The organism is Pseudomonas sp. zjy_15 (genome assembly GCF_043101865.1).
GTDB classification, from domain to species: Bacteria; Pseudomonadota; Gammaproteobacteria; order Pseudomonadales; family Pseudomonadaceae; genus Aquipseudomonas; species Aquipseudomonas putida_Y.
The window spans coordinates 1-56,623 of the sequence record NZ_JBICII010000070.1 but is presented as its reverse complement, the minus strand read 5'-3'; the positions used below and the strand labels follow the sequence as shown (position 1 = coordinate 56,623).

Genomic DNA, 56,623 nt, shown 5'->3' with positions numbered 1-56,623 from the left:
ATGGCGCGCCGGTTGACCTGCTGTTTGTGCTGCTGGTGCCCGAAGCGGCCACCGATGCCCACCTTGAACTACTGCGTCAGATCGCCAGCATGCTCGATCGCAAGGAAGTCCGTGATCGGCTGCGTGCGGCCACCAGCAATGAGGCCCTGTTCCAGGTTGTCCTGGACGTACAGAACGAGCACTGAACATGCGCCTGATCATCGTCAGCGGCCGGTCCGGCTCCGGCAAGAGCACCGCCCTCGATGTCCTGGAAGACAGCGGTTTCTATTGCATCGACAATTTACCCGCCGGGCTGCTGCCGCAGTTGGCGGAAAATGCACTGATCAACACCGATTTGCTGCAGCCCAAGGTGGCGGTGTCTATCGATGCGCGCAACCTGCCCAGCCACCTGACGCGCTTCCCCGAACTGCTTGAAGAAGCCCGCGCCCGGCACATCCAGTGTGACGTGTTGTACCTGGATGCCGATGAAGAGGTCCTTCTCAAACGTTTCTCGGAAACCCGCAGGCGGCACCCCCTGACCAACGCCAACCGCTCGCTCGCGGAAGCGATCCGCGTGGAAAGCGAATTGTTGGGCCCTATTGCCGACCTGGCCGACCTGAAGATCGACACCACCAACCTGAACCTGTACCAGTTACGTGACTCGATCAAGCTGCGCCTGCTGAACCAGCCCGAGCCCGGCACAGCGTTTCTGGTCGAGTCGTTCGGTTTCAAGCGGGGGATGCCGGTCGACGCCGACCTGGTTTTTGACGTGCGCTGCCTGCCCAACCCCTACTGGAAGCCAGAGCTGCGTGAGCACTCGGGTCTCGATCAACCCGTGATCGACTACCTGGCCGCACAACCGGATGTCGAAGACATGTACAACGACATCTCCAGCTACCTGCTCAAGTGGTTGCCCCGCTTCGCTGCCAGCAACCGCGCCTACGTAACCATCGCCATCGGCTGCACTGGCGGCCATCACCGTTCGGTGTACATCACCGAGCGCCTTGGTCGACAGCTGCAGAAAACCCTGAAAAACGTCCAGGTCCGCCATCGCGACCTCTAGCCCAAGGATCCGCCCCACGATGCCCGCCCGCGAAATCACCATCATCAACAAGCTGGGTCTGCATGCCCGGGCGGCAGCCAAGTTCGTCGGTGTGGCCGGCCGCTTCCCCTGCCAGGTGCGGGTCGGTCGCGCCCCGGACAAGCTGGTGGATGGCAAGAGCATCATGGCGGTGATGATGCTGGCAGCAGGCAAAGGCACCCAGGTGCACCTGCATACCGAAGGCGAGCAGGACAGCGACGCCATGGACGCACTGGTCGAGCTGATCAACAACTTCTTTGACGAAGGCGAATAGCCCACCCACACACCTGCGCTTGCATCAGGACATCGCGGTATCCATCACCATCATCAGACAGAAACCTGTACACAGCCCCAGGCTGGCCAGACGATGATGGCCGTTGCTGCGCGATTCTGGAATGATTTCCTGGGTGACCACCAGCAACATCGCCCCCGCTGCACAGGCCAGCCCCAGCGGCAGCAGCAGTTCGGCAACATTCACCAGCCAGGCACAGATCAACGCCGCCAGCGGCTCGACCAGGCCTGAGGCTGCGCCGATCAGGAAGGCCTTGAAGCGCGGCATGCCCGCCCCTGCCAGCACCAGCGCGATCACCAGCCCCTCAGGCACATCCTGCAAGGCAATGCCCATGGCCAGGCTGTCGGCGTCGGCCATTCCACCCCCGGCCGACACACCAATGGCCATACCTTCGGGGATGTTGTGGGCAATTATGGCAATCACGAACAGCCAGATGCGCGCTGCGATCACCGGCTGGTTTGCCGTGCCCACCAACGCCTCCGGCGAAGCCCAGGATACCTTGAGGTCGACCAGGAACAGGCACAACGCCCCGAACATCAGGCCAAAACTGACCAGGCCACCTGCCCCCCAAGGGCTGAAGCCAATAGACTGAGCCGCCGCCAGGCCCGGCATGATCAGGGAAAACGCGGTGGCCGCCAGCATCACGCCAGCACCGAAGCCCAATAGCGTATCCGCCAGCGCCACCGGCATATTGCGAATGACCAGTACCGGTACTGCGCCCAGTGCCGTACCCAGTGCGCACAAAGCACCGCCCTCCAGGGCGCGCAGCATGCGCGGGTCGAGGTCTAGCCAGGCGAGGCCCCGCGCCACCAATAACGCGGCGCCAGCCAGCAAAAGCAAAGTCCCAAGCGCCAGGCGGAACAGGCGCACACTGCTGACAGACATCACCTCAGAGCGCATACCGGTCCGACTCACTTCAGGGCTTCAAGGTAACGACGTTCAACTTCCACCCAGTCAATGACGTTGTAGAAGGCACCGATGTATTCCGGACGACGGTTCTGGTACTTGAGGTAGTACGCGTGCTCCCACACGTCCAGGCCGAGGATCGGCGTATTGCCGTGCATCAGCGGGCTGTCCTGGTTGCCGCTACTCTCCACCATCAAGGTTTTTTGCGGCGTCACGCTGAGCCAGGCCCATCCGCTGCCGAAGCGGGTCAACGCGGCTTTGGTGAAAGCCTCCTTGAAAGCCTCGAAGCCGCCAAGTTGTGCAGTGACGGCTTGCGCCAGTTGGCCCACAGGCTCGCCACCGCCCTGAGGCGACATGACAGTCCAGAACAGGCTGTGGTTGGCGTGACCACCGCCGTGGTTGGTCACGGCGCCACGCAGGTTTTCCGGCAGTTGCTTGACGGCAGCGACCAGTTTTTCCACCGGCCATTCGGCCCACTCGGTACCTTCGAGGGCGGCACTGAGGCCGTCCACGTAAGTCTGGTGATGCTTGGTGTGGTGGATTTCCATTGTCTGGGCATCAATGTGTGGTTCCAGCGCATCGTAGGCGTATGGCAATGCAGGCAAGGTATGGGGCATGTCAGTGAATTCCGTAGGCATGGGTTCTGGGTGTTACATCCGGCTGGGCAGCGAGCTCGCTGGCCCCGGCGCTGTGGCGGTTGAGCAAGCGCTCGGTACGCGGGTACTGGCCATACTCGGCAATGAAACTCAGCAGCTCGGTGTAAGTGCGCGCACTGTGGCGCAAGGCGGCATCACGCAGCGCCTGAGGCAGGCGCACTTCCTGGCAGGCCTGCAGCAGTCGCTGGTGAGCAGCGCACAGGTAGTCGGCGCTTTCATGCGGCTGGTCAAGGCGCAGGTGCAGGTCAGCCAGGTTGTGGTGGGCGATGACGAATGCAGCCACCGCTTCGTCCACGTCATGCCAGCGCTCGAACAGCACCTGGGCCAACGCCAAGGCTTGCAGGTAGTGTTCCCGGGCGTCCACCAGCTCGCCTTGTTCGAATAGGCGGTTGGCGGTTTCCGTGGTGCGTTTCCAGTGCTGCATGGCTGTCTCCTGGGCGGTGACGCAGTGTCAGATACCGCCGGCGGTGAGCTTTTCCGGGTCCAGCAGCGCTTCGAGCTGGTCGCGGGACAGGTCGGTGTGCTCCAGCGCCACATCAATGATTGGGCGACCTTGCTTGTAGGCGGTCTTGGCGATTTCGGCGGCTTTGAGGTAGCCGATGATCGGATTCAATGCAGTGACCAGGATCGGGTTGCGCGCAAGGGCTTCCTTGAGTTTGTCTTCGTTGACCTTGAAGGTGGCGATGGCTTTGTCGGCCAGCAAGCGGCTGACGTTGGCCATCAGTTCGATGCTTTCCAGCAGGTTACGGGCGATCACCGGCAGCATCACGTTCAACTCGAAGTTACCGGACTGGCCGGCGACGGCGATGGCCGCGTCGTTGCCAATCACTTGGGCGGAGACCATGGCAGTGGCCTCCGGGATCACCGGGTTGACCTTGCCTGGCATGATCGAAGAGCCCGGCTGCAGAGCTTGCAGCTCGATTTCGCCCAGACCGGCCAGCGGGCCGGAGTTCATCCAGCGCAGATCGTTGGCGATTTTCATCAACGCCACAGCGGTGGTCTTGAGCTGGCCAGACAACGCCACGGCAGTGTCCTGCGAGCCGATCAGGGCGAACAGGTTCTGGCCGGGCGTGAACTCGACCTTGGTCAGGCCACTGAGCTGGCGAGCGAAACCGACCGCGAACTGTGGATGGGCATTGATGCCGGTACCCACGGCAGTTCCGCCCTGGGCCAGCGCCTGCAGGTGCGGCAGCATCGCTTCGATATGCGCCTTGGCAGCATTGATCTGCGCAGCCCAGCCATCCAGCACCTGGCTCATGCGCACGGGCATCGCGTCCATCAGGTGAGTACGACCGGTCTTCACGAATGAATGTACTTGTGCCGACTTGACCTCGATCACCTGTACCAGGTGCGCCAGGGCTGGCAGCAACTGCTCGTGCAGGGCCAGCGCGGCACTGACGTGGATGGTGGTCGGAATGATGTCATTGCTGCTCTGGCCACAGTTGACGTGGTCATTGGCATTGACCGCCTCACCCAGTACATGGGTAGCCAAGGTGGCGATCACCTCATTGGCGTTCATGTTCGAACTGGTGCCAGAGCCTGTCTGGAACACATCCACCGGGAAGTGCTGGATGAAGTCCTCGGCCAGCAGTTGCTCGACAGCCTTGACGATAGCCTGGCCCTGCCCGGCAGACAGTTGCTCCAGTTCGACGTTGGCCTTGGCCGCAGCGGCCTTGGCCAGCAACAAGGCACGAATGAACTGGGCCGGCATACGCTGGCCGCTGATCGGGAAGTTGTCGACCGCGCGCTGGGTCTGGGCGCCGTAGAGGGCCTGGGCCGGCACCTGCAGCTCACCCATGCTGTCACGCTCGATACGGGTATCACTCATCATCAAATCCTTGCATCAGTTCATCGGGAGAAATCGAAGGCAGCAGACGGCAATTGGCCAACTGCAGGGCGTAGGGTTGCCAGCGTTGGTTCTGTTCCTGGCGGTCGAGGTTGCGCAGGTCCAGCAGAGGGCGCCACGCCTGATCCAGGCACAGGCAACGCCAATGCCAGGGGAGCATGCGATCGCAGGCGGTATCCAGCAGCAGGCGAAACGCTGTCAGCGCCACCGTCCATGGCGAGGTTTCGGTGCAACACACCAGATAGCGGCCTTCGGCCAGGTAATGCTCGATCAGGCGCGGCTCGTCGGGGTCGAGCGCACAGCGAATGCGCCGGCTGAGCCAGCGCCAGTTTTCCAGGTAGGGCAGTTCGCGGAGGACGGATTTCATGAACATCATCGCCGGGTTACTGGATAATGATATTCATTATTAAGTGATAAACAGAATCACTTCAAGAAAAGGTGATGAAATAAAAACCCGGCGCGAGGGCCGGGTCTTCGGATTTGCAGAGAAAGGTGTAGTGTGTGCCGGCCTCTTCGCGGGTAAACCCGCTCCTACAACGGCCGGTGTCCAACCCCGATGTGCGTCCACTACCGTGTAGGAGCGGATTGATCCGCGAAAGGGCCGGCGCAGGCTAAAGATCAGCTACCAGCAACGGTCATCCGCTCGATCAGCACCGAGCCCGTATGAATGTTGCTACGGGTTTCAAGATCGCTGCCAATCGCGACAATCTGCTGGAACATGTCCTTCATGTTTCCGGCGATGGTGACTTCCTGCACGGCATGCTGAATCTCGCCATTCTCGACCCAGAACCCCGCCGCACCACGGGAATAGTCCCCCGTCACCATGTTCAAGCCATGCCCCATCAGTTCGGTCACCAGCAGCCCGCGCCCCATGCGGCGAATCAGCGCGGCCTGATCTTCGACACCGTGGCTGACGAACAGGTTGTGCACGCCACCGGAATTGGCAGTACTCGGCAAACCCAGCTTGCGCCCGGAGTAGGTGCCCAGCAAGTACGACACCAGCTCGCCTTTTTCGACAAAAGGTTTGGCATAGGTGGCCAGGCCATCACCGTCGAACGCAGCACTGCCCAACGCACGCGGAATATGCGGGCGCTCGTCGAGGGTCAGCCAGGAAGGGAACAGGCGCTGGCCAATGGTACCCTCCAGGAACGACGACTTGCGGTAGAGGTTGCCGCCGGAAATGGCCGACAGGAAGCTACCGAACAGGCCACCGGCCAATTCGGCCGAGAACAGCACCGGTACCTCGCAAGTCGGCACCGGCCGGGCGCCAAGGCGGTTGGCGGCACGCTGGGCAGCGCGCACGCCGATGCTGCGCGGGTCGGCCAGCAGGTTGCCTTGGCGGTTCACGTCGTACCAGTAGTCACGCTGCATCTGCCCGTCGCCTTCGGCAATCATCACGCAGCTCAGACTGTGCCGGGTCGAGGCGTAACCACCGATGAATCCATGGCTGTTGCCATACACGCGGCAGCCCTGGTGGGTATTGAGGGTGGTGCCATCGGCGTTGAGGATGCGCGGGTCGGCGTCGAAGGCCGCGGCCTCGCAGGCCAAGGCCATTTCAATGGCCTTCTCGGGCTCGATATCCCAGTCGTGGTACAGGTCCAGATCAGGGATTTCACGCGCCATCAGTGCCGCGTCGGCCAAGCCCGAGCATTCATCCTCGGAGGTGTGCCTGGCAATTGCCAGCGCTGCGGCGACGGTCTCGCGGATCGCCTCCGGGCCACTGGCCGAGGTGCTGGCCGAACCTTTACGTTGGCCAGCATAGAGGGTGATACCAAAGCCCTGGTCGCGGTTGAACTCGACCGTTTCGACCTCACGCTGGCGTACGGTGGTGGACAGCCCCTGCTCCAGCGACACCGCCACTTCGCAGGCACTGGCCCCCTGACGACGCGCCTCGGCGATGATCGCCTCGACCTGTTCCTGCAATGCTGGCAGGTCTCTCGGACCTACGCTCTGGACTGCACTCATGGTTCTCTCCACTCAAATTCTGCGTACGGCTTGGGGTCATTCTACGACCGGGCCGGACAAGCGGCCCCCGACTGGTTATCATGGCGGCGATTTCTAGCGGACTGCCACCATGGTTGATTCAAACGACGACGCCTTCGACGGCGAAAAAAGCAAAACCCAGATCAAGCGCGAACTGCATGCGCTGGTCGAACTCGGCGAGCGGCTTACCACGCTCAAGGCCGATACCTTGGCGCGCCTGCCATTGACCGACGAGCTGCGCAAGGCACTGGCCGAGGCCAGCAAGCACACCGCTCATGGCGCCCGTAAACGCCACATGTCGTTCGTCGGCAAGCTCATGCGCGTGCAAGACCTCGATGCCATCCACGCCTTGCTCGAGCAGATGGACAGCTCGACTCGCCAGTACAACGAACGCTTCCACAGTTTGGAGCGCTGGCGTGACCGGTTGATCGACGGTAACGACGAAGACCTCGAGCGCTTCGTCAACGAGTACCCCGACACCGACCGCCAGCAACTGCGCTCGCTGGTGCGCCATGCCCAGCACGAGAAGGCGCGGAACAAGCCGCCTGCCGCCGCGCGCAAGGTGTTCAAGTACATTCGCGACCTCGACGAGTTGCAACGCGGGCTACGCTGACAGGCTGGGCCCCTGTGAGAGCGGGCATGCCCGCTCCCACAACGACTCCCGAAGCCATCAAGCGCCCGTACCGCCTACGGTAATCGCATCCAGCTTCAAGGTAGGTTGCCCCACCCCGACCGGCACCGACTGCCCGTCCTTGCCGCACGTCCCTACCCCGCTGTCCAGTGCCAGGTCGTTACCGACCATCGAAACCCGGCTCATCGCCTCGGGACCATTACCGATCAAGGTTGCGCCCTTCACCGGCGCGGTAATCTTGCCGTCCTCGATCAGATAGGCCTCACTGGTGGAGAACACGAACTTGCCGCTGGTGATATCCACCTGCCCACCACCGAGATTGGCGCAGTAGATCCCCTTCTTCACCGACGCGATGATCTCCTGCGGGTCGCTTTCGCCGGCACGCATGTAGGTGTTGGTCATGCGTGGCATCGGCAGGTGCGCGTAAGATTCACGGCGGCCGTTGCCGGTCACTGCCATGCCCATCAGGCGCGCGTTCAGCTTGTCCTGCATGTAGCCCTTGAGCACACCATTCTCGATCAGCGTGGTGCATTCGGTCGGGGTGCCTTCGTCGTCCACGCTCAGAGAACCACGGCGGCCTTCAAGGGTGCCATCGTCAACGATGGTGCACAGGCTCGACGCCACTTTCTCGCCAATGCGGCCGCTGAATGCCGAACTGCCCTTGCGGTTGAAGTCGCCTTCCAGGCCATGGCCAACAGCCTCGTGCAACAGCACGCCCGACCAGCCCGGGCCCAACACCACCGGCAAGGTACCGGCCGGCGCCGGGATCGCTTCCAGGTTCACCAGGGCCTGGCGCAGAGCCTCGCGGGCATAGCCCATCACCCGCTCTTCGGTGAAGAAGCGGTAATCGGTACGCCCGCCACCGCCCTGCCCACCGCGTTCGCGACGGCCATTCTGCTCGACGATGACGCTGACATTGAAGCGCACCAGCGGACGTACGTCGGCGGCCAGGCTGCCATCGGCCGCAGCAATCAGAATACGCTCCCAAACCCCAGCCATGCTCACGCTGACCTGCTGAATGCGCGGGTCCAGGGCACGGGTGGCGGCATCGACACGTTTAAGCAACTCGACCTTTTCGGCACGACTGAGCACGTCCAGCGGGTTGTCCGCGGCATACAGGGCGGCCACCTCCTGGCTGCGGAAGGCTTGCACCGTGCCGTTCTGCCCGGCACGGGAAATCGAACGGGCAGCACGGGCTGCCGAGGTCAGCGCTTCAAGGTTGATCGCGTTGCTGTAGGCGAAGCCGGTTTTTTCGCCGGACTGGGCACGCACGCCCACGCCCTGGTCGAGGTTGAAGCTGCCCTCTTTGACGATGCCGTCTTCCAGCGCCCAGGTTTCCGAGATCTGGCCCTGGAAATACAGGTCGGCGGCGTCGATGCCGGGGCCAGCCAACTCACCCAGCACGCTCTGCAGGCTGTCCAGGGTCAAGCCGCCTGGGGCCAAGAGCTGCTCGCTGACGGTGGATAACATCTGGCTCATAGTCACTCCGAGGTGTGCGCAGGCCGCAACGCGCCCTGCGAAAAAAAGCGCCGGTGCGATACCACCGGCATGCGCGCCCGAATGGACGCTTGTTCTTCAATGTCGCGCTCGGCAAGCAGTACCGCTTCACCTTGCGCCTGTTCTGCGAGAATGCGCCCCCAAGGGTCGACGATCGCCGCATGACCATGGGTTTCCCGTGGACCGGGGTGGGCGCCGCCCTGTGCCGCAGCCAGCAGGTAACACTGGGTTTCGATGGCCCGGGCACGCACCAGCACCTCCCAGTGTGCTGCGCCGGTCACTGCAGTAAAAGCTGCCGGTGCGGTGATCAGCTCCGCGCCGGCAGCGCGCAGCGCGCTGTACAGTTCGGGAAAGCGCAGGTCGTAACACACGCTCAGCCCCAGCCGCCCGACCGGCGTATCAGCCACCACTACCTGAGCACCCTGTGCGTAGTCATCCGACTCGCGGTAACGGCCCCGGTTGTCGGCTACGTCCACGTCAAACAGGTGCAGCTTGTCATACCGTGCCGCCACCTCGCCGTGTTCATCGATCAGCAACGAGCACGCATGGGCCTTGGCATCGGGCTGGCCGGCCGGTGGCAAGGGCAAAGTACCGGCAACAATCCATAACTTGAGGTCGCGGGCGGTGCGTTTCAACCATGGCAGAATGGGCCCTTGCCCCAAAGCCTCGGCACGGCCGATGGCAGCAGCGTCCTTGCGCCCCATGGCGGCAAAGTTCTCTGGCAGCACCGCCAACCGCGCGCCGCCCAACGCGGCCTGCTCCAACAGGGCACCGGCACGCTGCAGGTTGGCCTGCACGTCGTCCTGGCTGACCATCTGGATTACCGCTGCCTTCATGGGTACTCCTAGCGGGATTTCTCGAAAGGTTTCACAAATGTGATTCTAGGCTCTTTCCACGGCCCTTCGACACGGTAGTGCACGCTGGCAAAGCGTGACACGCGGTCACCGATCAGCCGATCGACCAGGAACAGCGCACCGCCCACAGCCGGCGCGCCGACGATCAACGCTGCCAGCGGCAGGTTGTTGGTCACCGGCAGGCTCACCTGCAAGTCAGCATCGACCCGGTCGCTGACCATGTCCAGCGTGCCGTCGAGCTCGAAGTTGCTCGACGGGCCGGTCACGGTAATCGGATTGCGGGTCACGTACACGCCACTACTGGCCACCAGCAAGCCCTTGACCCGGTCATAGGCCAGGCCCTTGTCAAACAGGTCGGAAAAGTCCAGACGCAGGCGCCGGCCAATCGAGTTGAAGTTGAGCAGGCCGAACACCCGCAGTGCTTGTGCGCTGCCTTCGACCTCGACGAACTGGCCGCTGCGCAGCGCCGCATCCATGCTGCCCGAGAAGCGTTTCAGGCCCACCGCGGCGGGCGAGCCCGGCCAGCGGCCATCCACATCCAGGCGGAAGTCGCGGCTGGTCACAGTCGGGGCAAAGCCCCAGGCCTTGAGCACATCCGCCAGATTCTTGCCGTCAAGGCGCCCTTTGTACCAACTGCTGGTTTTGCCCGTTTCACCTTCCCAGCCACCGCCGCCATCGATGCGCAACCCCTTCAGATCGAGGTCGATATCACTGGCTTTAACGCCACGTGCGGTCGGCCGCAGCTTGATCGAGGCGCTGCCGTAAAGATCGTCACCGCGATAGAGCTTGTCGATGCTCAGGTCCAGTGCCGGGACTTTGCGCGGATCGAACGAGGCCAGCGGGTCGGGGCCGTCTTCAGCCTGCTGCTCAGCGGCGCTGGCGGCAGGCAGGCGCAAGGTCTGCATGCGCACGGCCATGGGCACGCCCTTGGCATCCGGAACGCGTGCGTTACCGATGACTTCCTTGCTGTCGAGGCGCAAATCCCAGGCCGGGCCGGCCCGGGCCAGGCGAACCACGGCCTGGTTCAGATCCATGCCGAAGGCTTTCAACTGGCCGATGCTCAGGTCGACGCTTTGCAAGTTCTGCCGCGCGCTGCCACCCGGGTCGTCGCCAGCCAGCCGGGCAGCCTGTTCCTGCCAGGGGGCCAGGTCCAGCGTCTCCAGTCGCCCGCGCACCCTCAGCCCTTGGCTGGCAGGTACCCGGGCGTCGCCTGTGCCCAGCACTAGCTCGCCACGGCCCTGAGTCAACTTCTCGGCCGGTGCGGCATAGGCGAAGCGGGCAAGGTCGGCGTAGGCGGCATCGAATTGCCGCTCCGGTCCCTGAAGGCTCATGTCGAAACGGCTGTCACGGGTATCTGCCGCCGCTTTGCCAAACGGAGCCGGCAGGTCGATGGCCAGGCCCTTGAGGCTGGAAGTGACACTCAGGTGGTTGTCCCGGCTCCCCAGACTGAGTTGCAACTGATACGGCAGGTCACCGGATGCCGGCAAAGCCTGGTTGAATTGCAGCCAGTCAGTCAGCGTCTTGAGCGATACCTGGCCATTGGCATTGATGCGGGTCTGCATCTGCCCAGCCTGACCTTCAGCGGTTATTCGAGCCGTTACCGGCTTGCCGAAGGCCTGTAGGCTGATGCCTTTGCCACTCAGGCCCTTGTCGAAATCGAAGCTGAAGTCTCCCTTCAGGCGGCTCAACTCCAGGCTTGGCGGAGCAACTTTCAGGCGCGCATCGCTGGTGGCGAAGTTCACCTGCACTTTTGGGCGCAGCCCATGGGCCAGCGGGATATCGAGCTTGACCTTGCCCTTCAGCGGCCCCTCACCTTCCCAGCCGGCGAAAATTTCACCAGTGCCGATGGGCGCCTCCTTGAGAATCTTCAGGCCATCACCCAGGCTACCGTCGAAGTCGCCGTCCAGGTAAAGGTGACTGTGCTGATCACCGTCGACATGCGGGATATCGACTGTTACATCACTGACCTTGGTGTCGAGCAGCACGCCTCGCCGGGCCAAGATGCGCACGCCACTGTCCTCGATGAACACATCGCCATCCACATGCTGCACCTGTGGCCAACCGGGCTGGAAGTCCAGGGCGGCGTCATGCACCTTGAAGAACAGGCTGATGCTGCGCGCCTCCGGTGCTGCGCCATGGTTCAGCGAGCCCTGATACTGGAAGTAGCCCTGGTCCACAGCACCTTTGATGATCGCGCTGCGCAGCCATTCGTCGAGGGCCGGGCTGAGCACTTCGGGCAGATACTTGGCGGTATAGCGGCCATCGCCTTCGGTCAGGCCGACGCGCAGGTCCATGTAGTCCTCGCGGCCTTCCTCGAAGAACAGGCGAATCAGGAAGTCGCCGGCGATCTTGCCCTCTTCGCCCAGCACCTTGAGATAGGGCGCAATCAGGGTGAAACCGTCTTTGTCCAAGGTCCAGGTCAGGCGCGCATTCGCCTTCTGGTAGTGCCAGGGCTTGGCGAAGATCGGGTACAGATGCAGCATGAACGCATCGGTATCCAGGCGCAGCTCGCCGTGGCCCAGGTCACCGCTGATGCTGCCACTGACGTTACCGGCCGCCGGAGCGTTGTAATAAGCATCGAAGCCTACCTTCTCCAGGTTGGCCGCGAACTGCAGGCGCTGGTCACCCTCGGCCTTGGGCCTGACCTCGAGGCGCACATTGCGCAACGCACCGGTCACCTTCAAGCCATCGACCACATCCTTCACCTTGTCCGGCAATGGTGCCAGGGCGTCGATCAGCGGAGTCAGCGGAGTGAGGTCGAGGCGGTCGGCCTGTAACTGCCAGCTTTCATCGGCTGCGTTCTGGCCAGGGCGCTGCTGCAACTGCAGGTGAGACTCCCAGCGGGCCTTGCCGAGGTCCATGGCCAACGAGTCGACGACCACATCGAAGCCTTGCTCCCGGCGCTGGAACCAGGCGCCCAAAGCGAGGTTATTCAGGTCGGCAGCCTTGCGCCCGGCATAGGCCCCCTGCAGCCTGGGTGCATTGAGCCTTACGACGGCCCGTTGCAACTGCCCCTTGCCCCAGCCGATCCAGAACTCACCGCCCGCCCGCAGGGTATCCGCATGCCACTGCCCCAACACCCTGGGTGGCAACCAATGTGCCCAGTCACTTTGCGGCAGGCTCACATAGGCTTGTACCTCGCCATCACGCCAAGCCTCGGCCGACATACGGCTGTTCAGGCTCAGCGCCAGGGGCTGGCCATCAGGCAGGGTCGCGCGCAAGTCCAATGCCTGACGTGTGGCACCGGCCTGCAGGCCAGCACTCACATAAGTCAGGGTCAGCGGGTCGCGCTGCCAGGGGTGCAGGGTGACCAGACTGTCGAATACATCGATGCGCCCCAACTGCCGCAGGCGCTGCAGCAAGTCGGCAGGGTCCAGCGGCGCGTCGTCCTTCTTCGGCAGGCCCTCCAGGCTCCAGGCGCCCTGCTCGTTCTCGCGAAGGATCAGTTGCAGCCCGCCCAGCTGAATGCGCGCCAGGCGCACTTCACGGGCGGTGAGGCTGGCCCAGATGTCGGGCACTACCATGACGTCGTCAAGCCGCAGCGCCTTGGTGCCTTCGCCCAGTTGCAGGTCGCGCACCCGCAGCACGGGGGCCAACCCGCTCCAGTGCCCTTCCAGGGCACCGACATGCACGGGCAGGCCCAGCGCCTGCTCGGCCTTGCTTTCTAAGTCGGCACGGTACTCGGCGACCAGCGGCACCAGTTCACGGCCAAGGCTGACATACAGCGCCACCAATACGGCCAGCAGGGCACAAATGCCCAACCCCCAGCGGGTCAGAGCGACAAGAACGCGGTTCAGACGTCCCATGGCCATGGCCCTCCAAGTCGTTTATCCATGATGGCCCGTAGTGCCGGTTTTACCAGCCCGACGATACCGTGGCGTGTTTCAGAAGGCCTCAGAGCAGCACCACGTCGTACTGTTCCTGCGAATACATCGACTCGACCTGGAAGCGAATGGTTCGACCGATGAAGGCTTCCAGTTCCGCCACGTTGCCTGACTCCTCATCCAGCAGGCGGTCGACCACCTTCTGGTTGGCCAGCACACGGTAGCCTTCGGCCTGATAGGCGCGGGCCTCACGCAGGATCTCGCGGAATATTTCGTAGCAGATGGTCTCGGGCGTTTTCAGCTTGCCGCGGCCCTGACAGGCCAGGCACGGCTCGCACAGCACCTGCTCCAGGCTTTCCCGCGTGCGCTTGCGGGTCATCTGCACCAGGCCCAGTTCGGTGATGCCGATGATGTTGGTCTTGGCGTGATCGCGCTCCAGCTGTTTTTCCAGGGTACGCAGAACCTGGCGCTGGTGATCTTCGTCTTCCATGTCGATGAAGTCGATGATGATGATGCCGCCAATGTTGCGTAGGCGCAGTTGCCTGGCGATGGCGGTAGCGGCCTCGAGGTTGGTCTTGAAGATGGTTTCTTCGAGGTTGCGATGGCCGACGAAAGCCCCGGTGTTGACGTCGATGGTGGTCATCGCTTCGGCCGGGTCGACCACCAGGTAACCGCCGGACTTCAACGGCACCTTGCGCTCCAGGGCCCGCTGGATCTCGTCTTCGACGCCGTACAGGTCAAAGATAGGGCGCTCGCCCGGGTAATGTTCGAGGCGGTCGGCTATTTCCGGCATCAGCTCGCCGACGAACTGCGTGGTCTTCTGGAAGGTTTCCCGCGAGTCGATGCGGATCTTCTCGATCTTCGGGTTGACCAGGTCACGCAGGGTACGCAGGGCCAGGCCAAGGTCTTCATAAATGACCGTGGGCGCGCCACAGGTCTTGATCTGGGTGCCAATCTGCTCCCACAGGCGGCGCAGGTAGCGAATGTCCTGCAAGATCTCCTCGGCACGCGCGCCTTCGGCGGCGGTGCGCAGGATGAAGCCGCCGGCATCCTTGATGTTCTCGCTATCCATGCAGTCGCTGACCACCTGTTTGAGGCGATCACGCTCGGCTTCGTCCTCGATTTTCAGCGAGATACCGACATGACTGCTGCGTGGCATGTACACCAGGTAGCGCGACGGAATCGATAGCTGGGTGGTCAGGCGCGCCCCCTTGGTGCCGATCGGGTCCTTGGTCACCTGCACCACCAGAGCCTGGCCTTCATGTACCAGTGCGGTGATGTTCTCTACCGCCGAGCCTTCACGCTGGGAGATCTCCGAGGCATGGATAAATGCAGCGCGCTCAAGGCCGATGTCGACGAAGGCCGCCTGCATGCCTGGCAGCACACGCACCACCTTGCCCTTGTAGATATTGCCGACGATGCCACGGCGCTGGGTGCGCTCGACGTGCACTTCCTGCAGCACCCCGTTTTCCACCACCGCCACACGTGACTCCATCGGGGTGATGTTGATCAGGATCTCTTCACTCATGGCAGGCTCTCGTCAAAGGTTCTTTCTTATGATGGATGGCGTATGCACTGCTGGCTACTGCGGGTTTGTTACCTCTGGCGTATGCGCAAGCGATTGCCAGCAGGCGATGCCGAACTGGCCAAGCAAATCGGCCGTTTCACAGAGCGGCAAGCCGACCACCGCCGAGTAGCTGCCGGAAAGGCCGGTGACGAAAACCGCACCCAGCCCCTGCACGGCATAGCTGCCAGCCTTGTCTGCTGGCTCGCCGCTGGCCCAATAGCGTTGCGCTTCATCGGTGCCGATGGCGCGAAAGCGCACCTTGCTGGTAACGCAAAAACTGTGCACCCGCTGGCCATCGTCCAGGGCGACAGCGGTCAGCACCTGATGCTCACGGCCTGACAGGTCAGCCAGCATGGCCAAGGCATCTTCGCGGTTTTCCGGCTTGCCGAGAATACGACCATCGAGTACCACTGCGGTGTCAGCGCCGAGCACTACAGCCGGGCCATCGATGCTGGCCAGGCCGGCGGCAGCCTTTGCCCGGGCCAGGCGTTCGACGTAGGCAGGGGCGCTTTCGCTGGGTAGCGGAGTTTCATCGACGGGGGCGCTGATGACGATGAACGGCACGCCGATCTGCGTCAGCAGTTCACGACGACGGGGCGAGCCTGAAGCCAGGTATAACGGGGTCATTCAGACATCTCCCTGTCAGCGGCGCGTTGCCGTCAGTTGATATGCAAGCGTCGACGCAGGTCGCGCAAGGCAAAGCTGATCCACGGCCAGAGCAAGGCACTGATCACCGCCGACCAGACCAGCGCCAGGGTGGGTAGGCGGTTGCCGGTCAGTGCGCTGAGCCACAACTGGATCAACTGGGCGATACCAAAGATCACCAGAATGACCAGGCTTTGCTGCCACATGGGGAACATGCGCAGACGCTGCTGCAGGGACAGCACCAGAAAGGTGATGAAGGTAAGAACCAGCGCATTCTGCCCCAACAGGGTGCCATACAGCACGTCCTCGGCCAGGCCCAACACGAACGCCGTGGTCATGCCGACTTTGTTCGGCACGGCAAGGGTCCAGAACGACACCAGCAAGGCCAGCCACATGGGCCGGAACACCTCCATGAACTGCGGCATGGGGGAAACGCTGAGCAGCAGGCCGATGGCGAAAGTAAGCCAGATGATCCAGCCGTTATTGCGGCGTGATGCAGCCATCATTGCCTCCGGAGTTGAGCGGGTGCGGCCGGCGTGGCAGGTGCAGCAGACGGGACTGCTGGCTGCGCGACCGGAGTGGCCGGTGCTGCCGGTGCGACCGACGCGGCAGGCGTGCCAGCGGCGGGTGCGACCTGATCACTGGTAGCGGTCGGATGGCCAGCAGGTGCAGCGCCCTTGCGATCAGCCTCTTCCTGGGCAATGGCGGCATCGGTGGCGCGCTGCTCCGGGCTACGTCGGTCACTGAACACCAGCAGCATATAGCGGCTGCGGTTGAGTGCGGCGGTAGGGATGGCACGAACGATGGCAAAGGGCTGGCCGGAATCGTGGATCACTTCGTTGACCGTGGCCACCGGGTAGCCGGCAGGAAAGCGCTGCCCCATGCCGGAACTGACCAGCAGGTCGCCTTCCTTGATGTCGGCAGTGTCGGCCACATGGCGCAACTCCAGGCGTTCCGGGTTGCCAGTGCCGCTGGCGATGGCACGCAGACCGTTGCGGTTGACCTGCACCGGAATGCTGTGGGTGGTATCGGTCAGCAACAGTACCCGCGCGGTGTAGGGCATCAACTCTACGACCTGGCCCATCAGGCCGCGGGCATCGAGCACCGGCTGGCCCAGGAACACACCATCACGCTCACCCTTGTTGATCAGAATGCGGTGGGTAAACGGGTTGGGGTCGACACCGATCAGCTCGGCCACTTCAACCTTTTCGTTGACCAGCGCCGAAGAGTTGAGCAACTCGCGCAGCCGCACGTTCTGCTCGGTCAGGGCTGCCAGCTTCTGCAGGCGCCCCTGCAGCAGCAGGGCTTCGGTCTTGAGCTTCTCGTTTTCGGCAATCAGCTCGGTGCGGCTACCGAACTGGCCGGCCACACCTTGCCAGGCACGCTGCGGCAAATCGGTGATCCAGTACGATTCCATCAGCACCAGGCCCATCTGGCTGCGCACGGGTTTGAGCACGTCGAAGCGCGCGTCGACAACCATCAACGCGACCGACATCACCACAAGAACGAGGAGGCGAACGCCCAGCGAAGGGCCCTTGGAGAAAAGCGGTTTAATGGGCCGTTCCTCGTGGACGACTCAGGAGGTCATTGGACATGGAACAACGCACCAGCCTGGTTGCGGGTTGACGGATACGGTGCCCCAAACGGGCACCAGCGCAGCACATACAGGTAGCACTGTGTGTACTACCTGTAAACCGGGCGCTCGTGAACAGCGAGCGGGATCACTCGCTGGAGAGCAGGTCCATCGCGTGCTTGTCCATCATTTCCAGGGCGCGACCGCCGCCACGGGCGACGCAGGTCAGCGGGTCCTCGGCAACGATTACCGGCAGGCCGGTTTCCTGGGCCAGCAGTTTGTCGAGGTCACGCAGCAGCGCACCACCACCGGTCAGCACCAGGCCGCGCTCGGCGATGTCCGAAGCAAGCTCGGGCGGCGATTGCTCGAGGGCGCTCTTGACCGCCTGGACGATGGTCGCCAGCGATTCCTGCAGCGCTTCGAGCACTTCGTTGGAGTTCAGGGTGAAGGCACGCGGCACACCTTCGGCCAGGTTGCGGCCACGCACGTCGACTTCACGTACTTCACCACCTGGGTAGGCAGTACCGATTTCCTGCTTGATACGCTCGGCGGTGGATTCGCCGATCAAGCTGCCGTAGTTGCGGCGCACGTAGGTCACGATGGCTTCATCGAAGCGGTCACCGCCCACACGGACGGACTCGGCATAGACCACGCCGTTCAGCGAGATCAGGGCGATTTCAGTGGTACCACCACCGATATCGACGACCATCGAACCGCGGGCCTCTTCAACCGGCAGGCCTGCACCGATGGCAGCGGCCATCGGCTCTTCGATCAGGAACACTTCACGGGCACCCGCACCGAGGGCCGACTCGCGGATGGCGCGGCGCTCTACCTGGGTCGACTTGCACGGCACGCAGATCAGCACGCGCGGGCTTGGCTGCAGGAAGCTGTTCTCGTGAACCTTGTTGATAAAATATTGCAACATTTTTTCGCAGACGCTGAAGTCGGCGATGACGCCGTCCTTCATCGGACGAATGGCTGCAATGTTGCCAGGCGTACGGCCCAGCATGCGTTTGGCTTCGGTACCGACGGCGACGACGCTTTTCTGGTTGCCATGGGTACGGATGGCAACAACCGAGGGTTCATTCAGGACGATACCGCGCTCACGCACGTAAATAAGGGTGTTGGCAGTACCCAGGTCGATCGAAAGATCGCTGGAAAACATGCCACGCAGTTTCTTGAACATGGGAAAGTGACCCTGGGGAAAGCGTGGGTAAAAAAGTGCGGCAAACTCTAACAATGGCAGGGATTTTGGGCAAGGAGCCAATATGTTAAATTGGCTGTTTTTCCGAGCACGCCAGCAGAATTTCGCGGCCGTTAGACCGCCAGAAAGCTGACATGTTCCTCACTGCGGACCCAAATTCCGTTCTTTGTTTCCCTTGGAGATCCTCATGGCGCTTGAACGCTGCGACGTGGAAAAGATCGCCCATCTGGCCCGCCTGGGCCTGAATGATGGCGAACTGCCACGCATTACTGACGCCCTGAACAGCATTCTCGGCCTGGTCGACCAGATGCAAGCGGTCGATACCACTGGCATCGAGCCCCTGGCCCACCCGCTGGAGGCCAGCCAGCGCCTGCGTCCCGACCAAGTCACCGAAAGCAACCAGCGCGACGCCTACCAGGCCATTGCGCCGTCGACCGAAAGCGGTCTGTACCTGGTTCCCAAAGTCATCGAGTAAGGGATAGAGCCTGCCATGCATCAATTGACCCTGGCCGAGATCGCCCGCGGACTCGCCGACAAATCGTTTTCTTCCGAAGAGCTGACCGGCGCGCTACTGGCGCGCATCAAACAGCTCGACCCTCAGATCAACAGCTTCATCAGCATCACCGACGACCTGGCCCTGGGCCAGGCGCGTGCCGCCGATGCCCGTCGCGCCGCTGGCGAAACCGGCGCGCTGCTGGGTGCACCGATCGCCCACAAAGACCTGTTCTGTACCAACGGCGTACGCACCAGCTGCGGCTCGAAGATGCTCGACAACTTCAAGGCGCCCTATGACGCCACCGTGGTCGCCAAGCTGGCCGAAGCCGGCATGGTCACCTTGGGCAAGACCAACATGGACGAGTTCGCCATGGGTTCGGCCAACGAATCCAGCCATTACGGCGCGGTGAAGAACCCGTGGAACCTCGAGCACGTGCCAGGCGGCTCATCCGGTGGTTCGGCCGCTGCAGTGGCCGCGCGCCTGCTGCCCGCCACCACGGGCACCGACACCGGCGGCTCGATCCGCCAGCCCGCGGCACTGACCAACCTCACCGGCCTCAAGCCGACGTACGGTCGTGTGTCACGCTGGGGCATGATCGCCTACGCCTCCAGCCTCGACCAGGGCGGCCCGCTGGCCCGCACCGCCGAAGACTGCGCGCTGCTGCTGCAAGGCATGGCCGGTTTCGACGCCAAGGACTCCACCAGCATCGAAGAGCCGGTGCCGGACTACAGCGCCAACCTGAACGCTTCACTTCAGGGCCTGCGCATCGGCCTGCCGAAAGAGTACTTCGGCGCCGGTCTCGACCCACGCATCGCCGACCTGGTCCAGGCCAGCGTCAAAGAGCTGGAAAAGCTCGGCGCAGTGGTCAAGGAAATCAGCCTGCCGAACATGCAGCATGCCATTCCGGCCTACTACGTGATCGCCCCGGCCGAAGCCTCTTCCAACCTGTCGCGTTTCGACGGCGTACGCTTCGGCTACCGCTGCGAAGAGCCGAAAGACCTCACCGACCTCTACAAGCGCTCACGCGGCGAAGGCTTCGGCGCTGAAGTACAGCGCCGTATCATGGTCGGTACCTACGCCCTGTCGGCCGGCTACTACGACGCCTATTACGTGAAGGCGCAGCAAATCCGCCGCCTGATCAAGAACGACTTCATGGCCGCCTTCAACGATGTCGACCTGATTCTCGGCCCGACCACGCCAAACCCGGCCTGGAAGCTCGGCGCCAAGAGCAGCGACCCGGTTGCCGCCTATCTCGAAGACGTCTACACCATCACCGCCAACCTGGCAGGCCTGCCAGGCCTGTCGATGCCTGCGGGCTTCGTCGACGGCCTGCCGGTCGGCGTGCAACTGCTGGCGCCATACTTCCAGGAAGGCCGCCTGCTCAACGTCGCGCACCGCTACCAACAGGTGACCGACTGGCACACCCGCGCCCCCAACGGCTTCTGAGGAATTCACACATGCAATGGGAAGTTGTGATCGGGCTGGAAATTCACACTCAGCTCGCCACCCAGTCGAAGATCTTCTCCGGCAGCGCTACCACCTTTGGCTCCGAGCCGAATACTCAGGCCAGCCTGGTTGACCTGGGCATGCCCGGCGTACTGCCGGTGCTGAACGAGGAAGCCGTGCGCATGGCGTGCATGTTCGGCCTGGCCATCGATGCCGAGATCGGCAGGCGCAACGTGTTCGCACGCAAGAACTACTTCTACCCGGACCTGCCCAAGGGCTACCAGATCAGCCAGATGGACCTGCCGATCGTCGGCAAGGGCCACCTGGACATCGCACTGGAAGACGGCACCATCAAGCGCATCGGCGTAACCCGCGCGCACCTGGAAGAGGACGCCGGCAAGAGCCTTCACGAAGACTTCAGCGGTTCCACCGGCATCGACCTGAACCGTGCCGGCACCCCGCTGCTGGAAATCGTCTCCGAGCCTGACATGCGCAGCGCCAAGGAAGCCGTCGCCTACGTCAAGGCGATCCACGCGCTGGTGCGCTACCTGGGCATCTGCGACGGCAACATGGCCGAAGGTTCGCTGCGCTGCGACTGCAACGTATCGATCCGCCCGAAAGGCCAGACCGAGTTTGGCACTCGCTGCGAAATCAAGAACGTCAACTCGTTCCGTTTCATCGAGCGCGCGATCAACAGCGAAATCCAGCGCCAGATCGACCTGATCGAAGACGGTGGCAAAGTGGTGCAGGAAACCCGCCTGTACGACCCGAACAAGGACGAAACCCGCTCCATGCGCAGCAAAGAGGAAGCCAACGACTACCGTTACTTCCCCGATCCGGACCTGCTGCCGGTGGTCATCGAGGACAGCTTCCTCGAAACCATCCGCGCCGGCCTGCCGGAGCTGCCACCCCAGAAGGTCGAGCGTTTCCAGAGCCAGTACGGCCTGTCGGCCTACGATGCCAATGTCTTGGCTTCCAGCCGCGAACAGGCGGACTACTTCGAAGAAGTGGTGAAAATCGGGGGTGATGCCAAGCTGGCGGCCAACTGGGTCATGGTCGAACTGGGTAGCCTGCTGAACAAGCTGGGTGTCGAAATCGATCAGGCGCCGGTCAGTGCCGCGCAACTGGGCGGCATGCTGCTGCGCATTCGTGACAACACCATCAGCGGCAAGATTGCCAAGACCGTGTTCGAGGCCATGGCCGCCGGTGAAGGCGATGCCGACAGCATCATCGAGAGCAAAGGCCTGAAGCAGGTTACCGATACAGGTGCGATCGACAAGATGCTCGACGAAATGCTGGCAGCCAATGCCGAGCAGGTCGAACAGTATCGTGCAGCCGATGAGGCCAAGCGCGGCAAGATGTTCGGCTTCTTCGTCGGCCAGGCCATGAAAGCCTCCAAAGGCAAGGCCAACCCGGGGCAGGTGAACCAATTGCTCAAGGCCAAGCTCGAAGGGTGATGATTTTCCCCCTGTAATGCTGCGAGGGCTTCGCCCTCGTTCGCGGCTAAAACCGCTCCTACACAAGCCAGCGCTTTACCTGTAGGGGCGGGTTTACCCGCGAATGGCCGCACCGGAGAGCACCTGACTTGCTAAAACGATCCCTCGGCACCCTCGCCCTGTTTTCTTTCCTGGCCGGTTGCGCCAGCCATGACATCGACCCGCGCGGTTACGACCGGACGGGTACCGCGTCCTATTACGGGTCGCGCCACCACGGCAAACGCACTGCCAGTGGCGAACCATTCAACCAGCACAGCCTTACCGCCGCCCACCGCAGCCTGCCTTTCGGCACGCGAGTACTGGTGACCAACATGGCCAACCGGCGCAGTGTGGTGGTTCGCATCAACGACCGAGGCCCGCACACCCGGGGCCGCCTGATTGACCTGTCTCGCGCAGCAGCAGAAAAAATCGGCATGCTCCGTAGCGGAACAGCGCGCGTCCGGGTACAAGGGCTTAGCGACTGACGCGACAGGAGTCCGACCATTTTCGACCTGGCCACCCTTCCCACTTTTAGCCTGCTGCAAATGGGCGTTGCCCTGCTGTTGCTGGTCGGCGGCGCCGAGCTACTGGTGCGCTCCGCTTTGCGCCTGGCGCAGCGCCTGCACGTTCGCCCGCTGATAATAGGCCTGAGCCTGGTGGCCTTCGGCAGCACCGCGCCACAATTGACCGTAAGCCTGCAGGCTGCCTACCAAGGCGCGCCGGATGTGGCAGTAGGCAGCGTGATCGGCAGCAATATCTTCAACGTACTGGTCATTCTCGGCCTGGCCGCGCTGATCATTCCGCTGCGGGTGTCACGCCAACTGGTGCGTCTGGACATTCCATTGATGATCGTCGCCAGCGGACTGGTGTATGCACTGTCCGCCAATGCCCGCCTGGGCAGGGTTGAAGGGGCACTGCTATTGCTGGGGCTGGCCGGTTACCTGGCAATGCTCTGGCATCAGTCGCGCCACTATGCACGCACCTACCCGGCCCCGGACGCCACCAGGTCCGGGGCCGGGCGCTTCTGGTCAGGTACGCTGTTGCAGGTATTGGTCGGCCTCGGCCTGCTGAGCCTGGCGGGCCACTTGCTGCTGGAAGCTGCCATCGAGGTGGCCACCGACCTGGGCCTGTCCGAGCGCATCATCGGCCTGACGGTGGTCGCCATCTGCACCTCCCTGCCGGAACTGGCCGCTGCGCTGATCGCCGCCTTGCGTGGCGAACGGGAGATCGCCGTGGGCACGGTGATCGGCAGCAACCTGTTCAACCTGCTGGCCGTACTGGGCCTCACCGCACTGATCACCCCGGAGCCACTGTCGATTTCGCCTAACGCGCTATCTTTCGATCTGCCTGTAATGCTCGGCGTTGCCGTCCTGAGCCTGCCAGTGTTCTATTCCAGTTACCGCATCACTCGCGCCGAAGGCCTGGTGTTTCTTTGCCTGTACCTGGCCTACGGCCTGCATGTGGCGGCTTTTACCATGGGTATGCCGCTGGCTGGCCGCCTGGAGCGCTTGATGCTGTTCTATGTACTGCCGGTGCTCGCCACAGTGTTGCTGTACACCACCGTGCGCGCCTGGCGGAGGCAGCATTGAGGGGCATGGAAGGGGCACGCGTCAGGGCCGCCAGACGCATGCCTTTAGGCTTTCATCGCCTGTGAGATCGAGCGCCGCCCGCGCGGCGCTTCGCTTTGGCGCATGCCTCGATATCGCGTCGTACAAACAAGGCGGTCGCGCGCGCCTGGCACAGAACGGACTGGCCCGAAACAAACGTAGGAGCGGGTTTACCCGCGAAGCGCCGCGCGGGCGGCGCTCGATCTCACAGGCGCCGAAAACTTAACGGCATACCCCATACGAACAAACCCGATCAGCCCTTGGCCTGGCGCGCCTTCTTCAACTTGAAGGCAACCCACAGCACAGCGATCCATGCCGGGATCAGCATTACCGAGATGCGAATCGGCGGCGTCAGGTACATCACCACCAGGATCAGCACGATGAATGCCAGGCACAGGTAGTTGGTCAGTGGGTGCCCCAGGCTTTTGTAGAAAGGGGTGATCCCGGCGGCCAGCTTGGCCTGGCGGAACTTCAGATGGGTAATACTGATGCTAGCCCAGTTGATCACCAGCGCAGACACCGCCAACGCCATCAGCAAACCAAAGGCCCCTCCCGGCATCAGGTAATTGATCAGCACGCACAGGCCGGTCGCAAAGGCCGACACGCCCAGCGCGGTCAGCGGCACACCGCTACGGCTTACCTTCAGCAACTGACGCGGCGCATCGCCCTGGCTGGCCAGGCCGAACAGCATCCGGCTATTGGCGTACACACAGCTGTTGTACACCGAGAGCGCAGCCGTCAGCACCACGATATTGAGGATGGTCGCCACCAGGTCGCTGTCCAGTTCGTGGAAGATCATCACGAACGGGCTGCCGCCCTGCACCACCTTCTGCCAAGGGTACAGCGACAACAGCACTGCCAAGGCACCGATGTAAAAAATCAGGATGCGGTACACCACCTGGTTGGTGGCCTTGGGGATGCTCTGGCGCGGGTTGTCGGCTTCGGCAGCCGTGATGCCTACCAACTCCAGGCCACCGAACGAGAACATGATCACCGCCAAGGCCATTACCAGACCAGTGACACCGTTAGGGAAGAAGCCACCGTACTGCCACAGGTTGGCCACGCTGGCATCCGGGCCACCATGGCCGCTGCCCAGCAACCAGGCACCAAAGCCGATCATGCTGACGATGGCGACCACCTTGACCAGGGCGAACCAGAACTCCATCTCGCCATAAACTTTTACCTGGGTCAGGTTGATCAGGTTGATCACCACGAAGAAGATCGCCGCCGTGGCCCAGGTAGGGAAGTCCGGCCACCAGTACTGCACATAGATACCGACCGCCGTCAGCTCGGCCATGCCGACCAGCACGTACACCACCCAGTAATTCCAGCCTGAGACAAAGCCGGCAAACTCGCTCCAGTATTGGTGGGCGAAGTGGCTGAAGCTGCCGGCGACCGGCTCTTCCACCACCATTTCGCCCAGCTGGCGCATGATCAGGAAGGCCATCAGGCCGGCGATGGCGTAGCCCAACAACACGGAGGGGCCGGCCAACTGGATGGTCTGGGCAATGCCCAGGAACAACCCGGTACCGATGGCCCCGCCCAGCGCGATCAGCTGGATATGGCGATTCTTCAGCCCGCGCTGTAACCGCTCGGGCGTGCTCTGGTCTTGCATGAAGTGTCCTTTAGCTCAGTGAGGCAGTGTTGTTGCTGTTATTTGCAGTCAAGGATCTAGATCCATCCGCCCCACTGCAAGATGAAAATACCAATGTTGGTGGTGATCGCCGCCATTAGCGTGGTGATCACGATGATCGACGCGGCCAGTTCATGATTGCCGTTGGCCGCCCTCGCCATCACGTAGCTGGCCGCAGCGGTCGGGCTGCCTATGTACAGGAACAGGATGCCCAGCTCCGCCCCGCGAAACCCGCACAACCAGGCCCCAAGGGTACCGAGCAGCGGCAGCCAGAGCATTTTCACGAGGCTGGCATCGATGGCCAGCCGACCACAGTTACGCAGGGCTGCCAGCGACAGCGTGCCGCCGATACAGATCAGCGCCAGCGGCAGGGTCATCTGCGCCAGGTAGTCGCCCGAGGTCAGCAGCCAGTTGGGCAGCGGCACCTGGCCATAAGCCATGGGAGCGGCCACCAGCACGCTGATGATCAGCGGGTTGCTGAAAATGCTCTTGCAGATACTCCACGGGTCGGACTTGAGGTCCGGGCTGTACACCGCCAGCACCACCGCGGACAGCGAGTTGTACATGAGGATGACCAGGCCTGCGAGCACCGCCCCCAGGGAGATGCCATAGTCACCGTACAGGCTGGCGGCCAGGGCCAGGCCTATCACACCGTTGTTGCCGCGGAATGCGCCCTGGGTATAGATGCCCCGGTCGGCCATCGGGCTGCGCCAGATGGCCATGCCCCAGGCAATGGCGAAACCGGCCAAAGTGGCGACGATGAAATACAGGAGGACGCCGGGTTTGACCGCTGCGGCCAGGTCGGCGTGATAGATGCCGAGAAACAGCAGCGCCGGCATGCAGACGTTGAACACCAGCTGCGAGGCGACACGGTTGAAGTTGTCGTCGATCAAGTGTATGCGTTTGAGCAGGACGCCCATGAACAGCATGGCGAAAACCGGTGCCGTGATGTTCAGGGTCTGGATAAGAAGGGCGAGCATGCGCAAGCGATCCTGGAGGGGGTTGCCGTCAGGCGGCCAATGATACGTCAACGGCCGGGATTTGCGGGGATCAAGCGCGATAAAAGGAATGTCTTTTCAGGTTATCCGCTGCCCGTACCGGCCTCATTGCACGCCCCCCACCGACTAGCACGCCGCGACTCATCGGTTCATACAAACCCGTGTCAGCCAGTCATTACAACCCCGCAGCAACCCAAGCCTTGTTCAGCCGCTTCTCCCGCGCCGACGCCGCCAGCGCCATCACCCCCTGGTCACGCTGCCAGATTTGCGCCCAATGCACCGGCCCTGCCGCCAACGCTGCATCGATCTCCCCCCGCAACGCCTGGAACTGCGCAAACAACCCGCCCAGCAACAAGTGACACCCCATGCTATCGGCACACTGCCGGCTCCCCTCGGCACAGCCGGCCAACAGCCCGAGCAACTGCAGGCGCAGCCCCTGCGGCCAGGCGCACTCCTGCCCCACGCCATACAACCAGGCGGTCAGCGCCGTGAGTACATACAAGTCCTCCAGCGAACGGAACGGCTTCACATAGGCATCCCAGCCGTCACCGGCCAGCAACTCGCACGATGCCTGCTCCAGCAGCAATCGGCCATGACCGACTTCCGGCATCAGCGGCAGGGTTGGCAATGGCTCCAGTGTCACCCCCGGCTCCCCGGGGTAAACCACCGCCAGGCTCAGTTGCGGCGCAGCGCCAGCCGCTTCGCTACGCGCCGCCACCAGCAACCACTCCGCCTCCAGCCCCGCGGTAACGAAGTCTTTGCAACCCGACAGCCGCAGAGCGTCCAGCCGTGTGTGCATGTCTGCCGGCCGCACGCTGCGCCGCTCGGTGGCACACAAGGCGCCAAGGCTGTGCGGCGCACTGGGCCACAGCACGCGAAGGGCAGCCTGGTAACCCACCAGGAAGGCCAGGCCCGGGGTGGCCATTGCACGCCCGCCCAGTACCGCCAGTTCGAACGGGGCAACCGTGCCGAGGCGCTCAAGCAGCGCGGCGTAGGTTTCGCCCAGGGTGCCTGTCGGCGCGAGGCGAAGCGGATCGTTGAGTCGTTGCAACCAGGCCATGGAACAGCTCCTTGCTGGAGGGCTTTCAGTTAAGGCTCAGGGTTGTCACGCAAGCATCACCAAAGATTCACAGGGGTGACACTGGGTCTACCTAGGCTGACTTTGCACAACAAAGCCGACCGGCCGCAACCCTTCTTGGCTGGCTTATGGAGACTCGTAATGACTCGGATCGCTACCGCTGGCGACTACAGCACTGAACGCCGTCTGCAAGCCGAACGCCTGGTTGGCGCCGCGGCGCTGCAAGAAGCCCAGGCCCTGCGCTATACAGTATTCAGCGCAGAGTTCAAGGCCAAGCTCAAAGGTGCCGAGCAAGGCCTGGACATGGACGACTACGACGTGCACTGCCGCCACATTGGTGTACGCGACCTGAGCACCGGCGAACTGGTTGCCACCACCCGCCTGCTCGATCACCAGGCTGCCAGCAGCCTGGGCCGGTTCTACAGCGAAGAAGAGTTCAGCCTGCACGGCCTGTTGCAGCTGCAAGGCCCGATCCTCGAGCTGGGCCGTACCTGCGTGGCCCCCGACTACCGCAACGGCGGCACCATCGCCGTGCTCTGGGGCGAACTGGCCGAGGTGCTCAACGAGGGCCGCTACAGCTATCTGATGGGCTGCGCCAGTATCCCCATGCAGGACGGCGGCGTGCAGGCCCATGCAGTGATGCAGCGCCTGCGTGAGCGTTACCTGTGCACCGAACACCTGCGTGCCGAGCCGAAAAACCCGCTGCCGAAACTGGCCTTGCCCAATAACGTCATTGCCGAAATGCCACCGCTGCTCAAGGCCTACATGCGCCTGGGGGCGAAAATTTGTGGCGAGCCATGCTGGGACGAAGATTTCCAGGTGGCCGACGTGTTCATCCTGCTCAAACGCGACGAGCTGTGCCCACGCTACGCCCGCCACTTCAAGGCGGCGGTCTGATGCCGAAGTTGCGGGTACTGGCCCGCCTCATCCGACTGCTGCTGGTGCTGGCGCAGGGCATGCTGATGGCCAGCATTATCGCCTTGGGTGAGCGCCTGGGCTTCAAGGCGCCGATCGAACGGCGCCAGCGCTGGACCTGTCTGTTCATGAAACGCCTGGTCGCCGCCCTGCCCTTCGACGTGAAGGTAGTTGGCGAACTTCCACAGCGGCCGATGCTGTGGGTCAGCAATCATGTTTCCTGGACCGACATTCCCCTGCTTGGCATGCTCACGCCGCTGTCTTTCCTGTCCAAGGCCGAAGTGCGTCACTGGCCGGTGGCCGGCTGGCTGGCGGAAAAGGCCGGCACGCTGTTCATTCGCCGTGGTGGTGGCGACAGTCAGCGCCTGCGCGAACAGATTGCCGGGCAACTGGGGCTGGCTCGTCCGCTGTTGATCTTCCCCGAAGGCACCACTACCAGCGGCCGCACGTTGCGCACCTTTCATGGCCGCCTGCTGGCAGGTGCCATCGACCGTGGCGTGGCGGTGCAGCCAGTCGCTGTTCAGTACCTGCGTGATGGCCAGATCGACCCGGTAGCGCCGTTCATTGGTGAGGACGACCTGGTGTCCCACCTGATGCGCCTGTTTGCCCTGCCGCGGGGCGAGGTGTGCATCCACCTGCTGCAGCCAATAGGTAGCGTGGGCAAGGAACGTGCAGCGCTGGCGTTGCAGGCACAGCAGGCGATTCACCTGACGCTGTTCGGGGTTGAAGACGTAAAGATGGCGCCACGTCGGCAGGCGCGGGCTGCCTGAATGCTTGCACGGCCTGTTCTGGCCCTTTCGCGGGTGAACCCGCTCCTACACCGATCGCATTCCCCGTAGGAGCGGGTTTACCCGCGAAGAGGCCAGTATCACCCACACACCTCTAACGGTCAGACATCCGCCCTACCGCCGCAAACGCCTGCAACTGCGGGTAAAACTCGCGAAAATCCGCCAGCAGCGGCTCATACAGCCGCTCCAGTTCCACCATCACCCCAACCATCCCCTCTGGCCGCGACAAACGTCGGGCAATACCGTTGAACACCTGCTCCAGAGTGGCAAAATCGCCATACGCCCCGAGCCAGTCATCCGCTGCCATGAACGGCGCAATCCGCGCCAACCGCCCAGGCAGCTCGGGCTCTGCCAGCAGTACCCGATAAAACGCGCCAGTGAACTGCTCCAGCGGCTGCTCGGCGTAATGGCTCCAATGCCGTGCCAGGCAATGGTCGAAAAACACATCCAGGACGATGCCGGCAAAGCGCCGCCGCTCGCGCGGAAAACGTGCCAGAGCCGCCAGCACCAACGGGTGCTGGTCAGTGTAACTGTCGATATGCCGGTGCAGCCGGATGGCCGCCTCCAGCGCAGGCGGAAAGCGCCCTTCCAACGAGCCTTTGACAAAGTCGCCGTAAAGGCTGCCAAGCAATTGTTGCGGCGCCGGGCCGCCCAGGTGCAAGTGTGCGAGGTAGTTCATGAGCGCAGTCTAGCACCGCCGCCCGACATATCGTTATAACGCGATATATCGATTCGTGCTCAGCTCAGAACGCCTTCGTATTTGTATATCGAAATACAGCGAATTATATTTCGTCCTATCGCGATATACCGCTACAGCGAACCTCAAACCATGCCACTCGATCTCGACGAAATCATAAAAGCACTGGCCCACCCGGTCAGGCGAGAAATTCTCAGCTGGCTGAAAGACCCGGCAACCCAGTTCCCAGACCAGTACCACAGCACCGAAAACGGTGTGTGTGCCGGGCAAATCGACCAACGCTGCGGCCTGTCGCAGTCGACCGTCTCTGCCCACCTGGCCACGTTGCAGCGCGCCGGGCTTATCAGCAGCCAGAAGATCGGCCAATGGCACTTCTTCAAACGCGACGAAGCCACCATCCAGGCGTTTCTCGAACAACTGCGCCAAGCACTTTGACAAGGCAGGTAACCGCTATGACCACGCTTTTCGATCCGATCAAACTGGGCGACCTGCAACTGCCCAACCGTATCATCATGGCCCCGCTGACCCGCTGCCGCGCCGATGAAGGCCGCGTGCCCAATGCGCTGATGGCCGAATACTACGTACAACGTGCCAGCGCCGGGCTGATCCTCAGCGAGGCGACTTCGGTCAGCCCCATGGGCGTCGGCTACCCAGATACCCCCGGCATCTGGAACGATGAACAGGTACGTGGCTGGAACAACGTGACAAAGGCCGTGCATGCCGCGGGCGGTCGCATCTTCCTGCAACTGTGGCACGTGGGTCGTATCTCCCACCCCAGCTATCTGAATGGCGAACTGCCTGTGGCCCCCAGCGCGATCCAGCCCAAGGGCCATGTGAGCCTGGTGCGCCCACTGAGTGACTACCCTACCCCGCGGGCGCTGGAAACCGAAGAAATCAACGACATCGTCGAGGCCTACCGCAGTGGTGCCGAAAATGCCAAGGCTGCCGGTTTCGATGGTGTGGAGATCCATGGCGCCAACGGTTACCTGCTCGACCAGTTCCTGCAAAGCAGCACCAACCAGCGCACCGACCGTTACGGTGGCTCGCTGGAAAACCGCGCGCGCCTGTTGCTGGAGGTGACCGATGCGGCCATTGAAGTGTGGGGCGCGCAGCGCGTAGGTGTGCACCTGGCACCGCGTACCGACGCCCACGACATGGGCGACGCCGACCGCGCCGAGACCTTCACCTATGTGGCCCGAGAGCTGGGCAAACGCGGCATCGCCTTCATCTGCTCACGGGAGCGGGAAGCCGACGACAGCATCGGGCCGCTGATCAAAGAGGCATTCGGTGGCCCGTACATCGTCAACGAGCGGTTCGACAAGGCCAGTGCCAATGCGGCCTTGGCCAGTGGCAAAGCGGATGCCGTGGCGTTTGGAGTGCCATTCATCGCCAACCCCGACCTGCCGGCACGGCTGGCAGCGGATGCACCGTTGAACGAGGCACACCCCGAAACCTTCTATGGCAAGGGGCCGGTGGGTTACATCGATTATCCGCGGTTGTGATCGAGGGCCATTCGCGGGCACGCCCGCTCCCACCGGTACAGCGAAAAGCTTGAAAGCTGTTCTTGATCCTGTGGGAGCGATCGTGCCCGCGAACAAGGCTCAGCTGATGTCACGGACGGGCGTTGATCTGTTGCTGCAGGTTCTGAATCTGGCTCTGCAGCGTATTCAGGTTACGCGTCATCTGCGCACGGAAGGCATCGAACTCCTTCACCGAAGCACCACTGGAGGACGCCGCAGCCGGGCGGTTGTCGATCTGGCTCTTGAGCACGACCATGTCCTGCTCCAGGCTCTGGATAGCCGCACTCGGGTTACCCTGCTTCTTCAACGCGGCCACCTCGCCACCCAAACTCTTGAGCTGGCCGTCCAGCTTGCCGCCATCCACCTGCGCAGCCTTCAGCGCGGCAACCTGCTCGTTCAGGCTCTTCAACTGGGCATCAAGCTTGCCACCATCGACCTGGCCCGAACGCAGCGCCGCCAGCTCACCATTCACCAGCTTCAACTGCGCCTGCAACTGGCTTTGCAGCTCGGTCACGGCCTTCTGCTGTTCTCGGGTATCGGCCAGCACCTGCTCCAGACGCTTGCCCAGGTCGCCGGTCTGTCCGGCAACACCCTTCTGCAACTGGCGCAGCTGCAGCTTCAATGCCTCAGTGCTGGTAGTGGCGCCTGACTCGCTGGCCGCCACTTTGCCACTGATCGCCTGAAGTCGCCCAGCCGCCTCCTCACTGATGCGGGCAAAGCTTTCCTGGGTCGCCACCAGTTGCTGCTCCATCAGCGAGATCTGCTGGAAGCTCCACCAGCCCAGGCCCGCCAACGCGATGAACGAGGCACCGATCAAAGCCCACAACGGCGCCGTGCTGGCCCCGCGGGTGGCTTTCTGGCGGCTGCGCATCACATGCGCCGGTATCAGTTCGTCATCATCAACGGTGCCCGCACGCAAGGCAGGCACGTCATCGAAGTCATCGTGAGCATGGTTACGCATGTAGAGATTCAACCGCGGTAGTCACAAAGAGGCACGAGTATAAACCGCCAACGGGGTGCATTGATGACCATTATCAGCCGGGCGGCAAATGCTTCCACCAGCCACAGAATTCATCCACCGCCGTCCACAGGCTGACCTTGGGCTCATAGCCCAGGTACTGCCGGGCACGGCTGATATCCAGGGTGAAATCACGGCTCATCACCTGCATTCCAAGGCGCGACAAGGTCGGTTGCGGACGCCCTGGCCATAACATGCAGGCCGCCTCGTTCAGCGCGGCCAGGCTGTAGGCAAGGCCATAGGAACGGTAGCGGGTCACCTGGGGAAGCTGCATCTGGCGCATCACGTAGTTGACCACGTCCCACAGCGGCAGTGGCTGGCCGTTGCTTATGTTGTAAGCCTGGCCCAGCGCCCGGTCATCAGCGAACAATGCACTCAGCAGCGCCTCGTTGAGGTTGTGGACACTGGTGAAATCGACCTTGTTCAGGCCATTACCGATGATCGCCACACGCCCTTTGCGCTGCATCTGCATCAGCCGCGGGAAGATACTGGCATCGCCAGCGCCGGTGACGAAGCGCGGACGCAGCGCCAGCACTTCTAGGCCGAACTCCTGGGCACCGAACACTTTCTGCTCGGCCAGGTACTTGGTTTGCCCATAGTGATCGTGGAAGCGACGCGGCACCTGGTCTTCACGGATGTCCAGACGCGAACGGCCATTGAAATAGATCGACGGCGAAGACAGATGCACCAGGCGCCGCACATGCTCCTTCAGGCAGCCCTCGACCACGTTCTCGGTCACCACCACGTTGCCCTGGTAGAAATCCTGATAGCGCCCCCAGTTCCCCACCGCGCCAGCGCAGTGCACCACGGCTTCGACACCCTGGCACAAACGCCGGGCCAGCTCGGCGTCACCCAGGTCGCCCGGGATGAACTGTGCGCCACGCTTGACCAGGTGCTCGACCCCTTCGGCACGGCGGCCGCTGACGCGCACGTCCAGGCCTTGCTCCAGGGCGAAACGCGCAAAGCGCCCGCCAATGAAGCCACTCGCGCCGGTGACCAGAATTCGCATGTAACACTCCGTCTTGCCAGATTTCAGATGCAACTGACGCCAGCCATGGCTACAAGGGCACCAGCCAATGTTGTGCGGTGTGCCGCAGGTGGTCGGTCAATTGCGCGAGCAATTGCCCGCCATTGCGCCAATGATGCCAGTACAGCGGTACATCGATGGGGGTATCGCGACAGATTTCCACCAATTGCCCACTGGCCAGTTGCTCCCGGGCCTGCAGTTCGGGCACCAGGCCCCACCCCAACCCAGCCTCGGTCATGCGCAGGAAGCCTTCGGATGAAGGGCACAGGTGGTGCAGGAAACCACCCTCTATGCCCAGCGATGCCAGGTAGCGATGCTGCAGAAAATCGTCCGGGCCGTACACGATCGCCGGGGTACGGGCCAAGCGGCTGGCGACAAAACCTTGGGGGAAGTGCCGCGCCATGAACACGGGACTGGCCAGCGCCCGGTAGCGCATGGCCCCCAGGGGCAAACTGCGTGCGCCGGCTACCGGCCGCTCACTCCCACACAGGCAGGCTGCCACTTCGCCGGCACGCATGCGTTTAAGGCCCACTTCCTGGTCCTCAACCACCAGGTCGGTCAGCACGTTCTGTTGTGCGCAGAAGTTGCCCACCGCGCCGGCCCACCAGGTGGCCAGGCTATCGGCGTTGAGGGCGATGCGCAGGCGCTCCGGCATGCCCTCTTCGTCCAGCGCCGGTACCTGGCGCTGCAGGTCGCGCTCGAGCAGGCGCACCTGCTGCACATGGTTGAGTAGCTGGCGGCCGACTTCGGTCGTGCCGGGCGGCGTGGCACGCACCAGTACCGGCTGGCCGACCCGCGCCTCAAGCAACTTGATGCGCTGGGAAATGGCCGACTGCGACAAGCCCAGTACCTGCGCTGCACGCTCGAAACCGCCTTGTTCGATCACTGCCGCAAGGGCAGCCAGCAGCTTGTAGTCGAACATCGATTTTCCTAATGGGTGATCAGCTTTATTTGTTTTTCTTATACAGCGCCGAACATCACAATGGCCAGCATCTTCCGTGACCCTTTTTGGAGAGCCCTGCCATGTGGCAAAGCTATCTCAATGGCATGCTGGTGGCCTTCGGCCTGATCATGGCCATCGGCGCCCAGAACGCCTTCGTCCTCGCCCAGAGCCTGCGTCGTGAGCATCATCTGCCGGTGGCAGCACTGTGCATCGTCTGTGATGCCATCCTCGTGGCCGCCGGGGTATTCGGCCTGGCCACCGTGCTGGCACATAATCCGACCTTGCTGGCGATTGCCCGCTGGGGCGGCGCGGTGTTCCTGATCTGGTACGGCGCCAAGGCGCTGCGTAGCGCCTGCTCCAAGCAGAGCCTGCAGCACCAGCAAGGCCAGGGCGTTCGCTCACGTCGCGCCGTGCTGCTCAGCGCCCTGGCGGTGACCCTGCTGAACCCGCACGTGTACCTCGACACGGTGTTGCTGATCGGCTCGCTGGGCGCCCAACAGTCCGCCCCTGGCGCCTACGTGGCCGGGGCGGCCAGCGCTTCGCTGCTGTGGTTCTCGACCCTGGCCATTGGCGCGGCGTGGCTGGCACCGTGGCTGGCGCGGCCGGCGACCTGGCGCATGCTCGACCTGATGGTGGCAGTGATGATGTTTGCGGTGGCTGCGCAACTGATCTTCAACTGACCTCGGGGCTTGGCGCGGCATATTCATCGACTGCAAGATCGAGCGACACTCGGTCTCACAGGCAACACCCGCGCAACGGCGAGCCGCCGGTCGGCTCAGCCCAACCCCTCCGGAACCTCTATTCCCTATGTTTGTTGCGTGGTTATGCGCCGGGCCCGGTGCTATGATCCAGCGCTTGCGTCGCAAAGAGTACAGACTCGCCGACGCTTATCGGGCCGCCCGTGATCGGCCTTGCGCAAACCGCAAACAGACCTGAATCAGGAGATCCACCATGGCTTTTGAATTGCCGCCGCTGCCGTACGCCCATGATGCCCTGCAGCCGCACATCTCCAAGGAAACCCTGGAGTATCACCACGACAAGCACCACAACACCTATGTCGTGAACCTGAACAACCTGGTCCCAGGCACCGAATTCGAAGGCAAGACCCTGGAAGAGATCGTCAAGAGCTCTTCGGGCGGCATCTTCAACAACGCCGCTCAAGTCTGGAACCACACCTTCTACTGGAACTGCCTGTCGCCAAACGGCGGCGGCCAGCCGACCGGTGCCCTGGCTGACGCCATCAACGCCGCTTTCGGTTCCTTCGACAAGTTCAAGGAAGAGTTCACCAAGACTTCGGTTGGCACCTTCGGTTCCGGCTGGGGCTGGCTGGTGAAGAAAGCTGACGGTTCCCTGGCCCTGGCCAGCACCATCGGCGCCGGCTGCCCACTGACCAGCGGCGACACCCCGCTGCTGACCTGCGACGTCTGGGAACACGCCTACTACATCGACTACCGCAACCTGCGTCCGAAGTACGTCGAGGCGTTCTGGAACCTGGTCAACTGGGCCTTCGTTGCCGAGCAGTTCGAAGGCAAGACCTTCAAGGCCTGAGTCCCTCAGCCTGAGCAAGAAACCCGGCCACGTGCCGTAATGCTGTCAGTCCAGCATTGCCGCCCACGCCGGGCTTCCTCAAAAAACCGATGCCAGTCTTCTGGCATCGGTTTTTTTTCAAGGGATCTGGAACGGGCCAGCGCACAGGGCTTTCATGAAGCGTACTGACCAAGCCAGCCAAGGCTATCTGCGGTAGCGCCCTTAGGCCGGTACTCACACCCGACCCACCCCGCATACCCGCGCTGCTCCAGCGTCGCAAACAACCCTGCAATGTCCATCTGCCCCGTCCCCGGCTGATGCCGCCCAGGACAGTCGGCCACTTGCACATGCACCGTACGCTCAAAGAACTGTGCCAGCACATCGGCCGCATTTCCGGTCAACAACTGTGCATGGTAAAGATCAAGGATCAGCCCGAGACTCGCATGCGCCTCCAGCACCTGCTGTGCCTTGCTGAAGTCGGACATGTAATACCCTGGCATTTCCTGCGTGCAGATCACTTCGATCAATGGCCGCAGCCCCTGGTCCTCGAAAAATTTCACGGCATAGTCCAGGTTGCTCGCGTACACCTTGCCGGCGCCATCCTCGTGGGTTATCCCGGACATCAGGTGCACATCCGTACATGCCAGTGTGCGGGCATAGCTGGCTGCCTGGCGCAGCCCGTCACGAAACTCGGGCTCCTTGCCCGCCACCGCAGCAATGCCCTTGGAAACGCCAGCCGGTGCGGCAAACTGGATCAATGGCAACGCATACTTCGCCAGTTGATCAGCCAACAAACTCGCATCCAACTCATAGGGCGAGGGGAATTCCACCGCGCGAAATCCGGCGGCAGCAGCGGCTTCGATACGCTGCAGAAAAGGCAGTTCGTTGAACTGGAAGCCAAGGTGAGCATTGAATTTGAGCATGTGTAACGATCCATCCCGGGAAGAAAACATTCGTCGTTCCAAAGCCTGAGCCGCGGCTCCGGCGCTGCGCTGGCGGCAACTGCGCCAGCTCGCTGCGTGCAGATACTCAGGACCTTCGTGTGTGGTATTTTCCTGCCCCAGTCCGACCCAAATCTGCCGGATCGACTGAAGTCAATCATTCGGAATACAGCCTGTGATCAAGAAAGATCTCGCCCTGCAATTGGCCCCTCGCGTCATCGAGATGATCCGCGCCCGGTCGATGAAGGCCGGCGAGCCATTGCGCGAGCAGACCTTCGCCCAAGCCTTCGATGTCTCCCGCTCCCCCATCCGCAGGGTATTCGCCCTGCTCGCCGAGTGGAACATCGCGGTGCAGGAGCCCAATCGCGGCTATTTTCTGAAACAGGACGCCGGGCAGATCCAGGAAGCCGCCGTACCGCCCGCCTGCGACCCCTTCGAAGACTTCTACCTGCGTGTGGTGGACGACATCCTCAACGGGGAAATCCCTGCCGAATTCTTTGAAGCCCAGCTACTGCGACGCTACTCTGTGCCTCGCGGGCAACTGCTCAAGGTCCTCAACCGGCTGGCAAGCGAAGCCATGGTGGAGCGCAAGCCCGGGCAAGGCTGGAGCCTCAACGAATTCGTGCACAACGCCCAGACCCACATCCAGAGCTACCGCTTCCGCATGGCCATCGAGCCGGCCGCACTGCGTGAGCCGGGCTACAACGTGAACCAGGCCGCCTTTGCCAAAGCCAGGGCGCAACAGCAGGCCATGCTCGACGGCGAGATTCACACGCTGTCACGTGCCCAACTGTTTGAAATCGGCGCCCAGTTTCACGAAATGATCGTGCAATGCTCGGGCAACCTCTTCTTCATCGATGCCATACGCCGGCAAAACCAGCTCAGACGCTTCATGAGCTACAAAGCCAACGTCGACCGCAGTCGACTGATGACGCAATGCCTGGAGCACCTGCACCTGCTCGACCTGATAGAGTCCGGTCGGCGTGAAGAGGCCGCACGGTTTCTCTGGAAACATCTGGACGAAGTCGGCCGCCTCAAAACCGGCCAGGATGCCTTGCAGGAAAGCCAGCAGGCATAACCCTTCTCCTACCTTCCTCCAATCCCGCGCGTGAATCAGGCGTGGCAGCTTAGCCATTGCCTCCTTTTCATACAAGATACAAAATAGCCTGAAAAATCGGCGCCCCGAGTAAATCTTTCGCCGCTTATTGTATTTCGTTGCAATGATGAGCAATATTTACACCGCTCGGACGCACTGTGGCACCGAATCACACAGGAATGGATGCAATGGAACAAGGAACGTTGGCTAAAGGGACGGGGGTCTCGAGCCTTCTGTTCGGGGTGTACACGATTCTGCTGGCCCTGCTTGGCCTGACACTGGCCTATCAGGGAGGCGCGCTGGTCAATGCCGGTGGCTCGCCTTACTACGCGATGATGGGCACCGCATTGTTGCTGGCCGCCGCACTCATGGGCCTGAAGAAGGCGGTCGGAATCTACCTCTATGGCGCAGCATCCCTGGCCACCTACGGTTGGGCGATCTGGGAGTCGGGGTACAACGGCTGGGCCTATATTCCACGCCTCGCCTGGCTGGTACTGCTCAGTGTGATCTTTCTGGCTTTCTGGCCACTGGTCCGCCGCGACTTCACCAAAATCAACAAGGCACTGTATTTCAGCATCATGGGCGTGCTGCCGCTGCTGATGGCGGCCACCATCCTGGCACCGCTGTTTTTCCCGAACACCGTTCATCTGGCCGACTCGCCGGATATCACCGCGCATTCACAGCAACCGTTCAGCCGCAGCACGGTGGCATCACCAGACGCCAACGTCGCCGCGTCTCACGACAAGACCAACTGGACCGCCTATGCTGGCTCGAACCTCGGCAACCACTATTCCGCTGCAGCGCAGATTACTCCAGCTAACGTTTCCGGCCTGGTCAAGGCGTGGGGTGGTCATCACAGGTGGCCGGGTGCTGGACTCGGATGTGCGCCCGGCACCGTCAGGCGTGTTTCGCGCTTACGATGCAGTCAGCGGCCAACAAAAGTGGGCCTGGGATCTTGGCCGTCCCGATAGCACTGCCCCAGTCGGACATATTCCTGACCGAGCCTTCCGAACCTGAACAATGGCCGGTCAGCAACGCTCATTGCAAATAACCTTCCCCCTGCCTGCAACGGCCCGCTAGCGCGTCCATTCACAGTGTCTGCCTGATGGCGGATGCTGTGCTCGTCTGCTGGCGTAAACCGGTGGTTGCTTACCCTCACAGGAACCCATCCACTTCTTCGGCCGCGTGCACATCCAGGTCCGCTCCACAGGCCCTCTGTTCGAGGAATGTGCCATGCCTGTGGGGGCGGGCTATCCGCGAAGCAGCCAGCACGTTTTCACCTGCGCCCCACCCGCAAAACGCTTGCTCAGGCCGCATACCACGCTAACATCAAACCTCTGGAAGATTGACACAGCGCATTCAAGTTGCGGGGTCAGGCAACCGATACACTGCTAATGGTCGGCGGTAGTGTATCGTCATCGTTGATGGCAAAATGATGCCATGCGCATGGATTAAGGAAACCCCATTGAAGCTGGAATTGCGGAACAGCTTGTCGGTCAAGTTGCTCAGGGTCGTGCTGCTGTCGGCGTTGGCGGTTGGCGTCGTGCTCAGCTGTGCGCAAATCATCTACGACACCTACAAGACCCGCCAAGCCGTGAACAATGATGCCCAGCGCATCCTCGACATGTTCCGTGACCCTTCGACCCAGGCGGTGTACAGCCTCGACCGTGAAATGGGCATGCAGGTCATCGAAGGCCTGTTCCAGGACGAGTCGGTGCGCATGGCCTCCATTGGCCATCCCAACGAAACCATGCTGGCAGAAAAGTCCCGCCCGCTGCAGGACATGTCCATGCGCTGGCTCACCGACCTCATCCTCGGCCAGGAACGCACCTACACCACGCAACTGGTCGGCCGTGGCCCTTACAGCGAATACTACGGCGACCTCAGCATTACCCTCGATACCTCGTCCTACGGTAAAGATTTCCTGATCAACGCGGTGATCATCTTCATTTCCGGGGTGCTGCGGGCCATGGCCATGGGCCTGGTGCTGTACCTGGTCTACCACTGGCTGCTGACCAAACCGCTGTCGAAGATCATCGAGCATCTCACCCAGATCAACCCTGACCGCCCCAGCCAGCACCAGATACCGCTGCTCAAGGGGCACGAGAAAAACGAACTGGGGCTGTGGGTGAACACCGCCAACCAGTTGCTGGCCTCGATCGAACGCAACACCCATCTGCGCCACGAGGCGGAAAACAGCCTGCAGCGCATGGCCCAGTACGACTTCCTCACCGGCCTGCCCAACCGTCAGCAACTGCAGCAGCAACTGGACAAGATCCTCGTCGACGGCGGCCGCCTGCAGCACCGCGTGGCAGTGCTGTGCTTAGGCCTGGACGACTTCAAGGGCATCAACGAACAATTCAGCTACCAGGTCGGTGACCAGTTGCTGCTGGCGCTGGCCGACCGACTACGCGCCCACAGTGGCCGCCTCGGCGCCCTGGCGCGGCTGGGCGGTGACCAGTTCGCCCTGGTACAGGCCAATATCGAGCAGCCTTACGAGGCTGCCGAACTGGCGCAGAGCATCCTCGACGACCTGGAAGTGGCGTTCGACCTCGATCACGAGCAAATCCGCCTGCGCGCGACCATCGGCATCACCCTGTTCCCGGAAGACGGCGACAGCACCGAGAAACTGCTGCAGAAAGCCGAACAGACCATGACCCTGGCCAAGGTCCGTTCGCGCAACCGCTACCAGTTCTATATCGCCAGCGTCGACAGCGAGATGCGTCGCCGTCGCGAACTGGAAAAGGACCTGCGTGAAGCCCTGCCGCGCAACCAGTTGTACCTGGTGTACCAGCCACAGATCAGTTACCGCGACCACCGAGTAGTCGGCGTAGAGGCCCTGCTGCGCTGGCAGCACCCGGAGCTGGGCATGGTGCCACCCGACCAGTTCATCCCCTTGGCCGAGCAGAACGGCAGCATCATCAGCATCGGCGAATGGGTGCTTGACCAGGCCTGCCGACAACTGCGCGAATGGCACGACCAGGGCTTCAGCGACCTGCGCATGGCGGTCAACCTGTCTACCGTGCAACTGCACCACAGCGAGCTGCCTCGGGTGGTCAACAACCTGCTGCAAGCCTATCGCTTACCACCGCGCAGCCTGGAACTGGAAGTCACCGAAACCGGCCTGATGGAAGACATCAGCACCGCCGCCCAGCACCTGTTGAGCCTGCGCCGCTCCGGGGCGCTGATAGCCATCGACGACTTCGGCACCGGCTACTCGTCACTCAGCTATCTGAAGTCGCTGCCCCTGGACAAGATCAAGATCGACAAGAGTTTCGTTCAGGACCTGCTCGACGACGATGACGACGCCACCATCGTTCGCGCCATCATCCAGCTGGGCAAGAGCCTGGGTATGCAGGTAATCGCCGAGGGCGTGGAAACGGCCGAGCAGGAAACCTACATCGTGGCCCAGGGTTGCCACGAGGGCCAGGGCTACCACTACAGCAAACCCCTTTCGGCCCGTGAACTGACCCACTTCCTCAAACAAGCGCAACGCAACCGGGTTTCGGTGTCCTGAGGCCACCTGCCCGGTTACAGGCTGTGCCCCGGATTTACATGAATTGCGCGCCGCCCCTTTACAGCAAATGCAAATCTTTCGCATGATGTTGTAGTTTCGCGTGCCACGGCGCACGGTCCACCCCTTTGGTCCAACCACACGATGCAGGAAAACCAACAATGATTCGAATGCCTCTGGCCTCCGCCAGTCTGCTGGCCATTGCCATCGCCCTCGCCGGTTGCGGTGAAGGCAAGGACGAAAAAGCCGCCGCGGCGCAAGCCCAGGCACCTGCTGCTGCTGCCACCGCTGCTGCGCCAGGCGCTGTCGACGAAGCAGCCGGCAAAGCCGTGGTCAAGCATTACACCGACATGGTATACGCCGTGTACAGCGACTCGCTGAGCACTGCCAAGACGCTGCAGACCGCTGTCGACGCGTTCCTCGCCAAGCCCAACGACGAAACCCTGAAAGCCGCCAAGGAAGCCTGGTTCGCCGCCCGCGTACCGTACCTGCAGAGCGAAACCTTCCGCTTTGGCAACACCATCATCGACGACTGGGAAGGCCAGGTGAACGCCTGGCCCCTGGACGAAGGCCTGATCGACTACGTCGACAAGAGCTACGAGCACGCCTTGGGCAACCCGGCGGCCAGCGCCAACATCGTCGCCAACACCGAGATCCAGGTGGGTGAAGAGAAGGTCGACGTCAAGGACATCACCCCCGAAAAACTGGCTGGCCTGAACGAGCTGGCTGGCTCCGAAGCCAACGTTGCCACGGGCTATCACGCCATCGAATTCCTGCTCTGGGGCCAGGACCTGAACGGCACCGGCCCAGGCGCAGGCAACCGCCCGGCATCCGACTACCTGGAAGGCCAGGGCGCTACCGGCGGCCACAACGACCGCCGCCGCGCCTACCTGAAAGCGGTTACCGACCTGCTGGTCACCGACCTCGAAGAGATGGTCGGCAACTGGGCACCGAACGTCGCCGACAATTACCGCGCCAAGCTGGAAGCCGAGCCTGTCAACGACGGCCTGCGCAAGATGCTGTTCGGCATGGGCAGCCTGTCGCTGGGCGAACTGGCGGGTGAGCGCATGAAAGTTTCGCTGGAGGCCAACTCGCCGGAAGACGAGCAGGACTGCTTCAGCGACAACACCCACTACTCGCACTTCTACGACGCCAAGGGCATCCGCAACGTCTACCTGGGCGAGTACACCCGTGCGGACGGCACCAAGCTGACCGGCCCTAGCCTGTCGTCGCTGGTCGCCAAGGTTGACCCAGCCGCCGATGCAACCCTCAAGGCCGATCTGGAAGCCACCGAGGCCAAACTCCAGGTGATCGTCGACCACGCCCTCAAAGGCGAGCACTACGACCAGCTGATCGCCGCCGACAATGCTGCAGGTAACCAGGTCGTGCGTGACGCCATCGCCGCACTGGTCAAGCAGACCGGGGCGATCGAGCAGGCCGCGGGCAAGCTGGGCATTGCCAACCTGAACCCGGACACTGCGGATCACGAGTTCTGATCCCGCTGTAGTGCTTCATCGCAAACGCCCGGCCTTGTGCCGGGCGTTTTCGTTTGCTGCCGGGTAAAACGCTTCCCGCTGCCTGGCGCGCGCGCAGATGCTCATCCTGTAGGCCTTCGATCAAACCTAACAGGAGGCACAGTGCTGCAGATTCTCGATGTCTGGGGCGAAGGCCGAATCGTCCAGCGCATGAATGGGGGAGACCTCATTACCGGATTCAACGATGCCTACAACCTGAACAAGGCTGGCCAGCTCATCTCCAACGGGCCGTTGGCAGGCGGGCACATTCCCAACCTCATTGTCGTATACGAATACGATGCTCCGGACTTTCCCCTCGACGACCATGCAGTCCCTCACGTGACACTGATGGGCGCCCCGATCACCCGCCATGTGGCCGAGGAAATGTGCCGGGTAGTTGCTCGCCCCGGCAAGATCTACCTGTACGACCCCAACGAAACCGACCGCCGGATGTTCGAAGCGGTCGCCATTGACCAAGGCCTGCAGCTGCTTGGTCGCTTTCATCCCGCCGAGCTCGACCCCCCGTTCAACGAAATCACCTTGCTCGCGGCCTATGTCTATCGCGCCCCGACTAGCCCGTTACCCCGCCCGAAAACTGAACATTAAAAGGAAACAAAACATGGCCAACGTCACCTACTTGCGCTCCATCGCCAATAACACCCCTTATACCTTGACCCTGATCGACGGTGAAAACCGTAGCAACAGCCTGGCAGTCGGTGCCCAGCACGTCTGGAATGGCTCGCTGGCCATCCCGTGGATCGGCAGATCGACTGAGAACCACAAGGCCTTGCGCCTGATCCTCGGCCCGTCTGCCGACACCAGCATCTGGATATTCCAGGATTACTGGCAACCTGCGCACATGGACGCAGTCAAGTGCATTACCGCCTCCTCCATGGAATACACCAGCGAAGAAGTCATCGAGGTCACCGGCGATAATCGCGGTGGCGGCAACAAGAACCTGATCGTCAACCTGGTCAACCGACACTTCATGCTCTATATGGCCTGAGCAGGAGCGCTCGCAGCGATTTCATCAAGCAAACGCAAATTGCTCTTATTCAATGATCCTGGGCCTGCTAAGCTGCACGCCGGTTTTTTCGCTCACGCCCAGGATTCTCGATGTCCTTGTCGCTGTCCCGACTCCCCCCCCTGCTGCTGGCCTGTGCCCTGGCCGCCTGTGACGACGCCCCGCGTTTTACCCACGCCGAGCCCGGCGAAGCGTTGTCGGGTGGCAAAGCGACCGTGCAGCGCAGCGACCGCAATGCCTATTCCCTGCCCTCGGCCAACCTCTCGCCAGAGCTGCGCCTGGACTTCGCCGTTGGCAACAGCTTCTTTCGCAACCCTTGGGTGATCGCCCCGTCCACCACCACCGCGCGTGATGGTCTGGGCCCGCTGTTCAATACCAACGCCTGTCAGAACTGCCACGTGCGCGATGGCCGTGGCCACCCGCCAGAGCCGGGCGACAGCAACGCGGTAGGTATGCTGGTGCGCCTGTCGATCCCCGACCAACCCTACCTGGCCAAAGTGATCGAGCGCCTCGGCGTGGTGCCAGAGCCGGTCTACGGCACCCAGTTGCAGGACATGGCCATCCCCGGCGTGGCGCCGGAAGGCAAGGTGCGGGTCAGCTACTCCAGCGAAACCGTGTCATTCAAGGACGGCCACCAGGTCGAGCTGCGCAAGCCGGCCCTGCAAATCACCCAGCTCGGCTATGGTGTGATGCACCCCGACACGCGCTTTTCCGCGCGGGTGGCACCACCGATGATCGGCCTGGGCCTGCTTGAGGCTATCCCCGAAACCGACCTGCTGGCCAACGAAGACCCGGACGACCGTAACCGCGATGGCATCCGCGGGCGGGCCAACCGTGTATGGGACGACGCCCAGGGCAAAACAGTGATCGGCCGGTTCGGTTGGAAAGCCGGGCAGCCCAACGTCAACCAGCAGAACGTGCACGCCTTTGCCGGCGACATGGGGCTGACCAGCACCCTGCAGCCCAACGACGATTGCACCCCGGCACAAACCGGCTGCCTGGCTGCGCCCAACGGCGACGGTGCCGATGGCGAAAAAGAAGTCAGCGACAACATCCTGCGCCTGGTCACGTTCTACACCCGCAACCTGGCTGTGCCGGCCCGCCGCGACGTCGGCTCGCCACAGGTACTGGCGGGCAAGAACCTGTTCTACCAGGCGGGTTGCCAAGGTTGCCACACACCGCAGTTCACCACCGCCGCCGACGCCGCCGAACCAGAGTTGGCCAACCAGGTCATCCGCCCCTACAGCGACCTGCTGCTGCATGACATGGGCCCGGGGCTGGCCGACGAGCGCACCGAGTTCGCCGCCAACGGCCAGGACTGGCGCACCGCGCCACTGTGGGGCATCGGTCTGAGCGAAACGGTCAGTGGCCACAGCCAGTTCCTGCATGACGGCCGCGCCCGCAACCTGCTTGAAGCCGTGTTGTGGCACGGTGGCGAAGCCGAGGCGGCACGCAACTTCGTACTCACTTTCAATGCCGAGCAGCGCGCCGCGTTGCTGGCGTTCCTGAACTCACTTTAAACGCGCAAAGGAGCCGGGCATGTTCCGACCCAAACTGTTGTTCACAAGCCTCGCCGCACTCGCCCTCGGTGCCTGCTCGCCACAGGACCCGCAAGCAGTGACCTCCGCCGCCATCGCCAACCAGGTGATCCTGCCTACCTACAGCCGCTGGGTCGAAGCCGACCGTACGCTGGCTGCCAGCGCCCTGGCCTACTGCGAAGGCAAGGAAAGCCTGGACAAAGCCCGCGCCGACTTCCTCAACGCACAAAAAGCCTGGGCTGAGCTGCAGCCGCTGCTGGTCGGCCCGTTGGCCGAAGGCAACCGTGCCTGGCAGGTACAGTTCTGGCCCGACAAGAAAAACCTGGTCGGCCGTCAGGTCGAGCAACTGGTCAACGGCGACAAGCCGGTTGATGCTGAGGTCCTGGGCAAGTCCAGCGTGGTGGTGCGTGGCCTGTCGGCCTATGAGTACATCCTGTTCGACAGCAAGCCGGACATCGCCACTGCCGAACAGAAAGCCCGCTACTGCCCGCTGCTGGTGGCCATCGGCGCGCACCAGAAGGCCTTGGCAGAGGAAATTCTCAAAGGCTGGAACAGCACCGACGGCATGCTCTCGCAGATGACCAAGTTCCCCAACCAGCGCTACGCCGACTCCCACGAGGCTATCGCCGACCTGCTGCGCGCTCAGGTTACCGCCCTGGACACCCTGAAGAAAAAGCTCGGCGCACCGATGGGCCGTCAGAGCAAGGGCATTCCGCAGCCACTGCAGGCCGAGGCCTGGCGCAGCCACAACTCGATGAACAGCCTGCAGGCCAGCCTCAAGGCCGCCGAAGCCGTCTGGGTCGGGGTAGACAACCAGGGCCTGCGCGGCCTGTTGCCCAGCGATCAGAAAGCGCTGGCGGACAAGATCGACGCCGCCTACGCTACCTCGCTCAAGTTACTGGCCGATAACCAGAAAACGCTCGGTGAACTGCTGGCCGACGACGCCGGTCAGCAAACCCTCAACCAGATCTACGACAGCCTAAACGTCGTCCACCGCCTGCACGAAGGCGATCTGGCCAAGGCGCTGAACATCCAGCTGGGCTTCAATGCCAACGACGGTGACTGATCATGCTGCGACGCCAGGCACTCAAACTCGGTAGCGTATTGCTCAGCGCCCTCACCTTGGGCGGCTGGAGCCTGTTCCGCAACAAAGGCAGCGAACCCTTGCTGCTCTCGGCGCGTGACAACGGCGACGGCCAGCACTATGCCGTAGGTTTTCGCCTGGACGGCACACAGGTGTTCAGCACGCAGGTCGCTCAGCGTTGCCATGCCATCATCCACCACCCCGAGCAGCCAATCGCCCTGTTTGTCGCCCGCCGCCCTGGTACTGAAAGTTACCTGATCGACCTCCGTGACGGGCGCCTGCTGCAAACGGTAGCCTCGCAGCCGAACCGGCACTTTTATGGCCACGCCGTCGTGCACAAAGGCGGCGAATGGCTGTATGCCACCGAGAACGACACCACCGACCCGGGGCGCGGCGTGCTTGGCGTGTACCGTTTCGAAGGCGAGCGCCTGGTACACACTGGCGAGATCCCGACCCACGGTATCGGCCCGCACGAGGTTGCCTGGCTACCCGACGGCGAAACGCTGGTCGTGGCCAACGGCGGTATCCGTACCGAAGCCGAAAGCCGTGTCGAGATGAACCTCGACGCCATGCAACCGAGCCTGGTGCTGATGCAGCGCGACGGCACCCTGCTGAGCAAGGAAACCCTGGCCCAGCAGATGAACAGCGTGCGACACCTGGCAGTGGCCAGCGATGGCACCATCGTCGCCTGCCAGCAGTTCATGGGCGATGCCGATGAAACTGCCGAGCTGCTGGCGATCAAGCGCCCGGGCGAGCCATTCAAGGCCTTCCCGGTGCCGGAGCGGCAACTGCAAGCCATGGCCCAATACACTGCAAGCGTTGCCATCCACAGCGAGCTGCGGCTGGTGGCGCTGACTGCGCCGCGGGCCAACCGCCTGTTCGTCTGGGACCTGGACAGCGGCGCGGTGCGGCTGGATGCCCCGATGCCCGACTGCGCAGGCGTTGGCGCGGTGAAGGACGGTTTTGTCGTCACCTCCGGGCAGGGCCGCTGCCGGTTCTACGATTGCCGCAAGGCCGAACTGGTCGGGCAACCGATGAACCTGCCGTCCGGCTTCTGGGACAACCACCTGCATCTCGTCTGATTGTTCTGTTGCACTCACTGGCCTTCTCGCCGCTAAAGCCGATCCCACAAGGTTCTACACAGTCCCTGTAGGAGCGGCTTTAGCCGCGAAAAGGCCGGCACAGGCATTTCACGCCCCTCCTCCCGAAAAACAGTCAATACTTCCCCCATCCACACGTGGGCAGGATCGCCCGTTGTCGTGTTGAAGCGAATAACAACTGCATCCAAGGAACCGGACCTATGCTGCGCCGCCGCATGCTCATCATGTTGGCCGTGGTTCTGCTGATCGTGCTGGCCCTGGGGGGGTACAAAGCCTTCTCGATCTACCAGCAGATCCAGATGTTCACTGCCCCCAAGCCACCCATCACCGTGGCGGCTGCCATGGCCGAACAGCGCCAGTGGCAGGAGCGCCTGCCCGCTGTCGGCAGCCTCAAGGCACTGCAGGGCGTGGACCTGAGCCTGGAGGTGGAAGGCATCGTCAAATCCCTGCACTTCGACTCAGGCCAGCGGGTCAAGGCCGGGCAACTGCTATTGCAGCTCAACGATGATCAGGAAACAGCCCTGCTCGGCACCGCCCAGGCCGACCTGGGCCTGGCCAAGGTCGATTTCGGCCGAGGCAGCCAGCTGGTTGGCGATTCGGCCATCTCCCGCGGCGAGTTCGATCGCCTTTCCTCCCAGTACCGGCGCAACCAGGCAGTGGTCGAGCAACTCAAGGCGCAGAAAATCAAGAAGAGACTCAATGCGCCTTTCAGCGGCACCATCGGCATCCGCCAAGTGGACATTGGCCAATACCTGGCCGCCGGCACGGTGATCGCCACCCTGCAAGACACGTCCAGCCTGTACGTGGACTTCAACGTGCCGGAACAGGCCCTGCCAGACCTGAGCCTGGGCCAGCAGGTGCTGGTGCATGTGGCCGCCTACCCGGGCCAGCGCTTTCCCGCCAGCCTCAGCGCCATCAACCCCAAGGTCGAGGAGACCACGCGCAACCTGCTGGTACGCGCCACCATGGCCAACCCCGACGGCAAACTGCTGCCAGGCATGTTCGCCAGCCTGTTGATCCTGCTGCCCAACCCGCAGCTGCAAGTGGTGGTGCCGGAAAGCGCCATTACCTACACCCTGTACGGCAACTCGGTGTATGTCGCCTCACCGAAAAAAGACGAGAACGGCAAGCCGGAATACGACGACAAGGGCCGACCCCAGCGGGTCGCCGAACAGCGTACGGTGAAGACTGGCGAGCGTCGAGACGGCGTAGTTGTGGTCAGCGAAGGCCTGCAGGCTGGGGAACAGGTGGTCACCGCCGGGCAGCTGAAACTCACCCCCGGTGCCGCGATACGCATTGGCCAGGACAACGCCCTCAAGCCCGAACCGGGCGCAGCGGCCAAGGACTGACAGGAGGCTGGCATGGCGTTCACCGACCCGTTCATCCGCCGCCCGGTGCTGGCCAGCGTGGTCAGCCTGCTGATTCTGCTGCTCGGCTTCCAGGCCTGGAACAAGCTGCAGATCCGCCAGTACCCACAAATGGAAAACGCCCTGATCACGGTCACCACCGCCTACCCCGGGGCCAACGCCGAAACCATTCAGGGCTACATCACCCAGCCATTGCAGCAAAGCCTGGCCAGCGCAGAAGGCATCGACTACATGACGTCGGTGAGCCGGCAGAACTTCTCGATCATTTCCATTTACGCGCGCATTGGCGCCGACAGCGACCGGCTGTTCACCGAGCTGCTGGCCAAGGCCAATGAGGTGCGCAACAAGCTACCCCAGGACTCAGAAGACCCGGTACTGAGCAAGGAAGCTGCCGACGCCTCGGCGCTGATGTACGTCAGTTTCTACAGCAAGGAAATGAGCAACCCGCAGATCACCGACTACCTGTCACGGGTAATTCAGCCCAAGCTGGCCACTTTGCCGGGCATGGCCGAGGCGGAGATCCTCGGCAACCAGGTGTTCGCCATGCGCCTATGGCTGGACCCGGTAAAACTGGCCGGTTTCGGCCTTTCGGCTACCGACGTGACCAATGCCGTGCGCCGCTACAACTTCCTTTCTGCCGCTGGCGAGGTGAAGGGTGAATACGTGGTCACCAGCGTCAACGCCAGTACCGAGCTGAAGTCGGCCGAGGCGTTCGCCGCCCTGCCGCTCAAGACCAGCGGTGACAGCCGCGTGCTGCTGGGCGATGTGGCGCGGGTCGAGATGGGCGCAGAAAACTACGACACGGTCAGCTCGTTCGACGGTACCCCATCGGTCTATATCGGCATCAAGGCCACCCCGGCCGCCAACCCGCTGGATGTCATCAAGGAAGTGCGGCGCATCATGCCAGAGCTGGAAAGCCAGCTGCCCTCGGCACTGAAAGTGTCGATTGCCTACGACGCCACGCGGTTCATCCAGGCCTCGATCGACGAAGTAATCAAGACCTTGGGCGAAGCGGTGCTGATCGTCATCGTCGTGGTGTTCCTGTTCCTCGGTGCCCTGCGCTCGGTACTGATTCCGGTAGTGACCATACCGCTGTCGATGATCGGTGTACTGTTCTTCATGCAGATGATGGGCTATTCGCTCAACCTGCTGACCCTGCTCGCCATGGTGCTGGCCATCGGCCTGGTGGTGGACGATGCCATCGTGGTGGTGGAAAACATCCACCGGCACATGGAAGAAGGCAAGTCGCCGTTCGACGCCGCCCTGGAAGGCGCGCGCGAGATCGCTATGCCTGTGGTGTCGATGACCATCACCCTTGCCGCCGTGTATGCACCGATCGGCTTCCTCACCGGGCTCACTGGCGCGCTGTTCAAGGAGTTTGCCCTGACGCTGGCCGGGGCGGTGATCATTTCAGGTGTCGTTGCCCTTACCCTGTCACCGATGATGTGCGCCCTGCTGCTGCGCCGGGAGCAGAACCCGAGAGGCTTGGCCCACCGCCTCGACCAGCTGTTCGAACGCCTGAAGGAGCGCTACCAGCGCGTGCTGCACGCCACCCTCGACAGCCGGCCGGTGGTGCTGGTGTTTGCCGTGATCATCCTGTGCCTGATTCCGGTGCTGCTCACATTCACCCAGAACGAACTGGCGCCCAACGAGGACCAGGGGGTGATATTCATGATGAGCAGCTCGCCACAGCCGACCAACCTCGACTACCTAAACGCCTACACCGACCAGTTCACACCACTGTTCAAGGCCTTCCCCGAGTATTATTCGTCGTTTCAGATCAACGGCTTCAATGGCGTACAGACCGGCATTGGTGGTTTTTTGCTCAAGCCTTGGGACGAGCGCGAACGCACACAGATGGAGCTACTGCCGCTGGTGCAGGCCAAACTCGAGGAAATCAGCGGACTGCAGATCTTCGGCTTCAACCTGCCGTCGTTGCCCGGCACTGGCGAGGGCTTGCCATTCCAGTTCGTGATCAATACCGCTGGCGACTACCCGGCACTGCTGGAAGTGGCCCAACGCATCAAGACGCGCGCTCAGGAGTCGGGCAAGTTCGCCTTCCTCGATATCGATCTTGCCTTCGACAAGCCCGAAGTGGTTGTGGACATCGACCGGGCAAAGGCGGCGCAGATGGGGGTGTCGATGGACACCATAGGCGGCACTCTGGCGACCCTGCTGGGCGAGGCGGAAATCAACCGTTTCACCCTTGAGGGCCGCAGTTACAAGGTGATCGCTCAGGTTGAGCGGCCGTACCGCGACAACCCCGGCTGGCTGAACAATTACTACGTGAAGAACGACCAGGGCCAGTTGCTGCCGCTGTCGACCCTGATCACCCTCACCGATCGCGCTCGCCCACGCCAGCTCAACCAGTTCCAGCAACTGAACGCTGCGATCATCCAGGGCGTCCCCATGGTCAGCCTGGGCGAGGCGCTGAAGACCGTGGAAGACATCGCTCGCGAAGAGGCACCGGAAGGCTTTTCCTTCGACTACGCCGGCGTGGCCCGTCAGTACGTTCAGGAAGGTAGCGCATTGTGGGTCACCTTCGGCCTGGCGCTGGCGATCATTTTCCTCGTGCTGGCTGCGCAGTTCGAAAGCTTCCGCGACCCGTTGGTGATTCTGGTGACAGTGCCGATGTCGATCTGTGGCGCGCTTTTGCCGCTGTTCCTGGGTGTGTCGAGCATGAACATCTACACCCAGGTCGGGCTGGTGACTTTGATCGGGCTGATCAGCAAGCACGGTATCCTGATCGTCGAGTTCGCCAACCAACTACGCGAGGAGCGTGGCCTGAGTGTGCGCGACGCGATCGAGGAAGCAGCGGCCATTCGCCTGCGGCCGGTGCTGATGACCACGGCGGCGATGGTGTTCGGCATGGTGCCGCTGATTCTGGCGACCGGGGCGGGCGCGGTCAGCCGGTTTGACATCGGTATGGTGATTGCCACCGGGATGTCGATTGGCACGCTGTTTACCTTGTTTGTGTTGCCATGCATCTACACCCTGCTGGCGCACAAGGCGAGCGCCAAGGAACCTGCAATCGCTTGAGCCGACCTGTGGGAGCGGGCATGCCCGCGAAGAGGCCGGCAACGCAGCCGCAAAAAGCCAGAGGCCCCGCAATCGCGAGGCCTCTGGCTTTTCACGCTAACGCAGGTTCAACCGAATGGTCGCAACCCTTGACGCAAGCCAAACAGGAACAGCAAAAGGTCATGGTCCGGCTCAGTCCGGGCCTGCTGCGGTTTTGCATCCCGCGGCAACGCGCACTGGTCTGCCATCTCTGCCTTGCTGAACACCGTCGGTCTCGGCTCTTCCCAGGCAGCCACCGCCACGGTGGTCACCGCCAGGCCAGCTACCAGGAACAAAGCTCGAGCAATTTCTAGTTTCATTACTCTAACCCTTTGACAGCGCTGCCAAACGCCATCTTGTAAAAGTAGAGCAGCGTCCGCCATTCCGCGTCATTGAGCGACGAATGGCGGCGTAGCTGACGCAAGTCATTGCCGGCCGCCCGCTGGCAACTGATACGCCGCCTGCACTTTTCCAGGTCCAGCAGCGCCACTTCGACGCGGGCCTGCTCGCCCTCGCCGATCACCTTGATAAAAACGTGCTTGCCGTACAGGCAGCCGTGCTGCCAGTGCCCCAGGTGCATCCGCGCCAGGTTGTCCGCCAGGTCCTTGAGCATGCGCTCATGCACCACCTGCGGGTAACGCTCGCGGGCACCTTCGGCATGCCAGGTGTCGAGTTCGACGAAACCGTCCAGCGCTTCGCTGACCAGCAGCGCGCGCCACTGGTGCTCGGCATCGCGCTGCGCGCCACAGAAGACGATGCGCGGTACACGCACGCCCAGTTGCTCGAAACTGTTGAGCGCATCGAGTTCACGCAATACCGTCGGCCGACCGAACGGGTGCAACAGGCTGCGGTAGATATGCCCAACCTGGCGCTTGGCATACAACAACTTGCCATTGGCATCGTTGAGGCGTTGCACGCCACTCTCGCCGCCGCGGCGCTGGTTAGGCTCCTCGACCCACTCGCCTTGCTGGCGCCAGTAAAAATCGAACTGCGATTCCCCTTTATGGGCTACAGCCATCAAACACTACCCCTTACGCAATACGTAGACTCGCCACATGGCATAGAACGGCAGGAAGTCGAGGCGTTCCTGGATTCTGAAGCCGGCGGCCCTGAATTCTTCTTCGACCGTTTCGGCAGGTAACACGAAACGGTTCTGGTACTTATCCTGTTCGGCCTTGGTGCTACGGCGCTGCTCCAGCTTTTTCCGGCGCCAGGCCTTGAAGTTGCCATCCACCCACAGGGAAAGGATCACACTATCACGGCTAACCCGTTGAAATTCCGAAAGAATGGTCTTTCTGTGCGCCGACTCGCCGATGTGATGGAACAGGCGCATGCAGAAAATGCTGTCCACGGCGTTATCTGGCAGGTCGATGGCAAATGCCGAAGTCTGCAAAGGCCGTACCCGTGCCACCACTTCTGGCGGTTGCGCCGCACAGGCTGTCTCGATCATGGCCTCGGAGTTGTCGGCACCGATGATTACCCGATTGGGCTTTTCCGCCAACAGCGGCCAGAAACGGCCCGCGCCGCATGGCAGGTCGAGTACCAGGCCAGGCTCGCCCGCCAATGCCAAGGCGCGGCGCGCCAACTGCTCATCTCGCTTGTGGGAAAGGCGTCGCGCCAGGCCGTCCTGGTGCTTGAGAAAGTACTCGCGCGCATGGTCTTTGTCGTACTTCTCGGAAAATTCAAGCTTGATGGGGCTACGCATTGGGCATCTCCTGACTCCATTGCGCCCACATTAGGTAGGCAAGCGTTGGAATCAGGTCATGCCAATGTGAAAAAAACGTTGAGCACTATTTGACCTGATACAGGAAATTACTCGACCAAGGCGTCCATGTCGCCTTTGACCGTGGTGTTGCTCAGGTCTACCTGGAAGCGGCAGCCATGCGGCAAGGTGGATGTCAGGGTGACACGCCAACCTTGGTCGTCACAGATCCGCTGCACCAGCGAAAGCCCCAGCCCCAGGCCCTCGCCGCGTCGCTCATCGCCCCGCACGAACGGCCTGAACATGGCCTCGCGCTGCTCTTCGGGGATACCCACACCGCTGTCCTCCACGCTGAACCCGTTGGCTTCCAGGCTCAGGCGGATATACCCACTGTCGGTGTAGTGCGCAGCATTGCGCAGCAGGTTGCCCATCACCGACTGCAGGAAGGTGGCGTTGTACAGCACAGGGCTAGCGCTCACGCGGCCATCGAAATACAGGGTGAGGCCTTTCTGTTCGATGGTGTCGCGCCACACCCCGATAAGCTCGTCGGCCACTTCGCGCAGGGTCGCCCGTGACGCCACTGCACCCTCATCACGCTGCGCCCGGGCCAACATGAGGAAGGTCTTGACCAGCTCGCGCATTTCTTCGGTGGCCCGCGCCACGCGCTCTACCTGGCTACGCGCGCGGGCATCGAGACCAGGGTTTTCCATCAGAAGCTCACACGAGGTAGCCAACACCATCAACGGCGTGCGCAGCTCGTGGCTGACGTCGCTGGTGAACAGCCGCTCTCGGGTCAGCGCATCGCGCAGGCGCCCAAGGGTGTCGTCGAAAGCCACTGCAAGCTGGCCGACTTCGTCTGCCGCATAATCCGGAGCCAGCGGCGGGGCCAGGCCCAGTAGTTGATCGCGGTGGCGCACCTGACGCGCCAGGCGGATGACCGGTGCCATTACCCGACGTGCAACCAGCCAGCCAAGGATGACCGCCAACACCAGACTGAGCACGAAGCCCACTACAACCACGGCAAACAGTACGCGCTCGCGCTCCTCGAAGTCGCTCTGGTCCTGCAGCAGTACATAGCGGCGACCATCGACGATCTCGACCATGGCGTGGTAGGACAGCTGGTCTCGGAACACCTCGTGGAAACCGCGGTCGAGGTGACGCAGGTCCTTGGGCAGCTCGAAGTCGTCACGCCCGCCACTGAAGTAGAACAGCTGGTCTGGGCGAGGCCGATGACTCCAGTCACTGACGCTGTCCATACGCAGCAGGCGCTGCAGGTCACCACCCAGTACCGAGGAAATCAGTCGCTCCTCGACCAGGTGCACCGTGCCGACGATACCGAATGCGAAGGCCCCGGCCACCAGCGCGCTCATCAGGGCAAAGGCGATGATGATGCGCTGGGCAAGGCTTTGCTTAAACTCCATCGCGGCCCTCGGCGAGGCGATAGCCGACGCCATGGACGGTATGCAGCAACGGTTTCTCAAACGGTTTGTCGATCACCTGGCGCAGTTGATGCACATGGCTGCGCAGGCTGTCGCTATCGGGGCAGTCATCGCCCCACAAGGCTTCTTCCAGCACCTCGCGGCGCAGTACGTGCGGGCTTTTCTGCATCAGTACCGCCAGCAGCTTGAGGCCGACCGGGTTGAGCTTCAGCAGGCGACCCTGGCGGGTAACCTCCAGGGTATCGAGGTCGTAGCTGAGGTCAGCCACCTGCAGGGTACGGCGCCCACCGCCCTGGGCACGGCGCAGCACCGCCTCGATGCGCGCCGCCAGCTCCGACAGGGCAAATGGCTTGAGCAGGTAATCGTCTGCACCCGAGCGGAAGCCTTGCAGGCGGTCGTCCAGCTGGTCACGGGCAGTGAGCATGATCACCGGCGTGTCACGGCGGGCATCTTCGCGCAGGCGCTTGCACAGGGTGTAACCATCAATGCCGGGCAGCATGATGTCGAGTACGATCAGGTCGTAGTGCTCGGTGGCAGCCAGATGCAGCCCGGACAGGCCATCCTGGGCACAGTCGACGGTGTAGCCTTTCATGCCCAGGTAATCGGCCAGGTTGGCCAGGATATCGCGGTTGTCTTCAACCAAAAGAATGCGCATCGGTTTCTCCTGTGCGGCGCTTCTCGCTGTGGTGCGCGGCAGGCGCAGCTTAAGGCCAATGCCTGCACGGTGCCAGCCCTTGGGAAAATTCACCCCACTTGACAGTTTTTTCACTGATCCTTCACGGACACAGGATAGCGGGCGGCCGAAAATACCCGCTCTTTTTCGCGCCCTGGAGCCGTCATGCAGCAACGCACCCGCCCTCGCCCGATCAACGTCTGGCTGTACCTGGGGATTCCCCTGGCGACTGCGCTGGCCCTGATCCTGCTGGAACTGACTTCAGTCGACATGGATGTCGCCAACCTGTTCTTCGACCCCGCTGCCGGGCAGTTCATTGGCCGCCACAGTTACCTGTTGGAAAACATCCTGCATGACCGGGTCAAGCAAGTGGTGATTCTGTTGGGGGTGATATCGCTGCTGACCTTTGCCGCGAGCCTGTTCTGGAAGCGCCTGTTTGGCTGGCGCCGTGAACTGGGCTGCCTGGCGCTGGCGCTGGGCTTGTCCACAGCGTTTGTCACGCCGCTGAAAAAAGTCACCCAGGTGCAGTGCCCTTGGAGCCTGACCCAGTTTGGCGGCACCGAAACCTACAGCAAGCTGCTGGAACCACGGCCGCCTACCGACAAGCCTGGGCTGTGCTGGCCGGGCGGGCATGCAGCGACCGGGTTCTGCCTGTTCGCCTTGTTCTTCATGCTGCGTGATCGCAAGCCGCGCCTGGCGCGGGTGGCCTTTGTAGTGGCCTTGACAGCAGGGTCGGTACTGTCGGTGGGCAGGATGATGCAGGGGGCGCACTTCCTGTCGCACAATGTGTGGACGGCAGTGTTCTGCTGGTTGATCGGGTTGGGGTCGTATTACCTGATTCTCTATCGGCAGGGGCAGGCCGAGGTGC

Annotated in this window: 54 protein-coding genes (1 of these 54 cut by a window edge); 27 read left to right on the top strand and 27 right to left on the bottom strand. The window is 62.4% G+C overall.

Annotated elements, in window-relative coordinates; translation table 11 throughout:
* The 3 genes in view from ptsN to ACF8EF_RS13510 are tightly spaced (at most 19 nt apart) and all read left to right on the top strand, a layout consistent with a single transcriptional unit that may run on beyond the window.
* A protein-coding gene (gene ptsN, locus ACF8EF_RS13520; RefSeq protein WP_003255137.1) for a PTS IIA-like nitrogen regulatory protein PtsN crosses the window boundary here: on the top strand, positions 1-185 show its final stretch. Its footprint begins 280 nt before the window's first position; 185 of the gene's 465 nt are visible here — the last part of the coding sequence; its start codon lies off the left edge, out of view; its stop codon occupies positions 183-185.
* Between the two features lie 2 nt (positions 186-187).
* On the top strand, positions 188-1,042 hold the full coding sequence (gene rapZ / locus ACF8EF_RS13515; protein WP_176683746.1) for an RNase adapter RapZ: 855 nt from the start codon (positions 188-190) through the stop codon (positions 1,040-1,042).
* Between the two features lie 19 nt (positions 1,043-1,061).
* Positions 1,062-1,334 (top strand): HPr family phosphocarrier protein, encoded by a 273-nt coding sequence (locus ACF8EF_RS13510; protein WP_010952144.1) that lies wholly within the window; start codon positions 1,062-1,064, stop codon positions 1,332-1,334.
* A gap of 24 nt (positions 1,335-1,358) precedes the next feature.
* Here ACF8EF_RS13510 and ACF8EF_RS13505 read toward each other — a convergent pair whose 3' ends face one another.
* From ACF8EF_RS13505 to pmbA, 6 genes are all read right to left on the bottom strand, one after another.
* Complete coding sequence (locus ACF8EF_RS13505; RefSeq protein WP_049586462.1) at positions 1,359-2,252, bottom strand: ZIP family metal transporter; 894 nt, start codon at positions 2,250-2,252, stop codon at positions 1,359-1,361.
* Between the two features lie 11 nt (positions 2,253-2,263).
* Positions 2,264-2,875 carry a superoxide dismutase gene (locus ACF8EF_RS13500; protein WP_392461942.1) on the bottom strand — a complete coding sequence of 204 codons (612 nt, stop codon included), beginning with the start codon at positions 2,873-2,875 and terminating at the stop codon, positions 2,264-2,266.
* A 1-nt stretch (position 2,876) separates the two neighbouring features.
* Positions 2,877-3,338, bottom strand: coding sequence for a hypothetical protein (locus ACF8EF_RS13495; protein WP_176683749.1), 462 nt, complete (start codon positions 3,336-3,338; stop codon positions 2,877-2,879).
* A gap of 27 nt (positions 3,339-3,365) precedes the next feature.
* Positions 3,366-4,742 (bottom strand): class II fumarate hydratase, encoded by a 1,377-nt coding sequence (locus tag ACF8EF_RS13490; protein WP_392461941.1) that lies wholly within the window; start codon positions 4,740-4,742, stop codon positions 3,366-3,368.
* Positions 4,735-5,136 carry a hypothetical protein gene (locus tag ACF8EF_RS13485; protein ID WP_012051310.1) on the bottom strand — a complete coding sequence of 134 codons (402 nt, stop codon included), beginning with the start codon at positions 5,134-5,136 and terminating at the stop codon, positions 4,735-4,737. The genes ACF8EF_RS13490 and ACF8EF_RS13485 overlap by 8 nt, the downstream gene beginning before the upstream one ends.
* A gap of 242 nt (positions 5,137-5,378) precedes the next feature.
* Positions 5,379-6,725: a metalloprotease PmbA gene (gene pmbA, locus ACF8EF_RS13480; RefSeq protein ID WP_176683751.1), complete on the bottom strand. Its 1,347-nt coding sequence runs from the start codon at positions 6,723-6,725 to the stop codon at positions 5,379-5,381.
* Positions 6,726-6,834: 109 nt separating this feature from the next.
* On the opposite strand from pmbA, the gene yjgA reads away from it, so the two are divergent.
* A complete protein-coding gene (yjgA, locus tag ACF8EF_RS13475) occupies positions 6,835-7,356 on the top strand; it encodes a ribosome biogenesis factor YjgA (protein WP_003255152.1) in 522 nt (173 codons plus the stop codon).
* A 57-nt stretch (positions 7,357-7,413) separates the two neighbouring features.
* Here yjgA and tldD read toward each other — a convergent pair whose 3' ends face one another.
* From tldD to mreB, 8 genes are all read right to left on the bottom strand, one after another.
* On the bottom strand, positions 7,414-8,853 hold the full coding sequence (gene tldD / locus ACF8EF_RS13470) for a metalloprotease TldD (RefSeq protein WP_209967842.1): 1,440 nt from the start codon (positions 8,851-8,853) through the stop codon (positions 7,414-7,416).
* A 2-nt stretch (positions 8,854-8,855) separates the two neighbouring features.
* Positions 8,856-9,707 carry a carbon-nitrogen hydrolase family protein gene (locus ACF8EF_RS13465; protein WP_176683753.1) on the bottom strand — a complete coding sequence of 284 codons (852 nt, stop codon included), beginning with the start codon at positions 9,705-9,707 and terminating at the stop codon, positions 8,856-8,858.
* 8 nt (positions 9,708-9,715) lie between these two features.
* Positions 9,716-13,537, bottom strand: coding sequence for a YhdP family protein (locus ACF8EF_RS13460; RefSeq protein ID WP_392529126.1), 3,822 nt, complete (start codon positions 13,535-13,537; stop codon positions 9,716-9,718).
* Positions 13,538-13,619: 82 nt separating this feature from the next.
* Complete coding sequence (gene rng / locus ACF8EF_RS13455) at positions 13,620-15,077, bottom strand: ribonuclease G (protein ID WP_021781845.1); 1,458 nt, start codon at positions 15,075-15,077, stop codon at positions 13,620-13,622.
* A 54-nt stretch (positions 15,078-15,131) separates the two neighbouring features.
* Positions 15,132-15,743, bottom strand: a complete 612-nt coding sequence (locus ACF8EF_RS13450) for a nucleoside triphosphate pyrophosphatase (protein ID WP_176683755.1) — start codon at positions 15,741-15,743, stop codon at positions 15,132-15,134.
* Between the two features lie 32 nt (positions 15,744-15,775).
* The gene (mreD, locus tag ACF8EF_RS13445; protein WP_176683756.1) at positions 15,776-16,264 is read right to left on the bottom strand and encodes a rod shape-determining protein MreD; all 489 of its coding nucleotides are present in this window, start codon (positions 16,262-16,264) and stop codon (positions 15,776-15,778) included.
* Positions 16,264-17,316: a rod shape-determining protein MreC gene (mreC, locus tag ACF8EF_RS13440; RefSeq protein WP_392461972.1), complete on the bottom strand. Its 1,053-nt coding sequence runs from the start codon at positions 17,314-17,316 to the stop codon at positions 16,264-16,266. The genes mreD and mreC overlap by 1 nt, the downstream gene beginning before the upstream one ends.
* 166 nt (positions 17,317-17,482) lie before the next feature.
* Positions 17,483-18,520, bottom strand: coding sequence for a rod shape-determining protein MreB (mreB, locus tag ACF8EF_RS13435; RefSeq protein WP_003255163.1), 1,038 nt, complete (start codon positions 18,518-18,520; stop codon positions 17,483-17,485).
* 205 nt (positions 18,521-18,725) lie between these two features.
* Between mreB and gatC the strand changes: the two genes are divergently transcribed.
* The 5 genes from gatC (at position 18,726) to ACF8EF_RS13410 (ending at position 23,544) form a co-directional block, all read left to right on the top strand.
* Positions 18,726-19,013 carry an Asp-tRNA(Asn)/Glu-tRNA(Gln) amidotransferase subunit GatC gene (gatC, locus tag ACF8EF_RS13430; protein WP_003255165.1) on the top strand — a complete coding sequence of 96 codons (288 nt, stop codon included), beginning with the start codon at positions 18,726-18,728 and terminating at the stop codon, positions 19,011-19,013.
* 15 nt (positions 19,014-19,028) lie between these two features.
* Complete coding sequence (gene gatA / locus ACF8EF_RS13425; RefSeq protein WP_176683757.1) at positions 19,029-20,480, top strand: Asp-tRNA(Asn)/Glu-tRNA(Gln) amidotransferase subunit GatA; 1,452 nt, start codon at positions 19,029-19,031, stop codon at positions 20,478-20,480.
* An 11-nt stretch (positions 20,481-20,491) separates the two neighbouring features.
* Positions 20,492-21,937 carry an Asp-tRNA(Asn)/Glu-tRNA(Gln) amidotransferase subunit GatB gene (gene gatB, locus ACF8EF_RS13420; protein ID WP_176683758.1) on the top strand — a complete coding sequence of 482 codons (1,446 nt, stop codon included), beginning with the start codon at positions 20,492-20,494 and terminating at the stop codon, positions 21,935-21,937.
* A gap of 128 nt (positions 21,938-22,065) precedes the next feature.
* Positions 22,066-22,440 carry a septal ring lytic transglycosylase RlpA family protein gene (locus ACF8EF_RS13415; protein ID WP_392461937.1) on the top strand — a complete coding sequence of 125 codons (375 nt, stop codon included), beginning with the start codon at positions 22,066-22,068 and terminating at the stop codon, positions 22,438-22,440.
* Positions 22,441-22,500: 60 nt separating this feature from the next.
* On the top strand, positions 22,501-23,544 hold the full coding sequence (locus ACF8EF_RS13410; RefSeq protein WP_392461936.1) for a calcium/sodium antiporter: 1,044 nt from the start codon (positions 22,501-22,503) through the stop codon (positions 23,542-23,544).
* A gap of 271 nt (positions 23,545-23,815) precedes the next feature.
* On the opposite strand, the gene ACF8EF_RS13405 is transcribed toward ACF8EF_RS13410, so the two are convergent.
* The 3 genes from ACF8EF_RS13405 to ACF8EF_RS13395 all read right to left on the bottom strand — a co-directional run bounded on the left by ACF8EF_RS13405 (position 23,816) and on the right by ACF8EF_RS13395 (position 27,253).
* Complete coding sequence (locus tag ACF8EF_RS13405; protein ID WP_176683761.1) at positions 23,816-25,177, bottom strand: amino acid permease; 1,362 nt, start codon at positions 25,175-25,177, stop codon at positions 23,816-23,818.
* Between the two features lie 56 nt (positions 25,178-25,233).
* The gene (locus ACF8EF_RS13400; protein ID WP_176683762.1) at positions 25,234-26,175 is read right to left on the bottom strand and encodes an AEC family transporter; all 942 of its coding nucleotides are present in this window, start codon (positions 26,173-26,175) and stop codon (positions 25,234-25,236) included.
* 193 nt (positions 26,176-26,368) lie between these two features.
* A complete protein-coding gene (locus ACF8EF_RS13395; protein WP_392461934.1) occupies positions 26,369-27,253 on the bottom strand; it encodes an acyl-CoA dehydrogenase in 885 nt (294 codons plus the stop codon).
* Positions 27,254-27,412: 159 nt separating this feature from the next.
* Between ACF8EF_RS13395 and olsB the strand changes: the two genes are divergently transcribed.
* Together olsB and ACF8EF_RS13385 are read left to right on the top strand one after the other, a co-directional pair.
* Positions 27,413-28,168, top strand: a complete 756-nt coding sequence (gene olsB / locus ACF8EF_RS13390) for an L-ornithine N(alpha)-acyltransferase (RefSeq protein WP_003255175.1) — start codon at positions 27,413-27,415, stop codon at positions 28,166-28,168.
* On the top strand, positions 28,168-28,956 hold the full coding sequence (locus ACF8EF_RS13385; RefSeq protein ID WP_176683764.1) for a lysophospholipid acyltransferase family protein: 789 nt from the start codon (positions 28,168-28,170) through the stop codon (positions 28,954-28,956). The genes olsB and ACF8EF_RS13385 overlap by 1 nt, the downstream gene beginning before the upstream one ends.
* A 112-nt stretch (positions 28,957-29,068) precedes the next feature.
* Here the strand turns inward: ACF8EF_RS13385 and ACF8EF_RS13380 are convergent, their stop codons facing one another.
* Entirely contained in the window at positions 29,069-29,653 is a 585-nt protein-coding gene (locus ACF8EF_RS13380; RefSeq protein WP_176683765.1) for an ACP phosphodiesterase, read from the bottom strand.
* Between the two features lie 150 nt (positions 29,654-29,803).
* Here ACF8EF_RS13380 and ACF8EF_RS13375 point away from each other — a divergent pair, with 150 nt between their 5' ends.
* Both ACF8EF_RS13375 and ACF8EF_RS13370 read left to right on the top strand, forming a co-directional pair.
* Positions 29,804-30,106 carry a helix-turn-helix transcriptional regulator gene (locus ACF8EF_RS13375; RefSeq protein ID WP_003255178.1) on the top strand — a complete coding sequence of 101 codons (303 nt, stop codon included), beginning with the start codon at positions 29,804-29,806 and terminating at the stop codon, positions 30,104-30,106.
* 17 nt (positions 30,107-30,123) lie between these two features.
* Positions 30,124-31,173 carry an alkene reductase gene (locus ACF8EF_RS13370; RefSeq protein ID WP_176683766.1) on the top strand — a complete coding sequence of 350 codons (1,050 nt, stop codon included), beginning with the start codon at positions 30,124-30,126 and terminating at the stop codon, positions 31,171-31,173.
* 109 nt (positions 31,174-31,282) lie between these two features.
* On the opposite strand, the gene ACF8EF_RS13365 is transcribed toward ACF8EF_RS13370, so the two are convergent.
* The 3 genes from ACF8EF_RS13365 to ACF8EF_RS13355 all read right to left on the bottom strand — a co-directional run bounded on the left by ACF8EF_RS13365 (position 31,283) and on the right by ACF8EF_RS13355 (position 34,158).
* Positions 31,283-32,152 (bottom strand): ATPase, encoded by an 870-nt coding sequence (locus ACF8EF_RS13365; RefSeq protein WP_176683767.1) that lies wholly within the window; start codon positions 32,150-32,152, stop codon positions 31,283-31,285.
* A gap of 73 nt (positions 32,153-32,225) precedes the next feature.
* Positions 32,226-33,218, bottom strand: coding sequence for an NAD(P)-dependent oxidoreductase (locus ACF8EF_RS13360; protein WP_176683768.1), 993 nt, complete (start codon positions 33,216-33,218; stop codon positions 32,226-32,228).
* A 49-nt stretch (positions 33,219-33,267) separates the two neighbouring features.
* Positions 33,268-34,158, bottom strand: coding sequence for a LysR family transcriptional regulator ArgP (locus ACF8EF_RS13355; RefSeq protein WP_176683769.1), 891 nt, complete (start codon positions 34,156-34,158; stop codon positions 33,268-33,270).
* A gap of 101 nt (positions 34,159-34,259) precedes the next feature.
* Here ACF8EF_RS13355 and ACF8EF_RS13350 point away from each other — a divergent pair, with 101 nt between their 5' ends.
* A complete protein-coding gene (locus ACF8EF_RS13350) occupies positions 34,260-34,859 on the top strand; it encodes a LysE/ArgO family amino acid transporter (protein WP_003255185.1) in 600 nt (199 codons plus the stop codon).
* 271 nt (positions 34,860-35,130) lie between these two features.
* Positions 35,131-35,727, top strand: a complete 597-nt coding sequence (locus ACF8EF_RS13345) for a superoxide dismutase (protein WP_003255187.1) — start codon at positions 35,131-35,133, stop codon at positions 35,725-35,727.
* A 152-nt stretch (positions 35,728-35,879) separates the two neighbouring features.
* Here the strand turns inward: ACF8EF_RS13345 and ACF8EF_RS13340 are convergent, their stop codons facing one another.
* Positions 35,880-36,629, bottom strand: a complete 750-nt coding sequence (locus tag ACF8EF_RS13340) for a hydroxypyruvate isomerase family protein (protein WP_176683770.1) — start codon at positions 36,627-36,629, stop codon at positions 35,880-35,882.
* A 193-nt stretch (positions 36,630-36,822) separates the two neighbouring features.
* On the opposite strand from ACF8EF_RS13340, the gene ACF8EF_RS13335 reads away from it, so the two are divergent.
* The 11 genes from ACF8EF_RS13335 to ACF8EF_RS13285 all read left to right on the top strand — a co-directional run bounded on the left by ACF8EF_RS13335 (position 36,823) and on the right by ACF8EF_RS13285 (position 51,923).
* A complete protein-coding gene (locus ACF8EF_RS13335) occupies positions 36,823-37,725 on the top strand; it encodes a GntR family transcriptional regulator (protein ID WP_392461932.1) in 903 nt (300 codons plus the stop codon).
* Between the two features lie 206 nt (positions 37,726-37,931).
* Positions 37,932-38,714, top strand: a complete 783-nt coding sequence (locus tag ACF8EF_RS13330) for a hypothetical protein (protein WP_392529124.1) — start codon at positions 37,932-37,934, stop codon at positions 38,712-38,714.
* Between the two features lie 494 nt (positions 38,715-39,208).
* Positions 39,209-41,260 (top strand): bifunctional diguanylate cyclase/phosphodiesterase, encoded by a 2,052-nt coding sequence (locus tag ACF8EF_RS13325; RefSeq protein ID WP_176683772.1) that lies wholly within the window; start codon positions 39,209-39,211, stop codon positions 41,258-41,260.
* A 158-nt stretch (positions 41,261-41,418) separates the two neighbouring features.
* Positions 41,419-42,753: an imelysin family protein gene (locus tag ACF8EF_RS13320; RefSeq protein ID WP_176683773.1), complete on the top strand. Its 1,335-nt coding sequence runs from the start codon at positions 41,419-41,421 to the stop codon at positions 42,751-42,753.
* A 141-nt stretch (positions 42,754-42,894) separates the two neighbouring features.
* Positions 42,895-43,377: a hypothetical protein gene (locus ACF8EF_RS13315; RefSeq protein WP_392461930.1), complete on the top strand. Its 483-nt coding sequence runs from the start codon at positions 42,895-42,897 to the stop codon at positions 43,375-43,377.
* A 13-nt stretch (positions 43,378-43,390) separates the two neighbouring features.
* Positions 43,391-43,777: a hypothetical protein gene (locus ACF8EF_RS13310; RefSeq protein WP_020192047.1), complete on the top strand. Its 387-nt coding sequence runs from the start codon at positions 43,391-43,393 to the stop codon at positions 43,775-43,777.
* A 110-nt stretch (positions 43,778-43,887) separates the two neighbouring features.
* A complete protein-coding gene (locus ACF8EF_RS13305; protein ID WP_176683775.1) occupies positions 43,888-45,315 on the top strand; it encodes a di-heme oxidoredictase family protein in 1,428 nt (475 codons plus the stop codon).
* Positions 45,316-45,334: 19 nt separating this feature from the next.
* A complete protein-coding gene (locus ACF8EF_RS13300) occupies positions 45,335-46,399 on the top strand; it encodes an imelysin family protein (protein ID WP_104960841.1) in 1,065 nt (354 codons plus the stop codon).
* A gap of 2 nt (positions 46,400-46,401) precedes the next feature.
* Positions 46,402-47,499 (top strand): DUF1513 domain-containing protein, encoded by a 1,098-nt coding sequence (locus tag ACF8EF_RS13295; protein WP_392461929.1) that lies wholly within the window; start codon positions 46,402-46,404, stop codon positions 47,497-47,499.
* A gap of 218 nt (positions 47,500-47,717) precedes the next feature.
* Positions 47,718-48,866, top strand: coding sequence for an efflux RND transporter periplasmic adaptor subunit (locus ACF8EF_RS13290; RefSeq protein ID WP_392461927.1), 1,149 nt, complete (start codon positions 47,718-47,720; stop codon positions 48,864-48,866).
* A 12-nt stretch (positions 48,867-48,878) separates the two neighbouring features.
* On the top strand, positions 48,879-51,923 hold the full coding sequence (locus ACF8EF_RS13285) for a multidrug efflux RND transporter permease subunit (RefSeq protein ID WP_392461925.1): 3,045 nt from the start codon (positions 48,879-48,881) through the stop codon (positions 51,921-51,923).
* Between the two features lie 107 nt (positions 51,924-52,030).
* Here the strand turns inward: ACF8EF_RS13285 and ACF8EF_RS13280 are convergent, their stop codons facing one another.
* The 5 genes from ACF8EF_RS13280 to colR all read right to left on the bottom strand — a co-directional run bounded on the left by ACF8EF_RS13280 (position 52,031) and on the right by colR (position 55,737).
* Positions 52,031-52,261, bottom strand: a complete 231-nt coding sequence (locus ACF8EF_RS13280) for a hypothetical protein (RefSeq protein WP_021781819.1) — start codon at positions 52,259-52,261, stop codon at positions 52,031-52,033.
* Entirely contained in the window at positions 52,261-52,959 is a 699-nt protein-coding gene (locus ACF8EF_RS13275; RefSeq protein ID WP_176683779.1) for a lipopolysaccharide kinase InaA family protein, read from the bottom strand. The genes ACF8EF_RS13280 and ACF8EF_RS13275 overlap by 1 nt, the downstream gene beginning before the upstream one ends.
* Before the next feature lie 6 nt (positions 52,960-52,965).
* Entirely contained in the window at positions 52,966-53,646 is a 681-nt protein-coding gene (locus ACF8EF_RS13270; protein WP_176683780.1) for a class I SAM-dependent methyltransferase, read from the bottom strand.
* A 107-nt stretch (positions 53,647-53,753) separates the two neighbouring features.
* Positions 53,754-55,064: a HAMP domain-containing sensor histidine kinase gene (locus ACF8EF_RS13265; RefSeq protein WP_176683781.1), complete on the bottom strand. Its 1,311-nt coding sequence runs from the start codon at positions 55,062-55,064 to the stop codon at positions 53,754-53,756.
* Complete coding sequence (gene colR / locus ACF8EF_RS13260; RefSeq protein WP_003255215.1) at positions 55,054-55,737, bottom strand: two-component system response regulator ColR; 684 nt, start codon at positions 55,735-55,737, stop codon at positions 55,054-55,056. The genes ACF8EF_RS13265 and colR overlap by 11 nt, the downstream gene beginning before the upstream one ends.
* A gap of 183 nt (positions 55,738-55,920) precedes the next feature.
* Between colR and ACF8EF_RS13255 the strand changes: the two genes are divergently transcribed.
* Positions 55,921-56,623 (top strand): phosphatase PAP2 family protein (locus ACF8EF_RS13255; protein WP_392529122.1); only part of this gene is annotated, 703 nt, incomplete at its 3' end.

Bases quoted from the DNA above. Each gene is read 5' to 3' on its own strand.
- rapZ (WP_176683746.1), top strand. From the start codon at position 188: ATGCGCCTGATCATCGTCAGCGGCCGGTCCGGCTCCGGCAAGAGCACC.
- ACF8EF_RS13510 (WP_010952144.1), top strand. From the start codon at position 1,062: ATGCCCGCCCGCGAAATCACCATCATCAACAAGCTGGGTCTGCATGCC.
- ACF8EF_RS13505 (WP_049586462.1), bottom strand. From the start codon at position 2,252: ATGCGCTCTGAGGTGATGTCTGTCAGCAGTGTGCGCCTGTTCCGCCTG.
- ACF8EF_RS13500 (WP_392461942.1), bottom strand. From the start codon at position 2,875: ATGCCCCATACCTTGCCTGCATTGCCATACGCCTACGATGCGCTGGAA.
- ACF8EF_RS13495 (WP_176683749.1), bottom strand. From the start codon at position 3,338: ATGCAGCACTGGAAACGCACCACGGAAACCGCCAACCGCCTATTCGAA.
- ACF8EF_RS13490 (WP_392461941.1), bottom strand. From the start codon at position 4,742: ATGAGTGATACCCGTATCGAGCGTGACAGCATGGGTGAGCTGCAGGTG.
- ACF8EF_RS13485 (WP_012051310.1), bottom strand. From the start codon at position 5,136: ATGATGTTCATGAAATCCGTCCTCCGCGAACTGCCCTACCTGGAAAAC.
- pmbA (WP_176683751.1), bottom strand. From the start codon at position 6,725: ATGAGTGCAGTCCAGAGCGTAGGTCCGAGAGACCTGCCAGCATTGCAG.
- yjgA (WP_003255152.1), top strand. From the start codon at position 6,835: ATGGTTGATTCAAACGACGACGCCTTCGACGGCGAAAAAAGCAAAACC.
- tldD (WP_209967842.1), bottom strand. From the start codon at position 8,853: ATGAGCCAGATGTTATCCACCGTCAGCGAGCAGCTCTTGGCCCCAGGC.
- ACF8EF_RS13465 (WP_176683753.1), bottom strand. From the start codon at position 9,707: ATGAAGGCAGCGGTAATCCAGATGGTCAGCCAGGACGACGTGCAGGCC.
- ACF8EF_RS13460 (WP_392529126.1), bottom strand. From the start codon at position 13,537: ATGGCCATGGGACGTCTGAACCGCGTTCTTGTCGCTCTGACCCGCTGG.
- rng (WP_021781845.1), bottom strand. From the start codon at position 15,077: ATGAGTGAAGAGATCCTGATCAACATCACCCCGATGGAGTCACGTGTG.
- ACF8EF_RS13450 (WP_176683755.1), bottom strand. From the start codon at position 15,743: ATGACCCCGTTATACCTGGCTTCAGGCTCGCCCCGTCGTCGTGAACTG.
- mreD (WP_176683756.1), bottom strand. From the start codon at position 16,264: ATGGCTGCATCACGCCGCAATAACGGCTGGATCATCTGGCTTACTTTC.
- mreB (WP_003255163.1), bottom strand. From the start codon at position 18,520: ATGTTCAAGAAACTGCGTGGCATGTTTTCCAGCGATCTTTCGATCGAC.
- gatC (WP_003255165.1), top strand. From the start codon at position 18,726: ATGGCGCTTGAACGCTGCGACGTGGAAAAGATCGCCCATCTGGCCCGC.
- gatA (WP_176683757.1), top strand. From the start codon at position 19,029: ATGCATCAATTGACCCTGGCCGAGATCGCCCGCGGACTCGCCGACAAA.
- gatB (WP_176683758.1), top strand. From the start codon at position 20,492: ATGCAATGGGAAGTTGTGATCGGGCTGGAAATTCACACTCAGCTCGCC.
- ACF8EF_RS13410 (WP_392461936.1), top strand. From the start codon at position 22,501: ATGGGCGTTGCCCTGCTGTTGCTGGTCGGCGGCGCCGAGCTACTGGTG.
- ACF8EF_RS13405 (WP_176683761.1), bottom strand. From the start codon at position 25,177: ATGCAAGACCAGAGCACGCCCGAGCGGTTACAGCGCGGGCTGAAGAAT.
- ACF8EF_RS13400 (WP_176683762.1), bottom strand. From the start codon at position 26,175: ATGCTCGCCCTTCTTATCCAGACCCTGAACATCACGGCACCGGTTTTC.
- ACF8EF_RS13395 (WP_392461934.1), bottom strand. From the start codon at position 27,253: ATGGCCTGGTTGCAACGACTCAACGATCCGCTTCGCCTCGCGCCGACA.
- olsB (WP_003255175.1), top strand. From the start codon at position 27,413: ATGACTCGGATCGCTACCGCTGGCGACTACAGCACTGAACGCCGTCTG.
- ACF8EF_RS13385 (WP_176683764.1), top strand. From the start codon at position 28,168: ATGCCGAAGTTGCGGGTACTGGCCCGCCTCATCCGACTGCTGCTGGTG.
- ACF8EF_RS13380 (WP_176683765.1), bottom strand. From the start codon at position 29,653: ATGAACTACCTCGCACACTTGCACCTGGGCGGCCCGGCGCCGCAACAA.
- ACF8EF_RS13375 (WP_003255178.1), top strand. From the start codon at position 29,804: ATGCCACTCGATCTCGACGAAATCATAAAAGCACTGGCCCACCCGGTC.
- ACF8EF_RS13370 (WP_176683766.1), top strand. From the start codon at position 30,124: ATGACCACGCTTTTCGATCCGATCAAACTGGGCGACCTGCAACTGCCC.
- ACF8EF_RS13365 (WP_176683767.1), bottom strand. From the start codon at position 32,152: ATGCGTAACCATGCTCACGATGACTTCGATGACGTGCCTGCCTTGCGT.
- ACF8EF_RS13360 (WP_176683768.1), bottom strand. From the start codon at position 33,218: ATGCGAATTCTGGTCACCGGCGCGAGTGGCTTCATTGGCGGGCGCTTT.
- ACF8EF_RS13355 (WP_176683769.1), bottom strand. From the start codon at position 34,158: ATGTTCGACTACAAGCTGCTGGCTGCCCTTGCGGCAGTGATCGAACAA.
- ACF8EF_RS13350 (WP_003255185.1), top strand. From the start codon at position 34,260: ATGTGGCAAAGCTATCTCAATGGCATGCTGGTGGCCTTCGGCCTGATC.
- ACF8EF_RS13345 (WP_003255187.1), top strand. From the start codon at position 35,131: ATGGCTTTTGAATTGCCGCCGCTGCCGTACGCCCATGATGCCCTGCAG.
- ACF8EF_RS13340 (WP_176683770.1), bottom strand. From the start codon at position 36,629: ATGCTCAAATTCAATGCTCACCTTGGCTTCCAGTTCAACGAACTGCCT.
- ACF8EF_RS13330 (WP_392529124.1), top strand. From the start codon at position 37,932: ATGGAACAAGGAACGTTGGCTAAAGGGACGGGGGTCTCGAGCCTTCTG.
- ACF8EF_RS13320 (WP_176683773.1), top strand. From the start codon at position 41,419: ATGATTCGAATGCCTCTGGCCTCCGCCAGTCTGCTGGCCATTGCCATC.
- ACF8EF_RS13310 (WP_020192047.1), top strand. From the start codon at position 43,391: ATGGCCAACGTCACCTACTTGCGCTCCATCGCCAATAACACCCCTTAT.
- ACF8EF_RS13305 (WP_176683775.1), top strand. From the start codon at position 43,888: ATGTCCTTGTCGCTGTCCCGACTCCCCCCCCTGCTGCTGGCCTGTGCC.
- ACF8EF_RS13300 (WP_104960841.1), top strand. From the start codon at position 45,335: ATGTTCCGACCCAAACTGTTGTTCACAAGCCTCGCCGCACTCGCCCTC.
- ACF8EF_RS13295 (WP_392461929.1), top strand. From the start codon at position 46,402: ATGCTGCGACGCCAGGCACTCAAACTCGGTAGCGTATTGCTCAGCGCC.
- ACF8EF_RS13290 (WP_392461927.1), top strand. From the start codon at position 47,718: ATGCTGCGCCGCCGCATGCTCATCATGTTGGCCGTGGTTCTGCTGATC.
- ACF8EF_RS13285 (WP_392461925.1), top strand. From the start codon at position 48,879: ATGGCGTTCACCGACCCGTTCATCCGCCGCCCGGTGCTGGCCAGCGTG.
- ACF8EF_RS13280 (WP_021781819.1), bottom strand. From the start codon at position 52,261: ATGAAACTAGAAATTGCTCGAGCTTTGTTCCTGGTAGCTGGCCTGGCG.
- ACF8EF_RS13275 (WP_176683779.1), bottom strand. From the start codon at position 52,959: ATGGCTGTAGCCCATAAAGGGGAATCGCAGTTCGATTTTTACTGGCGC.
- ACF8EF_RS13270 (WP_176683780.1), bottom strand. From the start codon at position 53,646: ATGCGTAGCCCCATCAAGCTTGAATTTTCCGAGAAGTACGACAAAGAC.
- ACF8EF_RS13265 (WP_176683781.1), bottom strand. From the start codon at position 55,064: ATGGAGTTTAAGCAAAGCCTTGCCCAGCGCATCATCATCGCCTTTGCC.
- colR (WP_003255215.1), bottom strand. From the start codon at position 55,737: ATGCGCATTCTTTTGGTTGAAGACAACCGCGATATCCTGGCCAACCTG.